Origin of the sequence: uncultured Chloroflexus sp., from assembly GCF_937951745.1 — a bacterium.
GTDB lineage: Bacteria > Chloroflexota > Chloroflexia > Chloroflexales > Chloroflexaceae > Chloroflexus.
This window is the reverse complement of record NZ_CALFBQ010000048.1, coordinates 1-57,671: the sequence shown is the minus strand read 5'-3', so window position 1 is coordinate 57,671 and position 57,671 is coordinate 1. Positions and strand designations below refer to the sequence as shown.

The window sequence follows — 57,671 nt, the reverse complement described above, 5'->3', positions numbered from 1 at the left end:
TCTTAGTTGTGTCGGGCTGGAACTTTACCATCGTCGCGGCGGCACTGGCAGCACTGGCCAAACTCACTCGCCTGCGACCATGGTCAGCCTTTTGGCTTAGTCTAGCCGTGATGTGGATCTATGCCGGTTTCACCGGCGCTTCGGCGGCAGTCGTGCGGGCAGCGATGATGGCTAGTCTCGCTCTCTTGGCCCGCACCGCCGAGCGGCAGAGCGAGCCGTGGCGGTTGTTGTTGACCACTTGCTGGCTGTTGACGTTGATCAACCCGCATACCCTCTGGGATCTCGGCTTTCAACTCTCGGTGTTGGCTACGGCGAGCCTGTTTGCATTTGGTAAACCGGTGGAACACTGGCTTGATGGGGTGCGCTGGCTGGCACACCCCGCGTTGGCAGCAGTACGCGAGGCGCTCACCGCAACCTTGGCGGCGCAAGTGCTGACAATGCCGCTGATGCTCTACCACTTCGGTAATCTCTCGCTGGTTGCACCGTTGGCCAATATCCTGATTGTGCCGGTAGTGCCGGTGGCGATGCTGTTGGGAATGGCGGCATTGATCGGCGGGTTGATCTGGTTGCCGCTTGGCAAGTGGCTAGCGATCATCGCATGGCTGCCGCTGAGCTGGATCAGCAATACGGCGCTGGTGCTGGCCCAACCGGCATGGGCGGCGCTTGCTGTGCCGTCCTTCCCACTCTGGCTGTTGCTGGCAGGTTATGCCCTGATTGGCGGCTATTGGCTATGGCGGCGGCCAGATCGGGCAGACATACGAGCAAGTTAATGCAATTCACCAAATCTAGCGCTTTGTGTTATGATGCAAGGAGAAACATTCTGATATTGGCAAGGAATACGTATGGCCCAGATCGCACCCTACGGCAGTTGGCGTTCGCCGATTACCGCCGCTCTGCTCGTCGCCAAGCAGGTAAGCCTCAGTTGGCCGCAGATTGATGGCACTGATATCTACTGGATCGAAGGACGTCCGCAAGAGGGTGGGCGGAATGTGCTCGTGCGCCGTGCCGCTGACGGCACGATCAGCGATGTGACCCCAACCGGTATGAACGTGCGTACTCTTGTTCATGAGTACGGCGGTCTCAGCTATGTGGTCGATCAGGGTGAAGTTTTCTTTGTTGAGTTTAGTGATCAGACCCTCTACCGCCAGCTTCCCGGCGCGGCGCCGGTACCGCTCGGCACACCGGCAGGCTTACGCTTCGCCGAAATGGTTGTGGATCGGGCGCATAACCGGTTGATTGCAATTGGGGAAGATCACCGCGGTGATGGTGAAGCCCAGAACTATCTGGTGGCGGTGGATCTAGCCAACGGCGCGACGACACCATTACTCACCGGACGCGACTTCGTGGCCGCGCCGCGCCTGAGTCCCGATGGGGCATGGCTGGCATGGCTGGCGTGGGATCATCCCAATATGCCGTGGGACGCCGCTGAGTTGTGGGTGGCGCCGATCTTGGCCGATGGCAGTCTGGGAACGGCGCGCCGATTAGCCGGCGGCGCCGGCGATACGTGCTTTCAGCCGGAATGGGCTGCTGATGGCAGCTTGTTGGTGGTGGCTGAACGCAGCGGCTGGTGGAACCTGTACCGGCTCGATCTCGACGGCAACGCCATCCCGCTTTACCCGCGAGAAGCCGAGTTCGGCCAGCCGCTTTGGCAGTTGGGCATGCGTACCTATCTACCGTTGCCTGACGGACGTATCCTAGCATCGTTCTGCCAGCAGAGCCGTTGGCAAATGGTGGTGATAGGGCGAGACGGCAGTGCCGAGCCAATCGAAGTGCCGGTCTCGGTGATCAATATTGTCAATGGCGCTGGTGATCGTGTAGTCTTCATTGGCAGTTCACCAACACTACCGGCAACGCTCTTCCTGCTCGATGTAAATAACCGCGCGCTCACACCAATCCGGAGCAGCGGCGAGCTGCCGGTTGATCCGGCGTACCTCTCACTGCCCGAAGTGATCAGCTTTCCAAGCGCCAACGGCCGCACCGCCTACGGCATCTTTTACCCGCCACACAACCCTGACTTCATCGCCCCAGAAGGGGAACGGCCACCACTACTGGTAATGATCCACGGCGGGCCGACTGCCGCCGCCTACCCCACCTTGCGTCTCTCGATTCAATACTGGACGAGCCGAGGGATTGGGGTGCTCGATGTGAATTATGGCGGCAGCACCGGTTTTGGCCGCGCCTACCGTGAACTGCTCGACGGTCGATGGGGAATTGTCGATGTCGAAGACTGCGTCGCCGGCGCACAGTTTCTCGCGGCCAGCGGCAAAGCTGATCCCGAACGATTACTGATCACCGGCGGTAGCGCTGGCGGGTTCACCGTCTTGGCGGCGCTTGCCTTCCACCACACCTTCCGGGCCGGGGCGAGCCACTTCGGTGTCGCCGACCTAGCGGCACTAGCTCGCGACACGCACAAGTTCGAGTCGCGCTACCTTGACCGTCTGATCGGCCCCTACCCAGAGCGAGCCGACCTCTATCATGCTCGTTCACCACTTTACCATGCCCATCAGATCAGGTCACCGGTCATCTTCTTTCAAGGGCTAGAAGACAAAGTAGTGCCGCCGGCCCAATCAGAAGCGATGTACGAGGCGCTCCGTGCGCGCGGCATCCGCACCGAGTACGTGCCCTTCCCCGGCGAACAGCACGGCTTCCGCAAGGCCGAAAATATTATCACCGCCATCGAACGCGAACTGGCGTTTTATGGTGAGGTGCTTGGCTTTACGCCGGTAGTGTGACGACGGCTCAACAGGCCGTGCAGAAGTCACCGCATGCTACTTTGTCTGCGAGGGAGCAACGGCATCCAGCGGAGCTGGCGCCGCCCAACCAAAGCAGTCTCCCGTTTCAGCGAAACTAACCCGCTCAGGCGTCCCATCCGCGCGGGAGATCGCTTCGCCGTCTGCGGCGGCTCGCAATAACATCGAGGAACGAAAGGCAGCCATGCACCGCTCGGCGCGCAAGGACAAGCGGTGTAAGATGAATGTTTGATCATCTTGCCTGCTTCATTGCCGGCCAGTTGCGTGCTATACTTACACCATCAAAACGATTGGTTGTGGGAGTATGCCTTTGAGTACGGAGCCAGCCGCCCTTCTCGAGCGCGCTACAGCCATTGTTGCCGCCCAACTTGCCGGATTGCGCGAACTCTACCACGCCGCCTTGCAACAGCAAGAAGGCGTGGTTCAGCGTGCGCGCCAACTTTCGCGCCAACTCGATGAAGCAGTGGTACAAGAGCAGTTTGCTCGTGAACACGGCTTATCCACCGTTGCTATCGCGGCGCGGGTCAAGCAATTGCGAGCCGAACACGCCACCGCGGCTGAAGCTGAAGCCGAATTGCGCCGGTCGCTCCGCCAACTCGACCAACTTATCCGCCAAATCGAGATGAGTAGCACCACCCTTACCCGCAATGTGGAAGGCGTGGCTGCCGATCCGTGGGTGCAGGCGTTGCGGGCGCAAGTCATTAAGGGTCGCGAGGAAGAGCGCATCCGACTGGCGCGCGAAGTGCATGACGGGCCGGCGCAAGTGCTGGCTAATGCACTGATGGGGGTCGAAGTCTGCCAAAATCTGCTCCAAGAGCAGAAGCTGGAACAGCTCGGCTCGATCCTTAGCCAGCTCGGTGATAACGTGCGCGAGGGCTTGCGTGAAGTGCGCAGCTTTATCGCCGATCTCCGTCCGGGTAAGTTGGAAGAACAAGGTCTGGTGCCGGCGCTGCACGAATACATCCGTCGCTACCGCGACACGGTAAGCAATCCGGTCGTGTTTGAAGCCGATCCGTTGCCGCGCTTGCCGGCTGAAACCGAGATCGTGCTCTACCGCATCGTGCAAGAGGCCTTGCAGAATGCGCGCAAACATGCCCGCGGCGCGCCAGTTCGGGTCACCTTGTTAGCTCGCGGCGGACGCTTGCATCTGTCGATCCGTGATGAAGGACCCGGCTTTGATCTGCGTGAAGTCGTTCGGCGCGCCGGACGCGAGAGCTGGGGGTTGACAAGCATGCGCGAACGGGCCGAGCTGATCGGCGCGCAACTAACCGTCACGACCCGGCGTGGCGCCGGCACCGAAGTGCAAGTGACGATGTCATTGCCGCAACCGGGTTGAGTTATCCGAGGAGTCATGCGTGACAGCGCCATTATCATCAAAGGTCAGAGTATTAGTGATTGATGACCACCCGCTCTTCCGGCAGGGGATCCGCTGGAGTTTAGAGAGTGCATCCGATATTGAGGTGATCGGCGAGGCTGAGAACGGCCAAGAGGCGATCAAGCTGACCGAACGCCTGATGCCCGATGTGGTGCTGGTCGATATTAACCTACCCGGCTTGAACGGGTTGGAGGTGGCGCGGGTGATTAAGCGCCGCGAGCCGCGCACCGGCATCATCGTGCTGAGTGTTTATGAAGACGATGATCAATTATTTCAGGCAATTAAGGTCGGTGCGGCTGCCTTTACATCCAAAGATATTAGCCCGGAAGAGCTGGTGCAAATGATCCGCGAGGTCGCCCGCGGGCGTTATCTGATCAACGATGCAGTGCTGGCCCGGCCCAACGTCGCGGCGCGGGTGCTGCACCAATTCCGCGAACTGGCCGCCACCGACGAAGAGGACAGCGCGAATTTGTTTGCCCCGCTGACCTCGCGCGAAATTGAGATTCTCGATTGCATTGCCCGCGGCCTTTCCAACAAAGAGATTGCCAACGAGCTGAGCATTAGCGGCCAGACGGTCAAAAATCATATCACCTCCATCCTCTCTAAGTTGCAGGTCAATGACCGCACGATGGCGGTAATTGTGGCAATTAAAAAGGGGTGGATTAAGATGGGTTATTCGCAACCGCTTGAGTAGGGACATTGCGGTGCAATGTACCTACGGCGCTCCTCGTAACGCAGCGGCGATGACGCGATCTAACCGCACCATGTCACGAGCCTCTACCACACTGATAAACGCAAGCTGGGGCAAGCTATTGATTACCGTTTGCGCCGCTTCGTTTGCTAGCTCGTGTTCAGATGGAGTGAACGTTTCCCGTACCGCTTGCCGCAACCATTCGGCCTGCCGATCACGGCGGAGCTGGTAGCGGGTAAGGATACCTTCACCCGCACCACACTGTCGAGCGGCGCGCCGGCGATCTGCGTTGCGGTGCAGATAGGCAAGCCCGATCAGCGCAGCAGACAACTCTTCTGGCAGGTATACTTTGCAGGCTTCCCGTTGCGCGGAGCTGAGATTGATTAATGCAGCTTCATGCCTCCCGGCGGCGATCGCGAGATAGCCACTGTGTCGCAACAGGCTGACCCGACCATAGGAAATGCTCATCTCGGTGATGATCGCACTGGCGGCGGCAAGGTTGCGTTCCGCCGCTGTGATCGCTCCCTCTTCCAGATCGATGCTGGCGAGGCGCAGATGCGCTTCCCACAACGCCATCGCGTCACCACCAGCAGTTAATTGTGCAATCAGGCCGGCAAACATCCGGCGCGCCGGCGATAGGTCGCCGTATGAACGCAACGCTTCGGCCACATCGCACCGGTAGCGCCACACCATGATCTGATCGCCATTGTGCGTCACCAGATCAACCGCTTCGCGCAGCATAGGCAATGCTTTGTGGTAATGGCCATGGGTGCAATACCCGACGCCGAGCTGATTAAGCGCATACGCTAAAGGAGCCGGCGCATTGCTGCGCCGGGCAATCATAATCGCTTCGTTGAGGATGGTTGCATAGCGCTCCAGATTGCCGGGGAAGCGGTTGAGCATGCCTTGGTAGGCTAAGCCCTGCGCCACATCGGCCTCTTGCCCTGCTTGGCGTGCCAGCGCAATCCCTTGGGCAAGCAGATCACCGGCATGTAACGCACCCTGCTGCGAGGCAAGATAGCCAACCGTAATCAGTGCACGTCCGCGCAATGCAGGCGGGATGGCTTGCGCTGACCCAGACATCAACAGTGGTTCGACCAAACGCCCCGCGTAGACTGCGCGCCGGCTCAGCCAGTAAACGCGCAGCGCCGCGGTGATTCGCGCTGCCACCATCCCGTTGTCGGCGGTCAACGACCAGCGAATCGCTGCACGTAAATTCGGTAGCTCAGCATCGAGTTGATTCAGCGTCGTTGCGGCTGCTGCGCTTTCGAGCAGCAGGCCGGCCGTTTCGGCAAGGTTGGCAAAATAGGCGGCGTGGCACGTATAGACACTGGCAGCTTCAGGATGCGATTGCAACCGTTCGGCAGCGAAAACCCGGATCGTTTCGAGCAAACGAAACCGTCCGCTTGCTTCAACCTGCACCAGCCCTGCCTCAACCAGCGGGTCAAGACTGTCTACACCCAACGCTACCGCTGCCGGTGCGTCAAACGTACTCGGAAACACACCCAAGCGAGCAAAGCTGTCGCGTGCTGCCGGCGCCAGCAAACGTTCACTCCACGCAATCGTGGCCTGCAACGAGCGCTGGTGCGCCGGCAGATCGGCAAAACTGCTATCAAACGCCGTCACCCCCGCCTCAAGGCTCGCCAACAACGCCGCCGGTTCGAGCACATCGGCGTGAGCCGCAGCCAACTCAATCGCCAACGGCAGACCGTCGAGCCGCTGGCAAAGCGCGGCAACCGTTGCTGCATTAGCCACGCTAAGGGCAAACGCCGGGTTCACTGCCGCCGCGCGTTCGCAAAACAGCCGGGTAGCCGGCGCTGCCGCCACCGCGCTCACGCGCCGGTTGGCCGGTACGATCAGCGGCTTGACCAAAAAGCGGGTTTCGGCACGCAGACATAGCGGCACACGGCTCGTGATGAGAACGGACAACTGCGGCGCCGCCGCCAATAAGCGCGCGATCAACGGCGCCGCCGGCAAGAGCTGCTCGAAGTTATCGAGCACGAGCAGGAATGAACGCTGAGCAAGCAAGGCGATCAGCGCCGCTTCAGCTTCATCACCCTGCGCGCCAAGGCGCGCGGCGATGAATGGCGCAACCGCTGCCGGATCATCAAGCGCCGCCAACTCGATCACCGCTGCGCCATCAGCAAACGATGGCTGCAACGCGGTAGCCACAGCCAGCGCCAAGCGCGACTTTCCCACTCCCGGCGGGCCGATCAACGTGACACAACGGGCCGTATGCGCACCGATCAACTGGATAAGTTCAGCGATCTCGGCGTCGCGTCCAAGTAATGGAGTCGGCGCAACTGGCAAGCGATGCGCTAGAGGACGCGCCGTCGCCGGGATGGGCTGGATGGTGGCATTGGGTAACGTGCGCGAACCGGCAGCAGCAAGAAAGGCGGTGCGCTCCTCACCGGCCAACCCCAAAGCGTTCGCCAGTTGCACCGCCGTGGCACGAGGCGGCATCCGCGCGCCGGTTTCGTACTTTCGCACCAGCGACACCGAGATCCCGGCGCGCACCGCTAATTGGGTTTGCGTCAGCCCCAGCTCAAGACGGCATTGCTTGAGCAAAACGGGAAAGGTGATGGCAGCCGGCAAGCGCTTGTCATCCTTTGCAAAACATTTGGCCTACTTAGCCGGAAGTGTGCTTCAGCGGGCCGCAATGGTACTGCCGGCTTGTGTCACTCTTGTGTTACTGCATTATACCATCGCATTCTTGAAACAGATTGAACGTTTTGTTACAACCAGAACACATCCGTTAAATCTTTCGTTAGTGGAAAGGGTAAGCGATTGCGATCGGCAGACACCTCTCGATATCAACCTCTAACACAGGAGCATGTATGATCCACTTTACCTCGCTCATCCAAGCGGTCGGCCTCACGCCAGCCTTGTCGGCTTACCCGTTCACCAGTGTGTTGATGCTAGTGCTGATCGGCGGTCTTGTACAACAACATCTGCTCAATCCTGAGCAAATCGCACGCGATTCGATGGGGTTCTCTACCATTCTTGCCAACCAAATTGGCGGCGTTGATCTACCAACGTGGGCGTTTGAAGGGCCATTTTTATTCTTGATTTTGCTGGGCGTGATCTACGAGTGGTCGAGCGAACGCAGCGCCACGGCACAAGAGATGATGGGGTTTGTGAATCGCCTTGTGAAGACTGGGGCCGGCTTTGGCGTGCAATATCAGATGGTGAATAGCCAGATGGAACAGATCCTCGATCTACTGACACAGACACTGCCGCCCGATATTGTGGCCGCACTCAGCACCGGCGTGGCAGTTGCCACTGTCGTGCCGCTGGCCCCCTAGCCAGCCGATAGCCTCGCATGGTTGGCCCAACCGATTGCGGTCGTTTGGTCAAGCATTGTCACCATCGCGATCTGGATCATCTCTGGCATCCGCGCCGCCATCATTACCCTCATTTGCCTGATGGATCCCGGCGGCCACCTTGGTTTGCTCAAGCTGTTTTCGTGGGGTGACGGCGGATGGGCAATAACGACCACCGTTGTGCTGATCTTCTTCCCGCTGCTGGCCTTGTTGCTAGCCGGTCTTACCGTGCTCGGCCTTTGGTTCATCCGGCGCTACTTCGAGCTGCGCGAGCGGAAGATGATGATCGCCTGCCAACATTGCGGCGGCCAGATGCATCCCGCGGCGCTCGAATGCCCGGCCTGCCGCCAGCCCAACCAGCAACCGCGCATGGTTGGTTGGATCGGCCAACCACGGCCAGAACCGGTCACCGATCTGGCGGCGCACCGGATTACACTGATCAAGCATCGCCGTTGCCCAAGCTGCGCTACCCGGCTCAAGAAGCGCGCGGTGCAACAAGCCTGCCCGGCATGCGAAACTGTCACCTTCACCGATGTGGCGCAGGTCAATTCATTTCTGCGCGTACTAGACCGGCAACTGCCGCGCACCCTGCTCGTTAGCGGCTTGCTGGGGTTAGTGCCGATTATTGGGGTGGTACCGGCAATCATCTACTACCGGCTGAGTTTAATCGCCAGCTTGCAGAGCTACGTGCCGGTAGGCATCGGCTGCTTCACCAACTGGGTCTTGCGAATCGTGGCGATCTTCCTCATCGGAATGCAATCAATCCCGGGCATCGGCGCATTCGCTATCCCGGCGTTATGCCTGATCAACTACACTGTCCATCGCCAGATCGTGGCTGGTCAGGCGACAAGCAAGATCCGCGCGACCGGGTCGTTGGCGATGCCGGACGGGAAGACGGTGGCGTCCTAACAACAGAGAGTGCGGCAGTCAAACTGCCGCACTCCATATTCTGCACTCCTCGGTTAGGATTGAAACCTACCCTTACGCCGATTTACGGGTTTTACTGCTCGCTTTGCGGGCTGACACCGCCGGCTTTTCAGGAGCGGGCTGTGGCGCCGGTGCAGCTTCGACTGCCACCCCGGCCTGCGCCTCATCGAGCGAGTTAGCGATGTAGTCGCACTTCGGATAGCGCGAGCAACCGTAGAACGGGCGGCCAAACTTGCCCCGGCGTCGCAATAGTTCGCCCTCGCCGCACTTTGGGCAGGTCACACCGGTCGGTTCTGGCAACGGAGCCGGCTTGCCATCGCGACCGATCCGGCGGGTGTTGGTACATTCTGGATAGCCCGAACAACCAAGGAAGGGGCCAAATCGGCTCTTCTTGATCACCATAGGCCGGCCACAGACGTTGCACAGCACATCACTCGTCTCTGGCGCGCTCGCCTTATCAAGAATGATCTGACCATTCTCATCGCGGTGAAAATCGCTGGTGAAATCGCACGAATCGCCTTCACCCTCACGGTTGTACCGCGAACAGGCCAAAAACTCACCGTTCCGGCCAAACTTAATCACCAGCTTTCCCTGACCGCACTTCGGGCAATCGATATCGGTCGTAATCTCTTCGCGCTTAACATTGCGCATTTGGCGCTGCGCCGTCTCAAGCGTCGAACGAAAAGGGCCGTAGAACTCACGCAATACCGGCACCCACTGTTTAGAACCTTCGGCAATATCATCAAGCTGCTGTTCGAGCGACGAGGTGAAATCGTAATCGACAATGTTGCCGAAATGCTCAACCAGCAAATCGGTGACCACCCGCCCTAATGTGGTCGGAATCAGCTTCTTATCGACCATCTCGACGTATTCACGCTCTTGAATCGTTGAGAGAATAGTCGCGTACGTGCTAGGCCGACCAATGCCGAGCCGTTCCAGCTCTTTTACCAGACTGGCTTCGGTATAGCGCGGCGGCGGTTCGGTGAAGTGTTGCACCGATAGCAGCTCAACCAACTGCAAACCCTCACCTTCAGCCAAGGGTGGCAAGCGACGTTCGCTGTCTTCGTCCTCTTCGCCTTCGTCGAGACTGACGTTATAGACGGCGAGGAAGCCGGGGAACTTAAGCACCGAGCCGGTGGCGCGGAAGAGGTAGGGCGGCGCGCCGGCCACGCTCGGTTGGGCGGCAATGTCAACCGTAGTGCTGTCAAAGATAGCCGGGGCCATCTGCGAAGCGATAAACCGCTTCCAGATCAGATCGTAGAGCCGCCACAGATCGCGATCAAGCCGCTCACTCAACTGCTCAGGCGTGCGAGCGCTACTGGTTGGACGAATCGCCTCATGCGCCTCCTGCGCACCTTTCGCCTTGGTTTTGTAGACCGGCGGCTGGTCGGGGAGATAGTCACTCCCAAACCGCTTACCGATCACCTCGCGGGCTTCAGCTTGCGCTTCCGCCGCCACCTGCACACTATCGGTACGCATGTAGGTAATCAAACCGACCGTGCCCTCTTCACCACCAACATCGACCCCTTCATATAAACGCTGAGCCAGCATCATGGTCTTCTTGGCGCTAAACCCCAACTTACGGGCTGCCTCTTGCTGCAAGGTACTGGTGGTAAACGGCGGCGCCGGCGAGCGGCGCTTGTCGCGCCGGGTCACTTTGGCAACGGTATAGGTCGCGCCTTTCAGATCGGCCACGATCGCCTCGGCCTGCTCACGCCGCTCAATCGAAAACTTCTCCAGCTTCTTACCGTCACGCTCGATCAGGGTCGCGCGGAAGAGATCACGCGGCGCGATGCCAGCCTCTTTCAACAGATCGGCCTCGATCGTCCAATATTCCTGCGGCTGGAACTGCTCGATCTCGCGCTCGCGCTCGACGATCAGCCGCACCGCCACCGACTGCACCCGCCCGGCGCTTAGACCACGCTTGACCTTATCCCACAGCAGCGGGCTAAGCTGATAGCCAACCAGCCGGTCGAGCACCCGCCGCGCCTGTTGAGCGTCAACCAAATTTTGGTCGATCTGGCGCGGCTGTTGTAACGCCTGCTGCACCGCATTGCGCGTGATCTCTTGAAAGACCACCCGGTACACCGGCGTCTTTTTTGGCGTCTTGACCGACTGCGTAATATGCCACGCAATCGCTTCACCCTCGCGATCGGGGTCGGTCGCCAGATAGATCGCGTCAGCGTTGCGGATTGCTTGGCTCAACTCTTGAACGACCTTCGGCTTAACGATTTCATAGGAAGGGGCAAAATCGTGCTCGATATCAATCGCCAGCCCGTTCTTAGGCAAATCGCGCACATGGCCCATGCTGGAGGTAACCTTATAGCCTTTGCCCAAATATTTCTGAATCGTCCGCGCTTTGGCCGGCGACTCAACGATCACTACTTTTTCGCCCATGAAGCAATTCCCAATGAATCTAGAAGTCTACTTGAACAGGTTTTCGCTATCGTCATCGCACTATACGCGGCGCTGGCGCGATTGTCAAGGGCGAGCCTTCCCGATTTTGACCGGTTGTTGAACTGTAACTCGCTTCCCTACGATGAGCTATTGACAAGCAGCATCGATCAGATAACCTGTGGTTAGGGTAACCAGTCTTTTACTTCATGGACGATCCGGTTTATCGTGCCCATTTTACCCTCGATTTGCTGGTATACTAACGGTATCGAGGGTTGGGTATGGGCTGCCGGCAAGGAGTATAGCCATGCCTTCAGAGACGCAGGAGACGGCCCAGCACGCTCCGTTGTTCGATATGTTCGCGCCTGCGACGTATGAGGAATGGCGGGCAGCGGCTGAGAAGACGCTGAAGGGCGTTCCGTTTGAGAAGCGCCTAATTACCAAGACCTACGAACAAATTCTGCTGCAACCGATCTATAACGCTGCCGATATTGCCGAGTTGCCGCACACTGGCTCGCTGCCCGGCTTTGCCCCGTTTGTGCGCGATACGCGCGTGTTGGGGCCGGTGTTGGAACGCTGGCAGGTGGCGCAAGAGCTGCCTTATCCGACCGCAGATGAAACGAATCGGGCGGCACAGGCCGATGTACCGCGCGGCTTGACGACACTCAACTTGCCGCTGGATCAGGCTACCCGCTTTGGTCTCGATCCCGACGTAGCCGCGCCGGCGCAGGTAGGTGCGGGCGGTCTCTCACTGGCAACGCTAGCCGATGCCCGCCGCCTGTTCGCCCAGCTCGACCTTGACCGGCTGTCACTGTTGGTGAATGCCGGCGCGCAGGCGCTGCCGGTAGCGGCCCTGCTCGTAACCGCCGCCGAAGAGCAGGGCCTTCCGTCCGACCGGCTACGCGGTTGTATCGGCGCCGATCCGCTCGAAGTGTTAGCTGCCGATGGGACGTTACCGGCGTCGCTCGACCGTTGCTACGACCTGTTGGCCGAGTGGACACGATGGGCACAAACGCATGCCCCAAATCTACGCACCATAGTTGTTAGTACTCACGTGTACCACAACAGTGGCGCCCACGCCGCCCAAGAGCTAGGATGCGCATTAGCAACCGGAGTTGCCTATCTGCGCGCGTTGCAAGAGCGTGGCCTCAGTGTCAATGACGTGGCCCCACGCATCCAATTTTCGTGCTCGGTGGGATCGCAGTTCTTCATCGAAGTAGCCCGTCTGCGCGCCGCTCGTATGCTGTGGGCGCGGGTAGTAACCGCGTTCGACGGTGATGAAACTGCGCAGCAGATGCATCTACACGCCCGCACTTCGGCGTGGACGAAGACGCGCTACGATGTCTATAACAACATGCTGCGTGCCACCAGCGAGGCGATGGCAGCAGTGATGGGCGGGGCGCAGAGCATCCATATCAGTCATTTTGATGAAGCGTGGGGCCTGCCCGACGAGTTCTCGCGCCGGATTGCCCGTAATTTGCACGTGATCCTGCAAGAAGAGTGCAACTTCTTCCGCCTGATCGATCCACCCGGTGGGTCGTGGGCGGTCGAGAAGTTGACTGATGAGATCGCGGCCAAGGCGTGGGCGTTCTTCCAAGAGATCGAACGGCAGGGTGGCATGGCAGCCGCTCTGCGCGCGGGAATGCCGCAAGCGGCTATCGCTGCCACCCGTGCCGAGCGCTTTGCCGCTATTGCTCAACGCCGCGAGGTGATCGTCGGCGTCAATATGTATCCCAATCTCAGCGAGAAGCTGCCGGAGGTACGCCAGATCGACCACGTGCAGTTGCACGCTGCCCGTGCGGTTGATCTACGCCACGCCCGTGAGATGCGCTCGGAAGAGGCATGCCAAGCTGCGCTAGTTGAGCTGGCCCACCGGCGCACCATGGCAGCCACACTGGCCGCCGTTCGTGCCGGCGCGACTATGGGTGAACTGAGCTGCGCGCTGGCTGCCGCCGATAGCGCCGCGCCGCAGATTGAGTTGCTGCCGGCCCACCGTGCCGCCGAGCAGTTCGAAGCTCTACGCACCGCTGCCGATGCCTATGCTGCCCGCACCGGGCGCCGCCCGGCTGTGTTCCTCGCTAATATGGGACCAATTAGTCAGCACAAGGCTCGGGCAGACTTTTCGACCGGCTTTTTCGCCGCTGGAGGTTTTGCTGTCATCGGCAACGATGGCTTCACTACTGTTGAAGAAGCCGCCGCTGCAGCGCTCGCTTCCGACGCTGAGATTGTTACGATCTGCTCAACTGACGAAACGTATCCAGATATTGTGCCGGCCTTGACCCACGCGATCAAGTCGCAACGACCTGATGTCACGGTCGTGCTGGCCGGCTATCCGACCGATCTTATTGACACGTATCGCGCCGCCGGGATCGATGAGTTCATCCACCTGCGCGCCAATTGTTATGAAACGCTGGCCCGGCTGCAACGTCTGAAAGGAGTGGCTGAGTGAAGAACCCCGATTTCACGACGCTGTCATACCGCGATGAGCGACCTGTCCCTGATCTGACTGAGTGGCAGGCAAAAGCTGAACAAGTAGCCGGCAAGCCGTTGCGCGAGCTGACTTGGCGCACGATGGAACAGATCGAGGTGCGGCCACTCTATACGGCTGCCGATTTGGTCGGCCTTGAGCACCTTGGCTTTACCGCCGGCATTCCACCATACTTACGTGGCCCGTACCCGACCATGTACGTTACCCAACCGTGGACGATCCGCCAGTATGCGGGCTTTTCTACTGCCGAGGCGAGTAACGCTTTCTATCGACGCAACCTTGCTGCTGGCCAAAAGGGGTTGTCGGTAGCTTTTGATCTTGCTACCCATCGTGGTTACGACTCTGACCACCCACGTGTCGTCGGTGATGTTGGTAAAGCGGGTGTGGCCATCGACTCGATCCTCGACATGAAGATACTGTTCGATGGTATCCCGCTCGATCAGATGTCGGTCTCGATGACGATGAACGGCGCGGTGATTCCGATCATGGCCTTCTACATCGTCGCCGCCGAAGAGCAAGGTGTACGGCAAGAACAACTCACCGGCACCATCCAAAACGACATCTTGAAAGAGTACATGGTGCGCAACACCTACATCTACCCGCCTGAGCCGTCAATGCGCATCATTGCCGATATTTTTGCGTACACGGCCAAGCACATGCCCAAGTTCAACAGCATCAGTATTTCGGGCTACCACATGCAAGAGGCCGGCGCCACCGCCGACCTTGAGCTAGCCTACACGCTGGCTGACGGGCTGGAGTATGTGCGCGCTGGGTTGAAGGCCGGGCTGGCGATTGACGCCTTCGCGCCGCGGCTCTCGTTCTTCTGGGCGATCGGGATGAACTACTTCATGGAGATCGCCAAGATGCGCGCTGCCCGTCTGCTCTGGGCCAAGATTATCAAGCAGTTTAACCCACAAGACCCCCGCTCGCTGGCGCTGCGCACCCACTGCCAGACATCGGGCTGGAGCCTCACCGAACAAGACCCGTTCAACAATGTAGCCCGCACCTGCATCGAGGCAATGGCCGCTGCCCTCGGCCACACGCAGTCATTGCATACCAATTCGCTCGACGAGGCGATCGCGTTACCGACCGACTTCTCGGCTCGCATTGCCCGCAACACCCAGTTGTACCTGCAAGAAGAGACCGGCATCTGCAAGATCGTCGATCCGTGGGGCGGGTCGTACTATCTCGAATGGCTGACCGATGCGCTGGCCCGCCGCGCATGGGCACATATCCAAGAGGTCGAAGAGCTGGGTGGTATGGCCAAAGCGATTGAGGCCGGTTTGCCCAAACTGCGGATCGAAGAGGCGGCGGCGCGCCGGCAAGCCCATATCGATTCAGGCCGCGAGACGATTGTCGGTGTCAACAAGTACCGGCTCGAATACGAAGCACCGATCGAGATTCTGGAAGTTGACAACACTGCTGTGCGCCAGAAGCAGATCGAACGGCTGCAAAAGCTGCGCGCTGAACGCGACGAGGCCAAAACGCAGGCAGCTCTCAATGAGCTGACGCGCGTGGCGGCCACCGGGGAAGGCAACCTGCTGGCGGCAGCGATTGAAGCTGCGCGCGCGCGGGCTACCCTCGGCGAGATTTCGATGGCGATGGAAAAGGTCTTTGGCCGCTTCAAAGCCGAAATTCGCTCGGTAGCCGGCGTTTACGGCAGCGAGTATAGCGACGCCGAGCAGATACAGCACGTGCGCGCTATGGCTGATGCCTTCGCTGCACTTGAAGGTCGCCGCCCCCGCATATTGGTGGCAAAGATCGGGCAAGATGGCCACGACCGCGGCGCCAAGGTGGTGGCGACGGCCTTTGCCGACCTCGGCTTTGATGTCGATATTGGTTCGCTCTTCCAGACACCTGAAGAGGTTGCACGGCAAGCAGTTGAAAATGACGTACACGTGGTTGGGATCAGCTCGCTGGCCGGCGGCCACAAAACCCTCTTGCCGCAACTGGTCGAAGAGTTGCGCAAATTGGGTCGCGAAGACATTATGATCGTGATTGGCGGCGTTATTCCGCCCCAAGATTACGAATTCCTGCGCGCACACGGCGCGGCGCTGATCTTCGGCCCCGGTACAATCATTCCCGTTGCCGCCGAGAAACTGCTCCGTGAGCTGCAACGACGGTTGCACGGTGATAGCGTCGCAACACCGGCGCCGTAGAAAGGAATACGACCGTTGGAGAGACGTTGCCTTGCAACGTCTCTCCATTATGTTAGAATATTGAGACCGTTATGACCAACGACCAATCACCAACCGAAGAGATGCCATTCGCGTTATCGGTGCTGGCTGGGATCGCCAGTCGTCACGACGGCTTGCCCGGCAATCCTCTCACGTCAGCTCCTGCACCGAGTGGGTCACGTCGCCGCACCCTCACAACAGAGGAGTATGTCGAAGGGGTGCGCAACGGTGACCGCGCTATTCTGGCCCGCGCCATTACGCTGATTGAGAGCAACGCACCAGCTCATATCGCTCAAGCCCAAGAGGTTCTACGCCAACTGCTGCCTTACACCGGCGGGGCGCTCCGGGTCGGCATCACCGGCGTGCCCGGCGTCGGTAAAAGCACCTTCATCGAAGCACTTGGCACAATGCTCTGTGAACAGGGGCATCGGGTGGCGGTGTTGGCAATCGATCCATCTAGCAGTATCTCGCGCGGCAGCATCTTGGGCGACAAAACCCGCATGGAACGACTTGCCCGCCATCCCAACGCTTATATTCGACCCTCACCGTCGGGCGGTAGTTTGGGCGGTGTAGCCCGTAAGACTCGCGAGACTCTTTTGATTTGCGAGGCAGCCGGTTTTGACGTGGTGTTAGTAGAGACGGTCGGCGTCGGCCAGAGCGAGACCGCCGTGCGCGGGATGGTGGACTTTTTCTTGCTGTTGATGCTGGCCGGCGCCGGTGATGAGCTACAAGGGATTAAGAAGGGCGTCATTGAGCTGGCCGATGCGCTGGTCATCACCAAAGCCGACGGCGATAACAAAGCGCGCGCGTTGGCAGCGCAAGCCGAATATCGTCATGCTCTACGCTACCTCACCCCAGCAACACCGGGTTGGAAACCGCCGGTGCGTACCTGTTCGGCGCTGACCGGCGACGGCATCACTGCCGTTTGGCACGAGATCGAACACTTCCGCACCGAGATGATGGCCAGCGGTGTTTGGTCGACTCGTCGCCGTGAACAGGCGCGTGATTGGCTTTACACGCTGATCGATGAACAATTACGCACGCTCTTCTTTGCCCATCCGGCTGTGCGTGAGCGCTTACCTGTGATCGAACAGGCGGTGGTAGAAGGAGATTTGCCGGTGGTCAGTGCGGTGCAACAGCTTATCGCAGCCTTGGGCAGCACATAAACCCGTAACCCGTCGAGCCACGGCGCTGCTGTGCCTGCGCAATGGGGCACAGCAGTGCTGTGCCCTTACTGGTCACCCATCTTCGCGCAGGATATACCCCACACTACGCACGGTATGGATCAAGCGTGGCTCACCGTTGGCCTCAAGCTTCTGACGTAAGTAGCGCACATAGACCTCGATAATATTGCTTTCGCCGCCGAAGTCGTAATTCCACACCCGATCATAGATAATGTCGCGGGTTAACACCTGATTGGGATGGCGCATAAAGAGTTCTAGCAGATCGTACTCTTTCGCCGTCAACTCAACGCGACGATCACCCACGCGCAATTCACGTGATCGGGTATCAAGAGTCAAATTAGCGAAACGCAGTACTTCCTGCTGTAGACTCGCTTGTTGGCGACGCAACTGGGCGCGAACACGGGCCAGTAACTCTTCAAAGGCAAACGGCTTGACCAAATAATCGTCAGCGCCGGCCTCCAACCCAGCCACTCGATCACGCACCGCATCGCGCGCTGTCAACATAATGATTGGAATACTCGACTCGGCGCGCAGCCGGCGGGCAACTTCAAAGCCATCAACCCCCGGCAACATCAGATCGAGCACCACCAGATCGTAATTGCCAGTGACAGCCATCTCTAAACCGCGGATGCCGTCGTAGGCAACATCAACCTGATAGCCTTCCAAGCTGAGGCCGCGCCGTAAGTACGAAGCAATTTCAGTTTCATCTTCAACAATCAAAATTCGCGCCATACCTGTAGTATACGAAGAGGTAGCGCGCTCGTCAATGCATTACCTTAATGCGGCTCGCTATCGAGTTCGTTGAGAAAGTCTTCAGGGTGTTGGCGAATTTCAAGGCTGCGTTGCTCAATCTCGCGGCGCAACTCACGGCGCAAACGGGCCGCCATCCAACGCCGGCGCTGCTCTGCCGTCTCGATCCGCACTGGCGGCACCGGGCACGGGCGAAAATTTTCGTCAACCGCCACCATCGTAAAGTAGCAGGTCATCACATGGCGCTGGGTGCGCGCAGTAATATTCTCGGCCACCACCCGAATGCCCACCTCCATTGACGTATTACCAGTGTAGTTAATCGATGCCAAGAAGGTCACTAATTCACCAACATGGATACGAGCGCGAAAAATAACCTGATCGACCGACACCGTCACCACGTAGCGTCCAGAGTAGCGTGACGCGCACGCGAAAGCGACTTGATCGAGCAGTTTCAAAATATGACCGCCGTGAACATTGCCGGCAAAATTAGCCATATCAGGCGTCATCAACACGGTCATTTGCAGAGTGCGGAACTGCTCAGACTGTTGCGTCCCTCCATTGGTTTCCATAGCTCAACTCCACCAGATGGGAATGATGAGATGCTGCTTCGTCAAGTATACTCGCGAGAGATACGCACAGCCGCATATTGCCGGTCGCAAGCGTATGCAACCAGCACAGCGTGCTAACATAGGGTGCGGCAGGGTGACTGCCGCACGCCATATTGTTGCCGCCAACGCATCGTTACTGGTAACGAAACACTAACAGATAATAGCGCCAGAGACCGGCGTTGAGGGTGCGGGTTTGAGCAATACAGCCACGCATTGCGTCAATCTGGATCTCGGATTGCAAATGCAGCGCGCGTAACACCAGTGCCGCCGGCAGGGTCAGTTGGGCGAAATGGCCGAGGAAGCGCAGCGACGGCCCGGCGCTGAGGGTAAGGTCATCGCGCCGGAGCAAGCGCAAACCGACTACTTCGGCAAGCTTGATCAACTCGTCAGCGGTTACCAAATCGGGCATTGCCCACGGGCGCAGCCATGCCCGCAATTGATTGCGCTCAGCCGGGGAGAGATCGGATCGCGCTGCGAAACGATCGGCGATGACAACCCTGCCTCCCGGACGCAACACTCGCGTGATTTCAGCCAGCAACGCCGGCTTATCCGGTGCATGGCAGATACTTTCCAGCATCCAGACCACATCACAGCTTGCGTTGCGCAACGGCGCTGCGGCGTAATCGGCGCACACAAACGTGGCCGTCCCGTCGCGCCGCGCCCGCTTGGCCTGTTCGGGTACAATCGTGAGGCCGATCACCAGCCCATCATGACGAGCGGCAATCGCATTGGCGCTCGCGCCGGCGCCGCAACCAGCATCCAGCAAACATTCACCGGGAGCAAGCTGGGCCGCTGCTAATAACGTTTCGTCAATTGAACGCAGGGCAGCGCGATGGCTCCGAACCTGCTGCCACAAACCGGCATGCATCGCCTGCGAACCGCGGATGATGCCGAGCACGCGGAACATCCAGTCGGTCTGGCGATAAAACGCGCGCACGGCGTTGTGAGGGTGAACCATGGTCAACACCTTACCCTCGTGTCATTGCGAAGGCGCGCCCCACCCCGCGTGTCATGGCGAGGGAGTGGCGGCTACCAGCGTAGCTAGCGCCACCCGACCGCAGCAATCTCCCCCTTTGGCGGAACGCATACCCGAGCAGATGCAGTCCGGAGGAGATTGCTCTGCCGCGCTCCGCTCGGCACGCAACGACATACGCAAACCACGTGTCATTGCGAAGGCGCGCAGCGGAAGCAATCTCCCCTTTGGCGGAAGAGATGCCTGTGCGCCGCCATCTGCTGCTCGAACAAGCTATTGATACGACCAGACTCGCACTGTCGAATCGAAACTGCCGCTGGCCAACAAATCACCACCCGGCGCAAACGCCACCGAGGTGACACTTTCGTTATGCCCGCTCAACTCCCAGCGCAACGCGCCATCGCGCACCCGCCAGATGCGCACGGTCCGGCCATAATGCGCGCTCGCGAGATACTGATTATCGGGGCTAAACGCTAAGCTGAAGCATGCGCCGGAAGGGGTTGCCAACATTTGCAACGGCTGGCCATCATCGACCCGCCAAATAAAGATCAGGCCATCGCCGCCGGCACTCGCCGCCAATTGTCCATTCGGGCTGAAGGTGACACTAAAGATCGCATCGCTATGCCCGTGCATCACCCGCACCAATGAACGATCATGCATCTGCCAAAGTCGTAAGACCCGATCATGGCCGGCGGATAGCAGCAGATTGCCATCAGGGCTAAAGGCCACGCTATTGATCACCCCCTCATGACCGGGCAATATACCGCTCAAGGTACCATCAGTCGCGTGCCACAAATAGACCACCGGATCCCAGCCGCCGGTCACGATCAAATCACCGTGCGGTTGGAACGCAATGCTAAAAACCGCACCGTGACGCTGGCCATCACCCAAATGCATGAGAAGTTCGCCATCAGTAACGCGCCAGATCCGCGCGCCGTGCTGGCGACCCGCCGCCGCAATCCGCTGACCGTCAGGACTAAACACGACGGCATTGACTTCGCCAATATTCCCGCTAATGACGCGCTGCAATTGGCCATCAGGCAACCGCCAGAGCCGGAGCATGCCATCCCATGACCCTGTCGCGAGTATGTCCTGATCAGGACTAAATGTCAGACTGTTCACCCAGCTCTGCACAGCTAACAATTGGCGCAGCAACGGTCGCTGGACGGCCAGCGCATCAGTCGCTGGCTGTTCGAGCTGGAACAAGCGGTGATGCGTCGCTAACAAGCGCCGGTTAGGCCGCAACGCCAACCGGTTAGGCTGGCGCAGCCGCCTGCCGGCCAGCGCGCCGTACTCGCTATCCCGCAACTCCGGCGCTACCAGCACCTCCAGCGTCATCGCATCAATAGTTAATAAGCCAGAATGAAAGAGGATTTGCAAATCAGCGCGCAGTAACAGTGCATTATGTGGCTCCGCTGGCCCTTGCGGATCGATCAAGACCGGGCGCAACACATCGGCTACTTGGCAACCACTGATAGCGCAGGCCCCGTCATAGGCTACCAGCAATTTTTGCCACAACACCTCTAACGCCGACGAAACTTGGTCGGCGGACGACCCAACCACACCATTGGGAGAAGAAGGCTGCTGCATTGTCAAACTCGGTCGTCGAATGCGCTAGTATCCACGTGGTGCCAACAATCATAGATCAACTATATAAACGATACCTGTGAGTCACCACGTTGTAAGATAACATTTCTGTCAAATTGTTAGCAAACAGAACAACGCCAAGCACTACCGCTCGACGACCGACCATTATTCAACTTGGCGCAACCACCCTTGCACGGCAACCAAATCGTCCGGCGTGTTTAGATTAAGCAACGAGCGCGCAGCAGGATCATAACGACGCCAGAGGGCAGGGCCGGGATCAACCCAACGCAACGCCATCAATGCAGCTTGCAAGCGGCGTTCGCCAGCAGCAAAGGCCCGGCGCAACTGCGGGAGCGCGCTTTGCCGGTAGACAGCGAACAGTGGCTGTGGGTGATCAGGCTGGCCGGGGGGAGTAGGCGCCAGCGCATCGCCGGTAAACGGCCACTGCGCTAGCGCCGCTAGCACTTCTGGAACAATCAGCGGCATATCGGCGGCAATCACCAAGGCCGCCGGTGCGCGCATAGCTTGCAAACCGCTGATCAGACCGCCAAGCGCGCCGCTGCCCGGCTGCTCATCGGGCACAATCCGCGCTGGCAAGTCAGACCACGCTTCAGCATCATTGAGTACGACGATGGTCTCAACGCACAGAGGCTGCAACAGCGCAACGGCGTGGCCAAGCAGATGCGGGCCGCCTTCGCCCCACAGCCGCAACCGCCGCTTATCAACGCCAAAGCGGCGACTACGCCCGCCGGCGATCACTATCCCACTCAGCTCGATATCACTAGACATGCGCACCTACAGCGAGGTGATTATGAGCCAACTTTGCCCAGCGACGCAAGGAACTCAGCATTATTCTTCGTCTTGGCCATTCGGGTCAGCATCAACTCAGCGCCTTCATTCTCGCCAACCATGCTGACCATTCGCCGCAGCATCCAGCTCTGACGCAGCGTCACCGGATCGAGCAACAGATCCTCGCGGCGGGTGCCCGAACGCTGGATATCAACTGCGGGGAAGATGCGCTTCTCAGCCAGCTTACGATCGAGATGCAGCTCCATGTTACCGGTACCCTTGAACTCCTCGTAGATCACATCGTCCATACGCGAACCAGTATCAACGAGGCAGGTAGCGATAATGGTGAGCGAGCCGCCATCTTCGATATTACGCGCTGAACCGAAAAACCGCTTGGGCGGGTAGAGCGCCGCCGGATCAACACCGCCGGAGAGCGTGCGCCCGCTTGGCGGCATCGCAATGTTATAGGCGCGGGTCAGACGGGTGAGCGAATCCATCAAAATCACCACGTGGCGCCCGTGCTCCACCTGCCGCTTGGCCTTTTCGAGCACCAATTCGGCCACCTTGATATGCTGCTCGACCGGCTCATCGAACGTGGCGGCCACCACCTCACCCTGCACCGAACGGCGCATATCGGTTACTTCTTCGGGCCGTTCGCCGATTAAGAGCACAATGAGCTGAATATCAGGCGCATTGGTCGTCACACCATTGGCGATCGCCTTGAGCAACATCGTTTTCCCAGCTTTGGGCGGAGCAACGATCAAACCGCGCTGGCCACGACCAATCGGCGCAATCACATCAACAATGCGCGTCGGGAGAATATTCGGCTCAGTCGAGAGCACAATCTGCACATTGGGATGGATCGGCGTCAACTGCTCGAATAACGGTCGCTTCTGGGCCATTTCGGCTGGCAGGCCATTGATCCGCTCGACATAGAGCAACGAGGGGTAACGTTCAACCTCTTTGGGCGGGCGCACACGACCCTCGATCATATCGCCAGTGCGCAGATTAAAGCGGCGGATCTGGGATTGCGCCACGTACACATCATCGTTGCTGGGGCTCAGCCGCGGATTACGTAAGAAGCCGTGGCCTTCGGGAACGATTTCCAGTAAGCCGGAACCCTGCATTGTCACCGGTTCTTCGACCACAGCAGTTGTTGCCGGCGCAGCAAGCACACCTTCGCTCCCGGCTGATGACCCCGCATCACCATTCACCCGGCGCCGGCGCCGGCGCGTCTTATCGGCTGATTCGGGAGTACCTGTCGTCATACGCTTGTCATCCATTGCGTGTCTTATCACTCCTCTGCGTGGATTGCACCGGTTGGCGGAGTAGTATGGTCGGCGGATGAGTCGGGCAATCGGCCGGATGCAGCTTCACCCGAACGATAGCCGAGCGCCTCAAGACGATGGTGGATCTCTTCAATCCCCTTCGCACCCAAATTACGAATCCCCATAAGGCCACGATCATCAAGGCGCAACAACTGCCCGATGGTGTGGATCTCCGCACGGCGCAAACTGTTGTAGGTTCGAGTACTTAAACCAAGCTCATCAATCGTGCGATTGGCAATCTCTTCCGGGATCGGCGGCGGCAGGTTGGGCTGCTGTTCAGGCTCTTCCGGCTGGTTCAAGCTCACAATCCGGCCAAAATACTGAGTTAAGATTTGGGCAGCGTGGCTCAACGCATCACCCGGCTTGATGGTGCCATCAGTCCAAATCTCAAGAATGAGCCGATCGTAGCCGGTGAGTGGATCATCACCCATCTCTTCCACCAAAAAGTTGACCCGCGGAATCGGACTAAAAAGAGCATCAACTGCAATCTCGCCAATCGGCATGCCACTCACTGTATCGGCTAACTGCACCCCCCGGCCACGCTCAACCGTCAACTGCATTTCGAGCGTTGTGTTCTCATCGTCAATCGTGCAAAGGTAGTGTTGCGGATTCACGATCTCGACGGTGCTAGGAGTATCAATATCACCTGCAAACACGGGGCCGGGGCCATGCTTAACCAACTGCAACGCCACTGCCCGATCGCTATACGAACGCAGCCGAATACCTTTCACATTGAGCACCAACTGGGTGCCGTCTTCTACGACGCCGGGAATAGCAGTAAATTCATGAATCACACCCGCCACTTTAATCCGGGTAATAGCGGCGCCGGGGATTGACGAGATCAACACGCGGCGCAACGCATTCCCGAGCGATGAGGCATGGCCGCGTTGCAGCGGCGCGATGGCGAAGCGGCCATAATTTTCAGCCGCTGCAATGAGGGTAACCCGTGGCGTGATCAGCGACAGTTCAAGCGTTTCCATATTCCTGTTCCAGAAGGCTCTGCGACTCTAATGGCGCCCGTTGCTGCCATGACGCACCGGCGCGCCCAACGAACAGTGCGCCTTGCCGAGCAATGGCGTGTCGGACTGGCAGACTCAACCACAATAACGAGAGCGGGAAGCTGTGCTTACAGTGCGCTTTGTTGGCGGCGCTGTAGCGCAGTTGGCGGCGGCAATGCGCCTACATGTGCGCGTGACTTTATCATATCGGTGAGAGTTACACGCTGTGTTGGTCACAGACTCGTTATATGATACCATAAATTAGCGTATCTGTCGCAGACAGTACCGCCGCAACGATCTGTTATCGTCACCCGATTACTGCGACGCCCCGGTGGGCCGTCGCTTGAGGCGATGTACGTTATGAACAAGACCCAGCGTGATTGGTTAACGCTTATTCTCATGATCGCTGGCGTAGGCTGGATTGTCATCAGCCGGCCGCCGGATCTGCCGTCGGTAACGGTGAGCCCACGACCGGGCTTTATCGCACCGGCCATTGCCTTGCCGCTGGCCAATGGCGAGACGCTGGCGCTGTCGGCGTTGCGCGGTCAGGTGGTGATCGTTAATTTCTGGGCCAGTTGGTGCGGCCCTTGCCGGGCCGAAATGCCCACCTTGGAAAAGATCTATCAAGCCGAAGGCGAGCGTGGCTTGACAATTCTGGCCGTCAATAGCACGGTGCAAGACGATGAAGGCGCAGTAGCGGCCATGCAACGCGAGTTCGGACTGAGTTTTCCGATCGTGTTTGACCGTAACGGCGAGACCGGCCAGCGGTATGGCATCCGGATGCTGCCGACCACGTTCATTGTTGATCGAACCGGTGTCATCCGGGAGGTCTTCTTTGGCGGGCCGCTCAGCGAAGCTAGCCTGCGCAGCGTGATCGAACCGTTGCTCGGTGAATAGGCCGCGCTGCGCATGACTGCTTCATCAAGCAGCCAAACGTAACAGACCTTGTTGCCGCTCAGTGTAACGTATACGCTACCGAAACCTTATGCTTCCAGTGCTCAACATTGGCCCCTTTGCCTTGTACACACCCGGCCTAATCCTGCTGCTAGGCGGCTGGCTCATCTTGCAAGTCAGCGGACGCGCTGCCCGCCTCAAGCAGCTTAACGGCGACCGGCTCGAGATGATCATCTTTATCACTATGCTGGCCGGTGTCATCGGCGCGCGCCTCGGCTATGCGCTGATGGCATGGCCGAGCTATGTAGCCGATCCGTGGGCCTTGCTCTCGCGTGATTTGCAAGCCTTTTCTCCGCTAGCCGGCGTGGCGACGGCCATCATAATCGGCAGTGTGATGCTCTGGCGACAACGCTGGCCGTTGTGGCCCACCTTCGATGCGCTCACGCCGGGAATCGCCCTCGCCGTCCTCACCCATGCTATCGCCCAATTGGCCAGCGGCGATGGTTACGGTCTGCCGGCTGAAGTGCCATGGGCGATCAATCTGTGGGGTGAATTGCGCCACCCTACCCAACTCTACGCTGCGCTCACGGCGCTAATCGCCTTAGTTGTCTGGCGGGTGCGTTACCGCCAGTCGCAACCGCACGGCATGCTCTTTCTCACTGTCAGCGCTTTGCTCGCCGCCGGTACGTTGATCGGCGAAGGATTTGCCGCCACCGGCTGGCTCTTGCCGGGTCAGGTGCGCGGGTCGCAAGTCGTCGCGTTAGCGATACTTGTCATCATTGTACGGATCTGGCCAGAGATCTTTCTGCAACACAACTACAGATAACGCGGTATACTAGCAGTACAACGAACCACTTTTGCTGCTAAGCTCCGAGAAAACACATGCGGGTGTTGATCGTCGAAGATGAATTAATCATTGCCCAAGACCTAAGCCAGACCTTGCGGCGCATCGGCCATTCGGTCGCCGATGTGGTGACAAGTGGTGAAGCGGCGTTGGCTACGGTGGCGCGGCAACCGCCTGATCTGGTCTTGATGGATATTCGCCTCAGCGGGGCTATGGACGGCATTGAAGCCGCACGCCAGATTTACAGCCGTTGGGGGGTGCCGGTCGTCTTTTTGACTGCGCACGCCGACGATCAGACTTTGCGCGAGGCGCTCCTCGCTGAACCATGGGCTTACTTGCTTAAACCGTTTGACGAACGCGAGCTTGAGGTCGCTATTGCCGTCGCCGCTTATAAGTACCGGCTTGAACGGCGCCTGCAGTCTAGCGAACGCCATCTCCGCACGACCTTGACCAGCATCGGCGATGGCGTAATTGTCACCGATCCGCAAAGCCGGATCACCTTTGTCAATCCGGTGGCTGCGCGCTTGTTGGGCATTACCCCCGAGGAGGCTATCGGTTGGCCCTTGGCGCGCATTTATACCTTGGTTGCCACCAATACCGGCTTGCCGGCTGATAGCACGCCGCCCCATCCCGATTCGGTAAATGGCTTGCCAGCCCCGGTCACGCTCCTGACCCGGAATGGCGATCGCTTGCTGGTTGAGCATACCGTAGCCCAAATAACCGGCGCTGACGGTGCAAATGAGGGTGTCGTGATCGTGTTCCGTGATGTCAGTGAACGGCAACGGGCAATCAACCAGTTGCAAGAAGCGAAACGCCGATTACAAACTAATCAATCGTTGCTAGAACAGCGTGAACAGGCACTCACCGCTCTCGGTACGCTCGCGCATACCCTTAACGCAGCGCGCTCGCGCCAAGAGATCTATGCGGCCATCATTACCGCTGGCGCGAACTTGTTACACGGCTATCGTGGTTCTTTGTTGATCTACAACCCTGCCACCGATCTTGTCCATCCGGTTGGTCACTGGGGTGAACCACTCGTTCACCGGCCGGTACCGCGCTGCTCGTGTTGGGGAGAACGGCGCTGGGCGTTGAGTCTGGCCGGCGATAGCCATGTATGCAATTTTATCCCGAACGGGTTGCTCGGCGAGCGGATGTCGTTACCCATCCGGCAACACGATGAGGTGATTGGCGTACTGAGCCTGTACCATCCCGATCCAGCACAGGGCAGCGGCTACCAGTTGGCAGCAATGATTGCCGAATTGGCTAGTCTGGGGTTCGGCGCGTTAGCTGGCAAGCATATGGCCAAGGTGATGAACCGCGCTGATCCGACTGATGAATGATGCCACTCGTCGCCGCCGCGCATGACGGGGAGGAGCCGGTATTGTTGTAGAGAAGAGGAGCGTTGGTGGAATTTCCTGCCGCCATCACGAACTTGCCTAAAGCGCCAACTGGGATTCGTGGTCTCGATGACATCACCGGCGGCGGTCTGCCGCGAGGCCGGACGACCTTGATCTGCGGCGGCGCTGGCTGTGGCAAGACCCTGCTCGCGTTTGAAACGTTGGTCCGCGGCGCGGCGCTCTACGGCGAACCCGGCCTCTTTGTCTCGTTTGAAGAGAGCCCGGCTGATTTGCGTATGAATGTGGCGAACCTTGCTATTGATGTCGCCAATTTGGAACAGCGCGGGTTGTTGCTGCTCGAACAGATTTCGCTTGAGCAGGGTGAAATAGCAGAGGTGGGCGAGTACGATCTCGAAGGCCTCTTCATTCGGCTTGGCCTGCTGATTGATCGCATTGGGGCACAACGGATCGTGCTCGATACGATTGAAACCCTCTTTAGCGCGTTTGGCAATCAATCCATTCTGCGCGGCGAATTGCAACGTCTCTTCCGCTGGTTGCGCCAGCGCGGCCTGACCGCCATAATTACCGCCGAACGTTCCGGGCAAGGCCTGAGCCGCTTTGGGATCGAAGAGTTTGTGGCTGATTGCGTCATTTTGCTCGACTACCGGATTACCGAGCATGTGTTGACCCGCTATGCCCGCATCGTCAAATATCGCGGCTCTTCTCACGGCGTCAATGAGTATCCCTTTACGATCGGGCCACATGGCATCACTATGCTGCCAATCACCTCGTTTACGCTGAGGTATCCGGTTTCCGCTGAACGCATCTCAAGCGGCTTTCCCGATCTCGACCACTTGCTCGATGGCGGCGGCTATTACCGCGGCTCCACCATTCTAGTAAGCGGCCCGACCGGTTCGGGCAAAACAAGCCTTGGCGCATCGTTTGTCGCCGCTGCCTGCGCCCGCGGCGAACCGGCGATCTTCTTCGCGTTCGAGGAATCAGCCGATCAAATCGTGCGCAATCTGCGCTCGATCGGGATTGATTTGCAACAATGGCGCGATCGCGGCCTCTTGCAGATCATCAGTAGCCGGCCCTCGTTGGCCGGTTTAGAGACCCACTTGATCACGTTGCTCGAAGCGGTGGAACAGAGCGGCGCGCGCGCCGTAGTGATCGACCCGATCACCGGCTTTCATACCATCAGCCGTCCGGTTGATATTACGACGATGCTGTTCCGCCTCTTCGATGGCCTTAAGTCGTTGGGTGTCACCACCCTCGCTACCAGCTTAACCAATGCCGGCGCCGATCCTGCCCAGAGTGAGGTCAATATTTCATCGCTGGTCGATACGTGGATCGTCTTGCGCAACCACGAGACCAACGGCGAACGCAACCGTAGCTTGCTGGTGCTCAAATCCCGCGGCATGCGCCATTCCAATCAGGTGCGCGAGCTGGTGATGGATGCGCACGGGTTGCGATTGGTGGAAATTTACGCCGCCGGTGAGACGGTGTTGATTGGCGCTGCCCGCATCGCCGAACAAGAGCGGCTCCGGCACGAACAGGAACTGCACGAGCGGGAAGCGATCCAGCGCCAGCGTCGTTACGCCTTGCAACAGCGCCTGTTGGCATTACAGATCGAGGCGTTGCAAGCCGAGTTGGCTGCGCTCGATGACGAGATGAACGCGGCAGCCGACCTATCGGAAGCACGCGCACGCGCGCAGATCCAGAGCCGGCTCGCGACCAGCCGGTACCGTGACTCTACTCAAGAGGGTAGCGATGGCAGATGAAGCGCCGGAGTATGAATATGATCTGTGGCTCTACATTGCCGGACAGACTCCCAAAAGTCTGCTCGCAGTCGCTAATTTGCGCCGGATTTGTGACCAATACCTGCATAATCGCTATCGGGTTCACGTGATCGATTTGCATCACGAACCCGAACGAGCGATTAGCGATAATATTCTGGCTATTCCAACCTTGGTGCGCAAGTTGCCGCCGCCGATACGCAAAATCGTTGGCGATCTCTCGAATACGGAACGGGTGCTGGTTGGGCTGGATCTAACACCCCGGCGACATACAGGGAGCTGAGCCGATGGATATCACCAATCAGCCAGTTGTACCATTGCTGCGGTTGTACGTCGCCGGCGCAACCAGCCGCTCGACCCGCGCAATTACCACGGTGCGCCGGTTGTGCGAGCGGTATATGCCCGGTCGCTACCGGCTTGAGGTAATTGATGTCTACCAACAGCCCGATCGGGCGCGCGAAGATCACATTATCGCGACACCGACACTGCTGGTTGTCGAACCCGGCCCGCCTACGGCGTTTATCGGTGAATTGCGTTCGTCGGATTGGCCGCGAGTGGCTGCTGCGTTGAATATTCTGACCGATGATGATTGAGGAGTGTCGCTTCACGAGCGTGGTACCGGCAACACACGGGGTTGCCCCCATACACCCTCGCGCGAATACATAGGGAAGTGCCGTATGGGAAATGAGCCACAGATGAGTCCAGCCGAGATTGCTCGCCTTCAAGCGCGCCTCACTGAATTGGAAGAGTTGGTGCGGGCATTACAGATGGGTGAGGCTGATGCGCTGGTGATTGATGGGCCGCGCGGCCCGTTGATCTATACCCTGCGCGGCGCCGAACATCCCTACCGGGTGTTGGTCGAAACCATGAATGAAGGCGCCTTGACCCTACTGGCCGATGGCACCATTCTCTATTGCAATAGCAAGTTCGCTGAAATGGCCGGTCTGCCCCAAGACCAATTGACTGGCCGCTCGTTACTCGATCTGGTCGCGCCGGCTGACCGGCTCCTCTGCGCTGAATTGCTCTCCGCTGGCGCCGCCGGTTCGAGCAAAGGCCCAATCACGCTGCAAGCGGTTGATGGCTCGCAGCGACCAGCGCAGATCTCGTTGCGCGCCCTACGTGACGAGACCGAAGCCAATATGTGTGCTGTAGTGACCGATTTGTCAGGGCCGCAAGCGGTTGCCGCCCAACTGCGCGCCGCACTGGCAGAAAAAGAGTTGTTGCTGCGCGAGGTGCATCATCGGGTCAAAAATAATTTGCAGATCGTGTCGAGTCTCTTGCGCTTGCAAGCCGAGAATATCAGCGATGAGCGGGTCAGCGCCGCAGTTCAAGATAGCCAAAACCGCATTCGTGCCTTGGCGATAGTGCATGAGCAACTGTACCGCTCAGAGAGTCTGGCCCATATCGATATTGGCGAGTATCTGCAAAATATCGCCACCAGCGTCTGGCGTTCACTCAGTATGCGGGGCAGCCCGATCCGGCTGGTCAGCGAAGTGAGCCACGGCATTAGCATCAATATCGATCAGGCAATTGCGTTGGGCTTGATTGTCACCGAGTTGGTCTCGAATAGCGTCAAGCACGCTTTTCCCCATGGCACGAAAGACGGTACGATCAGCCTACGGTTACACAAAGACGGTGATACATTGCGCGTTGAGGTTGCCGACAACGGCATCGGTATGCCATCCACGGTCAACACTGGCGGCGGCAGCCTTGGTATGCAATTGGTGCAGGGCCTCTGCCGCCAGATCGGGGCCACCTTGCAATTTGGCGCTGGGCCGGGTACCACGGTGGCGATTCAGGTACCGATGGGGAAGGTTGATGCCGGTTGAAGGCACAGCCTGCACTTAACCGGCATCCGTGGCTGGCAACACGTGCAACGCGCGTAACGCCTCTTCCTGCTGCTCGAATAGATGCGGCGCTACCCCACGCGCCGTCAGGGCGTCGCCGATCTTCATGCGCAAAAAGGCGCTCGTCGTATAGCGCGTGACGTGGGTGTAATACCGCTCCATCAAATGCGCGACCATGGCGCTATATTCTAGCAACAGTTCAGGCGTAATGCTGAAGTTGTCGTAGTTGACCACCGCCGCCATACGTTGGCCGGCCCGGCGCGCCAATTGGTCAACGTGATCGGCAATCGCGGTGATCTGTTCAGGCCGGGTGATGCGCAGACCTTCGAAGTTGATAAAGAGAATGCCGCTGTGCGGGTCATAACTAAAGCGCCGTTCGAGCGGCAACCCAACTAGTTCTGCCCGCAGCCCCATTGGCCCATCCCGAAATATGCGCGCATCCATCAAGCGCACATCGGCGGCCAGCGCCGGGCGGAACGCCATCTGGGCCAGAATATCGCGTTCAAGGTCAATGCCGGGAGCAATCTCGCACAACGCAATGCCATCGGGAGTGAGCCGGAAGACGGCGCGCTCGGTCACATAGAGCACCGACTGCCCTCGCTTGGCCGCGTAGCGCCCGCTAAAGGTAATGTGCTCGACCTGCTCGACGAATTTGCGCTCACGCCCCTCTTGTACGATCTGGAGCTTCCCATCGTGGACGTCCACCTGCAAGCCGCCGGCGGTAAAGGTGCCTACGAACACCACCCGGCGCGCATTTTGGCTGATGTTGATAAAACCGCCAGCCCCAGCCAGCCGCGGGCCAAATTTGCTGACGTTAAGGTTGCCCGCCGCATCGGCCTGCGCCAAGCCGAGAAAGGCCAGATCCAACCCGCCGCCGTCATACAGATCAAACTGCGCCGGTTGATCGACAATCGCATCGGTATTGATACCAGTACCGAAATTGAGCCCGCTGCTCGGAATGCCGCCGATCACCCCCGGCTCGGTCGTGAGCGTTAACAGATCGGAGATGCCCTCTTCGGCGGCTACCGCCGCAATCCCTTCCGGCATACCAATGCCAAGGTTTACCACCGCATTAGCCTGTAGTTCAAATGCCGCCCGGCGCGCGATCAGTTTACGCTCGTTGAGTGGCATCGGCGACAACAGCTCGGTAGGCACCCGAATCTCACCGCTCAGCGCTGGATCGTAAGCCACGGCAAAGGTCTGCCAATGATGTTCGGGGCTCGCAACGACGATACAATCGACCAGAATGCTGGGAATCTTGACGTGACGGGGCGAAAGGGTACCACGCTGGGCCAACCGCTCGACCTGCACGATCACGATCCCGCCGGAATTGTGAGCGGCCATCGCCAACGCCTGCGCTTCCAGCGTCAGCGCCTCGCGCTCCATGGTGATATTGCCTTCGATATCGGCGGTTGTACCGCGCAAGATGGCAACATTGATCGGGAAGGTCTTATAGGCTAGATACTCTTCGCCATCAAACGTGATCAGCTCAACCAGATCAGTTTGGGTGCGCTCGTTGAGTTTACCGCCGCTAATGCGTGGATCGACAAATGTGCCGAGGCCGACGCGCGTAATGGTGCGCGGCTTGCCGGCGGCGATGTCACGGTAGAGGTGGGTAATCACGCCCTGCGGCAAATTATAGGCTTCGATCTGCCCACTGACAGCAAGGCGTTGCAAGGCCGGCACTAACCCCCAGTGACCGCCAATGACCCGGCGCACCAAACCGGGTAGGCCGAGATGGTTTAACCCTTTCGCTTTCCCATCGCCCTGCCCAGCCGCATAGACGAGAGTCAGATCACGCGGTTGACCGGTGGCGCGAAACCGTTCCGCCAAGGCGATCGCGATCTCTTCGGCAAAGCCGGTGCCGACAAACCCACCCGTCGCCACCGTATCACCGCTGCAGATCACGCGCACAGCATCGGCAGCGCTCACTACTTTATTGCGGCGACCCTGCGCTTCCTGATCAACCTGCATCATGCCCTCACGATTGCCAGCTACTCAAGCCGTGCTTCCAACGCTCGCATCGCCGTCACCAAATATTCCTGCCGGATCGCCGCCGTCACATCGCCACGAGTACGCTCAAGCACCGCTCGCAGCGCATCAGTGGTGCGCCGCAGACCGCCGGTAATCGCCTCGGGAAAATCGACCGTGATCAATGCGCTGTAGATATCGTCCATCACGCCAAGCAATTGTTCACCACGCGCTACCTCGCCCCGACGCAAGCCATCGAGAATCGCCCGGCGCAGCTCGCTTGCCGCCTCGGCTAGACCATTGAGATAGGCCGCTGGCTCAACGCCAATCATTTCACCGGTTGGCGGCTCGTCACCGGCAAGAAAGGCCAGCACTAAGTGCGCCTCAGCATACTCTTTGAGCGCATCTTGGGTATAACCGGCGTAACGCACTTCGGGCGCGCCGGCGGTAGCGTCATTGAGTTCGGCTACTACCCCCTCGGCAACCGCTAAGAGATGGCGGGCCGTCGTATAATCGCCGCGATGGGCGGCGCGAATACTGTTGGCGCTCTGCCGCACTAAAACGCGGGTCGCTGCGATCGCGCGCTCGCGCGCGATGTGGATACTCTCAAGCTGCACTACGCACCCGGCAACAATCTGCTCGATGCTCATACCCAACCCCTTGCTTGTTCAGCGTAGTAGTTATTATAGCATCGATTGCAGATATAACCGATTCCGCGACACGCGGTTATGTCGATTGACACCAGTAATGACGCCGAGCAACTCACTAGCCCGCGATACTCATCAATTCGCGTGCTCCCACACCCACCAGATCACCCTCATCTGCTGTCGCAGGTTGGCCGACACCATAGCGCTGCCAGCCTAATCGGCAGTGATGCGCGCCGCACTGCACCCGACTCGCTATAACCCTCCCATTGACCAGTACGAGAGGGCGTTGCCTCCACAGCAAGCTCCTGTGTATGGCGGAACGAACCCTGAAGCGATCGGCCCGCGCTCGTGGGTAATGTGTGCTGCGTTCGCAACCACCAGAGACAAGTGGGGAGAAAAACGGTTGCCAGTGTAGGTAAGGAGCGGCATCCGACATAGCTGGCACCACCCGGCCACAGCACTACGCCACTTGAGCGAACTGGATGCCTGAAACGCTTGGGCGGCTAGATTGCGATTGTTTCATACGAGCACAGAAGCGAATCCTGCGCCGACTACCCGGTTGCGTCCGGCCGATTTAGCCTCGTACAGGGCAGCATCCGCTCGCGCCAGCATACTGGCCTGATCGTCGCTTGGGTGATATTCGGCCAAACCGAAACTCGCTGTGACGACGCGATCGCTGATCACCGTTTGCCCCATAATATGATGGCGCAAACGATCAGCAAGTTGCTCAGCTTCAGCGAGATGCACGCAGGGCAGGAGCAGGAAAAACTCTTCGCCGCCCCACCGCCCAACGACATCGGTCGAACGAATCGTGTTGCGCGCCAAGCGAGCAAGTTGGCGCAAGACCTGATCGCCGCCTTCGTGGCCATAGGTGTCGTTGATCTGCTTAAAGTGATCAATATCCCACAGACAGATCGTAAATGGTTCGCCGTACCGTTGATGGCGCGCAATCGCCTCTTGCAACTCCTGCTCACAACGCCGGCGGTTGGCCAACCCGGTAAGCATATCGACAAATGCCCACTCTTCCATCAGCTTATACTCGATCTGCAACTGCTGGGATTGTGCCCGGTAACGGCTGACAATATAGATAAAACACAGAAAGATCGCGCCCATACCATACACTTGTAACGAGTACAACCCCAGTTCTACCGGTTCATGTGGCAGACTGAACAGGATTTGACCGCCAAGAATGACCACCGAGAGGCCGTACAAACCGGTGACTATCATCACGCTAGTACGATGGTGGAAGAGATGAAAACCGAGCGTACAGATCATGAGCAAGAACCAGATATCGTCATTAACGGTCTGCTCCCAACGCAATTCCAGTGTTTGGCCGAGCAGGAGCGGCGGTACGATCCCGTTAAATAACAACGACTCGGCAGCAAACACCATAAACATTAGCCGTTCAACGGTCGTTAATCTACCGCGCCGGGTGGTGACCATCCAGATCACGAGGAGGGAAACCGCGATCAGAAACAGATCGTTGGCGATGTAAATGAGGCGCACAGACAATGGTTGGATGTGATCAAGACTCTGCTTGACAACATCGAGCGCCACCATCAAGACACCCAGCGAACCGGCGATCTGGTAGGTACGGCGACGTTGTTGGTCGAAGCGTCCGCGTTCTTGTTCGATGACGGTTTGCATAGCAGAAAGGGGCTTCGCCACCGCAGCAACGATGAGGTATTGGAACTTTAGCCAATGCTACGCCAACGAAGTGATGCTGATTAGAGGACAATTCACCTTACCATGTACTAATGTACTAACGTTGAGTTTTGAGCAACCTGTGAAACTATTCCCATTTGTTATACCTGATTTGGCATAGGGTTGGGAGGAGAAATGACACCGAAATCTTTATCTATGAGAGCAAGTTTGTACCACCAGCAGCGATTCGCTCTGCATGCTCCGCCTCCTACAGACTCATAACGCAACACATTAGACACGGAACAAGACAATGGTAGAGGTCACGCATTACAGGAACGCAACAGGCAGGCTTGCCAACGGAGCATTCACACACACTCGATTGCGTCCGGTGGATTTGGCCGTGTATAAGGCTTCGTCAGCCCGCGCCAACAAGCTGGCCAGATCATTATTGCAATACTCAGCTAACCAAAACTAGCAGTGACCGGACGATCGCCAATTACAATTACTGACATTATCTCATGCCTCAGCCGCTCAACCAACTGCTGCGCCTTAGGCAACCGGGTATGTGGCAACAGTCAGAAAAACTCTTCCCCACCCCACCGGCCAACCGTGTCAGCCGCGCGGATTTGAGAGCGGGCTACTTGGGCTATCTGGCGCAACACGTAATCACCTGCTTCGTGGCCGTAGGTATCATTGATCTGCTTAAAGTAGTCAATGTGCCATAGGCAAATGGTGAACGGCCACCGTAACGCTTGCCGCGCGCCATCGCCTCTCGCAACGCCTGTTCGCAGCGGCACCGGTTGGCAATCCCGGTCAAGCCATCAAATAACGCCCACTCTTTCATCAATGCGTATTCGGTTTGCAATTGTTGCGCCTGCATTCCGGTAGTGGCTCATCACATCGATAAACCCCAGCAATACCGCTGCCGAACCGAAGATTTGCAACGCTTGCCACCCCGCTGCAAGATCAGCGCCTTGCATACTCGCGAACCACATCTGACCGGCCACCATTGCTGTCGAAAGACCGTAAAAACCGATCGTAAACGCCATCGCGATTTGATAGCGAAATAGGTGAAACGCGAGCGCGCATACCACCATGATCAACCATACATCATCTCGTCTCATGCCAACGTTGCGCTAGCGTTTGGCCAAATAGTAACGGTACCAAACTATTTAACACAGCGAATCGAAGGTGAACAAGAAGAAGGCGAGTCGTTCGATAAACGCCAGATGATAGCGGCGCTGAGATAACATCCAGATGAGCAACAGCGCGCAGACAGCCATAAACAGGTTGTTGGTCAAATGCACCCAACGTTCTGCCCACGATTGGTACAACTCGGAAGAACTAATAGCAAACACATCAATTGACATGAAAGCGATACTGAACAGACCGGCGATTTGGTAAATTCGGCGGCGTTGGTGTTCAAAGCGCTGAAACTTCTGTTCGGGTGTATCCTGCATGATAAAAAATGTTAAAGAGACGTTGCAATACAATTATCCCATTCACATGTTACACTCTTAATAATCAAACTATCATCGAAGAACAACCAGCACTATTACAAAAAAATCTATTAACCGTGTTATCTTGTAGCGTAAATTATATTCTAACACAGAAAACAGATTACGCTCAATTAGCATAACATGAACTAAATCGAATTTGAAGAGTGTTTGCAGTTAAAAAATAGTTTACTTTTCGCGCCAAGCCAGCACTCGCGCCGGTGCGCCGTCAGCCTGCACGAGGGGAAGGGGGAGGAACGCAAAGGTATAGCGTGTACCACACTCCAATGCAGCCAGATTACAGAGATTTTCGGCAATGAGGATGTTGTTCCCTAAGAGAGTCAGGTGCGCGGCATCGTTGCCATCAACGGTTGAGTCGACGCTGAAGGCATCGATCCCCACCAACGTCACGCCAACATCAACCAGCGCCTGCGCCAATCCAGCGCTCAGATACGGATGACGAGCATACACATCAGTGCCCCAATACGCTTCCCAGCCAGTGCGGATAAGAACCATCAGGCCTGCCGGCAACGCCACGCCAGCCAACACCTCTGGCCCGATCGGTGCATTGGCCTCATACCCGCCGGCATCGATCACGATTCCCGGACCAACCAGCCGCGCAGGTGGAATCGCATCAATTCCGACTCCGCCGGCAAAGCGATGGCGCGGCGCATCAAGATGGGTGCCGCTGTGACTGCCGAGTTGCAGCGCGCTGATCTGCCACGGCGGGTTAGGCAACGGTGTGATTTGTACCGGCGGATCACCCGGATATACCGGCATGCCGGATGTGATCGGGCGGGTGAGATCGTAAATCATGCGTGGCGTGGCTTACTGCTGGCACAATGACAACACTCTCCGGCTGGAAGCTGATCTGGACCTCGCTCCCTGCCGCGATACCGAGATCAGCATACGCGGTGTAGGGGTGGGCAATCTCTAGCATCGCCCCACCAACCGCAATCCGCACCTGAAATAACCGCCGGCCCGGCCACTGCTCGACAATCCGGCCCGGCAAGAGATTGTGATTGGCAAACCGGGACAGCGGACGATCGGGGTAGACCAACCAAATTTCTTCGGGCCGGATGAAGGCCGTGACCATCTCACCTAGCGCCGGCGGTTGCGCCGGCAACGCGGCGGCGATCCGCCATCCCTGCCAATCAAGCCAGACTCGCTCAAGCTCAATGCCAATCACTTGCGCTGTAATTACATTGGCTATGCCCAGAATCTGCGCCACCCGCACATTGGCCGGATACCGGCAGACCTCGGCTAACGGCCCGATCTGCTCGATCTGGCCCTCGCGTACAATCGCGATCCGGCTTCCAACCGCAAAGGCGTCATCGAGATTATGGGTGACGTAGATCACAATCAGACCGCGTTCGGCTTGCAACGCGCGCAGATCGGCGTGGAGCTGGTCGCGCACCGGCTGGTCAAGCGCTGAAAATGACTCGTCGAACAAAATCACGGGCGAGTCGGTCGCCAAAGCGCGCGCAATCGCCACCCGTTGCTGTTGCCCGCCTGACAACTCATGGGGTCTGCGCTGGGCCAGATGGGCCAGATGCATGCGATCGAGCAGCTCGTAAGCGCGGCGGCGGGCCTGCGTGCTATTGCCTAACGGAAACGCAACATTCTCTAACGCCGTCATGTGCGGGAAGAGAGCGTAATGCTGGAAGACGTAGCCAATCCGGCGCCGGCGCGGCGGGAGGTTGATCGGCGGTTCGCCTTGACGCTGGCGGAACAACATTGTATCGCCGAGGCTGATCACACCCGCATCCGGCGTCATCAAACCGGCAATCGCCTGCAACGTTTGCGTCTTGCCCGCGCCTGACGGCCCGAATAACACGAGGATTTCGGCCTCAACCTGAAATTGCATGCGTAGCGTCAGATGATCGAGCCGGCGCCGGATATCAACGGACAAGCGCGGTTGCATCTGTCTCCTCCTACGTCGTGATCTGCGTCGCGGATGGCGCTTGGCGCGGGCGTTCCAGTTGACGCACCCACCATAAGCCCACAAAGGCTACGGCTGTCATGACCAATACCATCAAGTTGGCGTCAGCGTACCGTTGCGCTTGCACTGCATCATAAATCGCGACCGGCAAGGTTTGTGTGCGGCCGGGAATATTACCCGTCACCATCAAGGTAGCGCCAAATTCGCCCAGCGCCCGCGCGCCTCCCAACACGATGCCGGCCACAATCCCGCGCCGCGCCAGCGGTAAGGTGATCTGGGTAATGATCCGTAGTTCGCCGGCCCCCAACGTGCGCGCCGCTTGTTCGAGCCGCGGATCAACGTTCGCCAGTGCAGCTTTGCTGCTCTGGATCATCAGCGGCAACCCTACTACCACCGACGCCACTACTGCTGCCGGCCACGAAAACAAGATGCGGATCTGAAACCATTCCACAATCGGGCTGCCCCGACCCAGCGCCAATAAGAGATAGTAGCCAATCACGCTCGGCGGCAAAATGAGCGGCAGCATTAACAACGTCTCAACCACAATCTGGCCGGGGAACGCGGTGCGCGTAAGCAACAAAGCGATTGGTAACCCAATCACAAAGATAAAAAAAGTCGCAAAGGCGGTTACTTGCAATGACAACCAAAACGCCGGCCAATTCATACTCGCTACCTCGCTGGCTCAATAATCTCGCCGGGCAAGATGAAGCCGTACTTCTTCATAATCTTGTGCCCTTCCGGGCTATTGACAAACTCCATAAACCGGCGAGCAGCTTCATACTGCTTCGAGCTAGTCACAACTGCCGCCATCTGAATCAGCGGATGATCAGGATGCAACTCAGCCGGGATCAGCACCCAATGGCCATTGCTCTGCACACTCAGCGAGAGAGCGACGATCGCCGCTTCGACGTTGCCGGTATCAGCTAGCGTCAAAGTTTGGGCCACATTCTCGCCAAACACCAGCCGGTCTTTGATCTGCTCCCATATCCCAGCCCGTTCCAACGCTTCACGCGCCGCTTGACCATACGGCGCGTGCTCTGGATTAGCAATCGCAATCCGCCGGTAGGCCGGATCGAGTAGATCGGTAAGCTGCTGCAGTTGCAACGCCTGATCAGCCCGCGTCCAGACCGTAATCCGGCCTTGGGCATAGATGGTCATTGACGACTCATCGACTGCCCCCTTAGCCGCCAAATCTTCGACAAAGCTCTTATTCGCCGCATAGAACACATCAAACGGCGCGCCACGCTCGATCTGTTGGGCGAGCTGGCCGGTTGAGCCGATATTGAATACCACCTGAATACCGGTGCGTTCGGTAAACAGCGGCCCAATCTCCTGAAACGCTGGAGTAAGATCAGCGGCAGCCGCAACCGTAATCTCGGTAGCTGCAGTCGCTTGGGATGCACCACAGGCGGTTAACATCCAAAGTGCGAGCAACAATATGCTCAATGATTGCGTCATACCACCGTTCCTCTTAGCTTTCAATCACCTCTACCGACTGTTGGCATTTTTCCAACCATACCAACACAGCCTGCAACTGGCCCATGCGGTACTGTAATACCACCCGTTCAAACGAATCGGCTGGCAATCCCTTGCTTTTAGCCTCGTACTCAGCCAGCCAATCCCGGCAACAAACAATCTGCCGCGTCAGTAACTGCGTCGCTACGACTGGCCCTTCACGCCGGGCAAAGTAGTATTTGGCCAAAAATTCCAACCGGATGTCACGGCCACGCGGCACCGGCGTGCTTAACCATTCGGTAAAGGTGGCTTCACCCTGCTCGGTCAACGAGAGGATTTTGCGCGGTGGCCGGCTGCCCTGTCCTTCGAGATGGCAACTGAGATATCCTTCCGCTTCAAGCCGATCAAGCACGGCGTAGAGATGGCTTTGCTTAATTCGCCAGATACAGCCTAACCCATCACACGCTTGAACTTGCTGAAATAATTCATACGGATGCATGGGGCGCTGTCGCACGAACCCCAGCAGAGCTAGCTCAATGGTGAGGGGCTGTTTCTGTGAAGGCATCGCTTACCCCTTGCCGCCGCTGACTACCGTTGCGCAGATACTCATCGCAGCAACGTTACCTTAGAACGCTGCTGAAATCAGGCCCGACCATGAGCTGTGAAGCTAGCGTCACGCAACGTGTTGTGATTTTGTATTTTGAATACTCACAGTATGAACACTATACCGTAACCTTTCATCCCTCGTCAAATTGACCAGCACGGCTAAACGTTTTGTAGTCTCGACACCGGTAATTGTCATCATTTTTGCAGCCGGCGCCACTATACTGCCGGTAGTTGACCAAGCACTCTAACCTAACGGATGCTCGTATGTCACTTGAGACGTTCCCGTTCACCTCGCCAATCCAATCGCTGGTCAAAGACAACCGGCTCCGCCAGCGCTCCGACCACCCGCTGATCCTTGACCCACCACTTGCGATCCTCGATGCAACAGTGACGAGCATTGAGCACTTCTTTGCGCGCAACCAGCAACCGATACCAGATCTTAGCGCAGCCACTTGGGAATTAACGATTGATGGGCTCGTCCGGCATCCACTGGTAATTGATTACCACGACCTGCTCCACAAACCGGTCAGCAGCTTCTTTGCAGTACTCATTGGGCGCGATGATGGCAGCGACGATAGTTACGCCGCGATTGCCAACGCCGAGTGGATCGGCGTGCCAGTTGCGCTCTTGCTGGAAGCTGCCGGCGTCAAGCCGCAGGCGGCTTTTGCCGCCTGTTCGAGCTATGGTACGCAGCCGCAGGTATGTTATGTCCCGCTTGCTAAACTCTGGCAAGATGCGATGCTGGCGTATGCGGTCAATGGCCAACCGCTGCCGGCACTGCACGGCGGGCCGGTACGGCTGGTTGTGCCCGGCTGGGCTGGCGCGTATTGGATGAAATGGATCGAGCGAATCACACTGATCTCAACCGAAGCAGCGCCGCCTGCCGCGCACCGCGATGGTTCGTTAGCCATTGACTGCCGGCTGTTCAATCTCGGTGAGGTCATCCAAGGAAACAATCGCCAACCGCTACGCGGGGTGGCATGGTCGGCGGGGCAGGGCATTGCCCGCGTGGCATTGGCGGTTGACGATGGGCCGTGGCATCCAGCCACCCTCGCTAGCGATCTTGGCCCGCGCGCATGGCGACAGTTTAGTTATCACGATCCGGCGGCCATCAGCCTGAGCCGCCAGATAGCGGTACAGATCACCGATGGGGCCGGCCAGACCGTAGTGTACCATTGGCTTCTGTAGCGCCGCACGGTCATACAAACTGTACCGCCACGCGGTGCTACCGGGAGCTATACGCGAAGCTTGTCGCGGAGATATGCCTCGAGTTCGGCGATCGGCACCCGCTCTTGAGTCATGGTATCGCGATCGCGCACCGTGACTGTGTCGGCCAAGGCCGGGTCTTTGCCCTGCCCGATGGTGTCGAAATCGACTGTGATGCAGAAAGGCGTGCCAATCTCGTCTTGCCGGCGGTAGAGTTTGCCAATCGCGCCGGTGTCGTCGTAGACGGTGCGCATCTCGCCGCCAAGCTGCAACCGGCGGCGCACCTCTTTGGCGGTGGCGACCAGTTGGTCGTGGTTGCGCTTGAGCGGGAAGACTGCCGCTTTGATTGGCGCCAGCCGCGGCTTGAGCCGCAAGACAGTGCGGTAATGCTCGTCGATCAGCGGTTGGGCTTGCCCGCGCAGTTTCTTGCCCACCTCAATCTGATCCGCTCCCGGCATCGCCAGCAACTGCTCGACTTCGGGCAACCGCTCGGCCAACGCTTGGCTGAGTTCTTCGCCACGGGCCAGAATTGCATCACGTGACTCGGCGCTAATCTTCTCGTTGCGACCAACCGACTTGAGGAACGATTGCAGCGCCTCGCCAACCATCACTAGCTTGTCATCCGGCAAGGCTTTGGTCAACTCTTCGGCATACCCTTCACACAACACCGCCAGCATAGCACGCCCCACCCCTGCCGACGGCTCGATCACATACGGCACCACGTGCCGGCCACTAGCCTGATCGAAGTAGGTCAGGCGGGCAATGCTATCCTCGTTGCGATTGACGCGCGCGGTCAGGTTAAGCTGATCTTGATCCTTGCTGTGCGAGCCGAGATCGTAATCGGTGCGATTGGCAATCCCCTCAATCTCTTGCACACCGATATTGGGATAGTCGTACATCAGGTCGAAGGTGCGTTTCGAGTAGTGAGCCAGCTCATCGGCGGGCACATCGTAGATCGTGATCCGACGGCGCGGAATGCCGATCTGCTCCCACCACGCCAACCGCGCTTCGAGCCAACGCTGATGCCAAGCTTCGTCGGTGCCGGGCATCACGAAATACTCAATCTCCATCTGCTCGAACTCGCGCACGCGGAAGAGGAAGTTGCGCGGGTTGATCTCATTGCGAAACGCCTTGCCAACTTGAGCAATCCCAAACGGCAGTTTGCGGGCTGTGGTGGTGAGCACGTTAGCAAAATTCACAAAAATGCCCTGCGCGGTTTCCGGGCGCAGATACGCGAACGAGCCGCTATCGGCCACCGGCCCGATCTGGGTGCGGAACATCATGTTGAACGGGCGCGGCTCGGTGAGATCACGCGAACCGCAATTGGGACAAACGCCGTCGATATGGTCGGCGCGCCAGCGCATCTTACACACACGGCAATCAACTAGCGGATCGTTGAAGGTCTCTTCGTGACCAGAATACTTCCAGACCAACCGGTTCATCAAGATCGCGGCATCCAGACCCTCCATATCATCGCGCTCATAGACGTTGGTGCGCCACCAATCGGCGATGATATTATTTTTCAATTCAACCCCGAGCGGGCCGTAATCATACACCCCCTGCAACCCGCCATAAATCTCGCTGCTGGGGAAGATAAAGCCGCGACGCTTGGCCAGCGCCACAATCTGATCGAGTGATGTAGCCGGCACAGCGATTCCTCCTTCGCACACAATAAAAAAAACCGGGCGAACATGTCGCTCGGGGACGCATCACACCTGACGCGCGGTTCCACCCCGGTTAGCGGCGCTTGCCGCTCACCTCAACGCCAATTACGGCTCCCCGGCGCCGTTCCGCCATTCTGAGCCGCCGGGCTCGCACCGTCCCCGGCTCGCTGGACGCTCATCGCGACGTACTGCTATCAAAAAAGTGCGCAAACCTGCGCACGATTCTTTTCCTGCCCCGAAGCGTCTTGCAGACCGCATTCGTATCTGGCAGGCGTTACTTTCCCGACTGTCGGAGAGACCCCCTCTCCCACAGTGCCGCCGTTGCCGGACGGACTCGCCACGGGTAGGGCAGTTGCGGTTGCCAGCCGTTGAAGATTCAGCGCGGCATTGAGGTCGCGATCATGGTGGGCACCGCATTGCGGGCAGTCCCAATCACGGTTGCTCAAGGCCAGCGCATCAATTTTATAACCGCAGACCGAGCACAGGCGGCTGCTCGGACACCAGCGATCGGCGACGATCAACCGGGTTCCGTAGCGTTTGGCCTTGTATTCGATCTGCGAGCGGAACAGGCCAAAGCCCACATCACTGATGGCGCGGGCGAGTTTGTCGTTCGCCAGCATCCCCTTCACGTGCAAATCCTCGATCCCCACCGCTTGGTTTTCGCGGCAAAGTCGAGTCGTGAGCTTGTGGACAAAGTCCGCTCGGATATTGGCAATACGAGCATGTAGTCTTGCCAATGTCGCAGAGGACTTCCTGCCATGGTTCGAAAGCGCTAGCCGCGTGCCTTTTGGCAGTCGCTGCCCAGGCACAAAACCAGCATTTATCTTCGCCGCTTCGACCTTACGGCTCAAACGCCTGCTGCGAATACGTAACCTGCGCAAGGCTGATGTGAGAGGCTTCGGAGCTGGGATAGCCTCACCGCTGGAGAGCGTAGCTGCCGACTTGATGCCCAGATCAACGCCGACGGTGCCATGCGCCGTCCTTTTACGGTAAAACTGCGCATCAGGCACACCGACATGGATTGCGACATACCAACGCTCTGCCGTGCGCGACACCGTCGCACCCATGATTCTTCCCGAAAAGCGCAACGTTTCGGTCATCAATACGTCGCCGATCTTGGGCAGGCGGATGGTCTTGCCATCGAGCTTGAACTTGTCGTTCGCCACGTAGAAACTGTCGCGGCAACGACCCTTCTTCTTGAACTGTGGGGCGTGCGCCGGCTTTCCAGCCTTGATGTCGGCGAAGAACCGATCCCATGCTTTTGCCAGATTAGCCAATGGCTGCGCATGGGCATCCCGGTGAATGTCACGCAGCCAAGGCCGACCGTTCTCATCGAGCCACCGCGGATCGCTGTATTTGATGGCGTTGAACTGCTCTTTCAGGGCCATCGCATTCGGCTTACGGCCCGCCGCGTATTGCTTGTTCCACTCATCCAGCGCCCAGTTCCAGACGCGCCTTGCCGTACCGCAGGCGCGCTTGAAGTAGTCCACCTGTTCTGGTGTTGGGCAAAGGGCGATCTTGTGAGTCAGGTGCATGGCTTACTCGTATTTCTCGACAGTGGAACGCCAGACTATCGCGCCAGTCTCGACACATACGACCCTGAATTCTGCATCTTCTGGGTCTTCGACGCCCTCAATGGCTGCTGCCACGGCAGAAGATATACTCTCGTAGTGTCGCGTCAACCACCCCGCCCTGAAGGGCGGAGCTTGTCCCTGCACTAGGCAGCTTGGAGACCAAAGTGCCGTTCCGAGACTTTAGGCGCGTTGACGAGCGCCCTAGCCCTAGAACGGATGTTCCGGGCCGCGTTCACATCCGCGTGGCCTGTATGTCCACAAGCCACGCAGCGGAACTCTGCTTGCGATGGGCGGTTGGCCTTGTCGATATGCCCGCAGCTCGGGCATTCCCGGCTGGTGTTTTTCGGATCGACAAGAACAAGTTCGACACCTTCACGCTTCGCCTTGTACTCAATGAAGCTGCGAAGCTGATGGAAGGCCCAACCGCCCATCTTCGCCCGCTGTGCCTTGCGAAACCGTGTCCGGTCGCGGATCCCCTTGAGGTCTTCAAGAGCGATGCCACGTCCGGTGCCTTTGGCCTTGGCAACGAGCGATTTGGAAATCACATGGTTTATATCCTTGCGGAATCGCGCTTCGCGTCCCGCAATGGATTTGAGCTTTCTGCGTATATTCTTGGGACGCAATCTACGCCGTTTTCGTCCGACTGCTGCCTTCTGGAGACTGCGGCGCAGATCATGGTTGCGAATGCGACAGGCTTCGACACTGGCGCCGGAGTATCGGCTTCCATCGCTGTCCGTGGCGATGTTTGCTACACCCAAGTCTACGCCGATAAAGTCGGTTGCCGGTATCTTGGTGCCGTCCGGCAAATCGACAGTCACGAGCAGGAACCATTTGCCGTCTTTACGGCGAACGAGATCAAACTGTCCCTTGGCGGCGGTAAATCGCTCGGACTGGTAGCTGCCCATGATGAACGGCACCAGTATCCTGCCGGAAATCGTCAGCAGCGACACACGATCCAGCCCCTTGAAACTCATCAGCCGTTGGTCGTAGGGAATGGCCGCGAACGGACGGAAACAGGGGCGTTTGGTCTTGTCACGCTTGTACGCCTCACATACCTGCGCAATGCAACGCACCGCCATCTGTGCGGAGAGCGAGAAGCGTGCGCGCAAGGTTCGATAAAACAGCTTTTGCAACGCAATCTTGTTGGCTGTCTTTCGGGCAAACGCTTCTCCTGCCAGCCAGTCCGCCGCCGCGTTGAAGGCGCGCGTGGTCGCCTCAAGTACGCAAACCTGATCAGGCGGGTGCAGCAGTTGCGTTTGCAGCGTAAGCTTCATGATTCGTATTATAGACCGAAAACTTCTATATTACGATGCAACCAACCGTGATGCGGTCTGCGCTATCCCTCCCCGGCCTGAACGCCGGGGCCTCTCGCGCAGGTAGGGTGAATGCCTCTTTGGGAAGCAAATCGCTTTCCAGCGGGAAGTCCGATTCGATTCGATACGTCATGAGCTGTATCCTGTTTCAGCGCTTCGTTCAGGGTTTTCCGGTAGTTCCGCAATCCGTAAAGCTTGGACGAAAAGCAATGCACGATGGTCATTAGGTCTTGCACCACTTCCTGTTCTGGCGAGAGACGCTCTTGATTGAGCACCAGCACCTCGCATCCGTGGGATGGTGCGTCGTGCTCAAACCACTCGAAACCGAAGCGAGTACGCCGGTCACGGTGGGCAAGGATCAGGGTCTTGATTTCCCGCCGACCAATTTCGCCCATCAGCGCCAAAAACTTTTTGCGCTTGAAGTTCAGCCCACCGCCTTCTTCCTCGACGAACTCGACGTTCGCCAACCCCTTCGCTACCACAAACTCTTCCAGCACCCTACGCTGATTTGCCAAGTCCGGTTTCTGCGCCGCACGTGATACACGGCAGGAAGCTACTATCCGTGTTGGCTCGGCTACCGCCTGCCGCAACCCAATGAACTCACGCAACTGTGTTTCGGTGTACAGACGGCGATTGCGGTCCGTTTGTGCCACCGGTATCAAGCGCCCTTCGCGTTCCCAACGCTGCAATGTCTTGACAGACACGCCGAGCAGCTTCGCCGCCTTACCAGTGCTCATGGTGCTTTCCATGAGACTGGTATACACTATCGCACACAATTGTCAAGACTAGAGTCTTCCTCCTCCGGTTCATCGCCACCACCAAACGAGTATAGCACAGGCCGGAAGGGCGCGCAAACACTTCACGCGAGCCATCTCGGCCTAGCCGCAAGAACACTGCCCTGCCGTGCGGCGCTACGTATGAGGAGCATGGCCGTTATTGGCCGCATTCGACGGCGGCGTCTCTTCGGCCAGATGGGTATAAATCTGCGTAGTCGCAATCGAGGCATGGCCCAACCGTTCCTGCAACTCACGCAAATCAACCCCGCTGCGCAACTGGTGGGCAGCAAAGGAATGGCGCAACATATGCGGCGTCAAATCATGCATGCCCACCTGTTCGGCATAACTCTTGAGAATGAGCCAAAAGCCTTGACGGGTCAACCGCTTACCGCGATGATTGAGGAAGAGCGCTTCATCATTACCGCTCGTCTGGCGGGCCAACTGAGGACGCGCGATATCGAGATACTCTTCCAGCGCCGTCACTGCCGGATCGCTCAATGGAACCGTTCGTTCGCGGCCTTGCCGGCCCAAGCAGCGCACGGTTTTAGCATCAAAGGCGACATCATCTACATTTAGCGCGACCAACTCACTTACCCGCATCCCCGTTGCGTACAACACCTCAAGCATCGCTCTATCGCGCAACCCTTCGGGTGTGCCATTTTGCAGCGGCAACTCCAGCAGTTCATCAACCTGATGCTGGGAGATTGCCCGCGGCGGAAAGCGATCGACGCGCGGCGCGTCGAGTTGTTCGGCTGGATCGTGGCTGATGACGTTTCGTTCGCGCAAAAAGGCGAAAAACGACTTTACTGCCGCCAGCCGGCGCGCAACCGTCGAGTTGGCGTACTTTTTCTCTTTGAGGTTGAGCACAAAGGCCATCATCACCTCGGCGTCAACATCGGCCCAGCGTTCGATACCGCGATCCTGCAAGAAGCTGCACAACTGATCGAGATCGGTACGATACGCTGCGGTTGTATTGGCCGACATTTTGCGTTCATCGGCTAGATAAGCGAGAAATTGCGCTACATACTGGTTCATGCGTCTGCCCGGTCGTTGATCGCCGCCTGCGTAGCGGTTATGGTACTGGAAAGACGGCGGCGTGTCAATTCAGAAACAGCAGCTCTCCTTAAAGCCACAGTGCTGGCAGCGATAAAATCCGGCCCAGAGGCGCATCTGCGCCTGACAGACTGGGCATTCACGCTCATCATCATCGGTGCTGCGCAGCCCGGCTATCATCAGCGGGGCCGGTTCCTCAGGCGCTGGCGAGATTGGTTCTAGCTGCAACTGACTCATCGACATCCTCCTCCTTCGCCCGCCTATTGTACCATGCGTTGCCGGCTGGCAATACGCTGCGCATAGATTCTGCTATACTGACCATAGCCTGATATACAGAGAGCCAACTTGCATGCGCACATTGATTGTCTTTAACCCAACTGCTGGCCATGCCGGACAGTTAGAAGCCGAACTTGAGGCGGCCGCTCAGGTCTGGCGAGAACAGGGATGGGTGGTTGATCTGCAGCCGACCAATGGCCCCGGTGATGGCCGCTGCCTTGCCCGGCAAGCCGCTGCCAATGGCTACGAGTTAGTGGTGGCCGCCGGCGGCGATGGTACAATCAATGAGGTTGTAAATGGCCTTGTCGGTAGCCAGACGATGTTAGCCACGTTGCCGCTGGGCACCATGAATGTTTGGGCGCGCGAATTGGGTTTACCCCTTCAACCTCGCGCCGCTGCACAAACGATGCTGGCATGGTCGCCGCGCACGATTGATTTGGGCCGCGCCGGCGATCGCTACTTTCTGTTGATGGCCGGGATTGGGTTTGACGCCGCAATTACGGCGAATGTCCGCCCCGACGAAAAGCGTCGGTTTGGCGCTTTGGCATACGTGGTGCACGGCATCAAAGAGGTGATGCGGATTCGCGGCACTCGCGCCCGCATCTTGCTTGACGGTCGCCCGATCAAGGCGCGGGTGTTGATGATTGTGGTCGGTAATTCGCAACTGTACGGCGGCTTGGTCAAGATTACCCACCGCGCCAGCATTGATGACGGCTTGCTCGATGTGTGCGTGATTAAGGGTGATAACGGAATTAATGCGATCGGCCATCTGATCGCGATCTTACGCCGTCGCTTCAGCCTCAATCCCGACATTTCCTACTACCGCGTGCATACGATCGAGGTCATCACACGCCCACCCTTGCCGGTACAGGTCGACGGCGATCCCATTGGGACGACACCTATGCGCTTTTCAGTGGCGCCAGCGGCCTTGCGTGCGCTCTTACCGCCCGATCTGCCCGACGACCTGATCCAGCAGCCGCCGCCAAGCGCGCGCCGGTGGCCGCAACGCCTGCTGGCGTGGCTGCGCCGCCGCCGCGTAGAAGAGTAAAAGGTTATTTGTCGACTATTTATGAATCGCTTCCTGATCCTGCTTCTGCTCCTCGTTACCGCCTGCGCCACACCAGCCGCGCCAGTATCGCCGACCGCACCGGCGACCCTGCGCGGCGACGAACTGCCCGGAAGGCTCTTGTTTAGCCACAGCGGCGGTATCTGGTTGTGGGAAGGACGCACGGCCCGCCAAGTCATTGCACCGCCGGCAACCCACGCCGTGTTTGATCATGCTGGCGAACGGATCGCCTACGTTGTGCCGCGAGCCGGCGCCAGTGATGTGCTCGTTGCTGATCGTGCGGGTGTTCCCATTGCCCAACTCACCCGCAACGACCCGGCTGCGCCCCCCGGCAGCCTCGAGCGGGTCTACGCCGCGATGTGGGCGCTATACCCAACGTGGTTGCCCGATGGCAGCGGGTTGCTCGCCGCGGCCCAAGGCGCGCCGCCGGTGGGTGATCCGCCAGCCGATGCGCCGCTGGCTATCTTTCGTTATGACCTAACCGGCCAGCGCCAACCTATCTTCGCCGACGCAAATGCCCATCTGGGCCGCATTGCCGTGTTGCCATCGGGCGATCTGATCGCGGTGCGTACCCCACTAGGCAGTGACGGGCAACAACAACTGTACCAGATTGCCGGCGGCCAAGCTGCCCCCTTACCGGGAGCGCCGGTTCCAGCATACGATCCGGCCTTGAGCCCCGACGGGCGCTGGCTGGTGTTCGCCGTCGGCATTAACGGGGGAAGTGATCTCTACGCCATGTCGGTTACTGGTGGATCGGCGGTGCGCTTGACCGACCTCGGTACTGCCCGCGCACCGGTCTTTTCGCCCGACGGCGCGATGCTTGCCTTTCTCGCCATTCCACCGGGGGGGCGCGGGTTTGACCTCTATCTGGCCGGCGTGACGATTACTGATAAAGGATTGCAGATTGACTCACCACGCCGCATTTCAACCAATTTCACCATCAACGCCGATGCGGGCTTGTCGTGGGCGCGGTAGAAAACATCCGGCGTTGCCGTGTTCACTCTACTGTGCCACGGTCTCTGCCGGTTGCGCCTCCGGCAGCACGACCATTGCCGAACGCTCGCCCAGCAAGTAGGCGATCACATCAGCCGCCGAATAGCCCTGCGTCAAATCGAAGATCGTGCGCAGCCGCACCAGATCATCGCCACTCGTCAACAGCGGTGGCTCAACGCCAATATCGGTGCGCGCCTGCCCCACCCCAATATTGGACATCAGCGCATTGCACAAACAGCGTCGGCCTTCGGTCTCGGCCAGATCACCGCCCTTCTTGACGAAGGTCGCAATTGGTTCGCTGGCACAACGATAGCCGATGGTTCCCTTCGGTGTGCGATACATCGTGCGCAAATAGCCAAGATCACAGATCCGCTGGCGCGGCACGCCTTGCGCCGGGTCGGCCTCCCAACGCACCACCTTGAACGGATAGCCGGTCGGCGAAGCGCGCGGATCGGTGAAGACATCAACTGCATTACGGGCAGCCGCTGCGAGTACTGAACGGCGCAGCGGATCAGCCAAGCCCGAATCGGTGCAGAAGGCAAAGAGCGTGCCCACCTGAATACCCATTGCGCCGGCGGCCCGTGCCGCCGCCAACCCTTCCGGCGAAGCCGTGCCGCCGGCCAGCCAAAACGGTAGGCCAAGTGCAGCAATCTTGGCTGGGTCAACCAGATCGCGCGGCCCATAGATCGGCTCGCCACGTTCGTTCAGTTGCAACTCGCCCCGTGGCGGCGCATTGTGCCCGCCGGCAGTTGGGCCCTCGATCACCAAACCATCGACGCCGGCAATCTTGCGCGCAAACATCGTCGCCAACGTCACACTGGCTACAATCGGCAAAAACAGTGGCCGGCGCAACGCCGGCGGCTCACCCGGCCAATGCTCCGCCGGCTCGAAGGTAATGTACGTTGGCGGTGCGCCATCGTCACCCTCAATCTCTGCCGTCAGGCGCGCCGGCTGGTTAGCCGCCAACGCATCGAGCGCCGCTGGGATTTCGCGTGGAATACCGGCGCCCATGATAATCACGTCAACCCCGGCCAACAACGCTCCATAGAGCAAGGCCAAATTGGGCAACTGAATTTTAGTTAGCAAATTCATCCCAATTGGGCGATCATGCCCCTCTTTGGCCAGCCAAACCTCGACAAACGCTGCTAACATCGCCACTTGTTGCCGCTCTTTACTCACCTTCAGGTTGTACATCGGCAGCAACGTATACGGCTCATCAGGCGCCCGACCTTCAGGCCGGAAATAGGCTTCAAGCACCCGCTCGGCTACGCCGGGGATGGGAAAATGCGCCATAGCCCGCCGCATTACGCCATCAGGGTCGCCATCTTGCAAGCGCCGGATGAGAATGGTATCAATGCCGGTGCCGGAAACAACACCGAGCTGACCGCAAGCGGCAACGGCCCGCGCCAACCGCCAATCAGAAACGGCGGCGCCCATACCACCCTGAATAATCATCGGCAAATCGGTGGCGCGCATGATTCAAGACTCCTTAGACATTACAAACAGCAGCCGATTACGATCGCTGCCAAAGACAGGCGAGGCAAGGCATCTATTTCCGTGGAATGCCATCGGGGTTAATCAACAAGCGACGCAAACGGAAACTGAATCCTCTCCTTCTTATCATACCGCAGAGTAGGAACCAGCGCCAGATAAGAATCCGCTACCGGCCAGCAGGGCAGAGCGCTGCGCTGACCCTGCTATACTCTTCTGACCCCATCCTCGCAGACAACCATATCAAGCCGAATATCATGCGGCTCGCGGGGCACGTGCGCCACTTCTTGTACGGCAAAAGCGACGCCGACCGCGATAGCAGGTGCAGAGGCCAGCAACGCATCGTAAAACCCACCGCCATACCCAAGCCGGTACAGCTCGCGATCGAACGCCAGCAGGGGCACGATGGTCAACGACCACGCGCCGGGTTGAGCCGGGCGGATTTGGCGCGGCTGGAGCGTGCCAAACCGGCCACGCACCCATTCGGTTTCGGTAAGGCTATCGATCCAGCTATGCTCCAGCCGGTGCTGACCGGCCACGATCGGCACGGCCACCGCTTTGCCGGCAGCCAGCGCCGCCGCGATCAGCGATCTCGTATCAACCTCAGATCGCATCGGCACATAGCAATGAATGGCTGTCGCTGCCAGAAATGCCGGTAGTTGCTGCACCAAGGCGCAAATCTGCGCACTGCGCCGATCACGATCGGGCAGCGCATCGCGGCGTGCAATCATTTCGGCGCGCAAAGCAGCTTTCTGGGCGGCAAGCTCGGTCATGTTGTCGATGATACCTGCTCCATTGAACAAATGCAAAGGCACTATAAGCCTACCGTCGTAGAGGAGGCTGCCAGCTATCTTACTGCAAAGAACGCAGAGGACGCAGTGGGATAACAACCATCCCAAATCCGTTGCGTCCTCTGCGCCTTTACGTTAAGATTCTCCGCGCCCTTCGCGTTCTCTGCCTCCTTGCGTTAAGAATCTTTGCCCCTTTACCCCTCTGCGTCTTTACAATCACAAATGTGGAGCTTTGATTTTGCGAATAAGAGCAGCAAACGGTGGCAACGGCTTCGGATGCGGGTTACGCCGGAACCAACCCAATTCGGCACGGACCGCTTGCTCCTTCAGTTCGGTCGCACCCCAGATGAAGGAAGCGCCGGTTACACCGAGCAGTGCTGACCAGCCGGAATCCATGACGAACAGCGACAGAACAACAATGCCAATGCCAAACAGCATAGGGTACGGCCACCATAAGTAGCCGAGATAATATTCCATGCGGATAACCCAGAAGAAACCGAAACCAATAATACCAAGGCTGAACAAGCCGATTGCTAAGCCTTCCCACATCATGATACACCTCGATGGTATGGTCGATTCATCTACTTGCACACTAGGCTACTTCTGGTTCACGGTGTGCCGATGGTTGCGTATCTACCATCGGATCAGATGGTTCACGATCGAGTGGATCGTGGAGCGTTGCTTTCCCTTCGGCCAGATAACGGGCATGACGCGGATTGCTGGGGTTAGCCGGCGCATGACCGTGGCGCACCCGCCGATCTTGCCGCACTAGCTCAAACGCATCCCACCATAGCGCAATCCCAACCACGCTGCACACGCCACCGATGGTGACATTCGGCGCGAAGAGAGCAGCAACGTTGAGGATGAGACCGGCGATGATCAACGCAACCATTGGTGGCCGAATATCGACGCTCTTCGCTTCAAGCCAACGCACGCCAACGTGCCCCCACCAGATGCTAAGAAAGGTGGCGAGAGCCAACCAGAGACCACTTGTTTGCAGCATGCCATTCCCTCACAAATCTACACAAATCTTAACAATTGTGTGCAGTATTACATGGAAGGGCCGGCCTGTCAAGTGCCAGAGGCCAACAACACACCCACTTCTTCGTGCATCACGGCGCGAAATTGGCCCCAACGGGCCCAATTACCCCTAATCGCCAGATCACTACAATCAGGCAGTTGGCGCAACCGCACAGCCAATCCCGGCAATTCGCCCGGCAATACGGTTCGCATCTCAGCAACTTGCTCGTCCGGGTCGGCAACCTGCAACGTGCCGCCTACTTCATCGAGCAGAAACACGTAACTGACAAACCGGTGCGACGTTGGATGCGGCACTTCGTAGGTGATAACGCTCAAAAACCGGCTGATCTGCACGGTAAGGCTCGTCTCTTCGGCGACTTCGCGCGCGAGTGCCGTCGCAATAGATTCAGCCGGCCCAACGCCACCGGTCAATAGCCGGAAAATTGCTGGCGGATAATAGGTTTTGCGCGCGACCAAGATGCCACCATTGCGCCGGCGCACGACCATCCCAACTTCACCGACCCGATCGGTTTTGATTAGCGGATCGAATGTGCCATCGGCGAGCACGACGTGGCGATAGCGCGGCACGCCATACTGGGCGGCAAGTTCAGCCACTTCAGCTTGGTGGTGAGCTGGAAGTCGATCAACGAACGACTGAATATTTATCATGACTGCAACCTCAACCATTCTGAGCGCATGCTCGGCGCTACGGCAAGGGAATATGGGGCACAAATACACCTAGATGAGACGGATGCACACGGTTCGAGCAGAGGGAGCACCCGCCCGCAACAGTCTTCTGTTGTCAGGCAACGATGCCCGCGTCGCTCCAGTCTAGCGCAAAGACCATAAGGACACGAAAGCGGCGCGTCCTGTTGTTATGGCGAGGGAGCAACACGCCCGAAGCAATCTTCTGCTTTGGCGGAACGTATATCTCTGTAGGCTTCGTCGTTCGCTAGGGACATGGATTCTTGTTATCGCGAAGACACGCAGCAGAGGGATACGGGGCTACTGCTTCCTACTAACCCACCGCAACCTCCCCCTACAACACGCCTGATCTAAATGCTGTCGCACTCTTGGCGATAGAATTACCGTCGCAGCCGGCTCACCATCGTCAAATCCTTGGCCGGCCACGTTGCCAAGGCTTGATGAGGATGGTGCGAGTCGCTCCCACCCGACACAAGCAGACTATAGCGAGCTGCGACAGCCAACAACCATTCGCGCGTGGCAGCATCGTGGGTTGGGTAGTAAACCTCGATGCCATCGAGACCTGCTGCGGCCAAGGCCGCAATGTCGTCCTCGGTAGCGGGAATTGCATAGATACCTTTATCACGACCCGGATGCGCCAACACGGCCAACCCGCCGAGATCGTGCGCAACGCTGATGATCTCGTCAACACTCAACGGACGGTACGCCGCAGCAAAATGGGTCAGGATGAAGCGCATCCCAGCCTCTTCATCACCCTCACCGGCCACCCGTCCGGGCAAGTCATTGTGGCGTGCCAACGTCAGTGCGACATCGGCCACCGTGGGCGGGCGGTCACGATCGCCGAGATTGGGCAGTCGAAAGCCGGCTGCCGCCAGATCACGCAGCAATTGCGCCGCATCGGACGCATTGCGATTCACGACCTCAGCGCACAGATCGAGCAGGGCCGGCGCCTCAGGATCAACCCCATACACCAGCGTATGCCAGAGCTTGCCATTAAACGCGCTATCAATCTCAACCCCGCTTACCACCTGCACCCCGTAGTGCATCCCGGCCATCGCGGTGGTAATCACATTCGCCGTCGTATTGTGGTCGGTCACTGCAATCATCGTCAGACCGCGGGCCGCCGCCGCCACCGCCAATGCCACCGGTGTCCACGTCGCATGGTGGGGGGTAGCGTTGGTATGAATGTGCAAATCAATCATGGTCGCTCCACTGGCAGGTTCGCCGCCTGCCACGCTTCAATCCCGCCTTCAAGCGCAGCGACCGGCCCGTAGCCAAGATCACGGAAGATCTGCGCGCCACGTTGGCCCGCCTCTGGCCGGCTGGCATCGCTGTAGGTGATGATGACCCAGCCGGAAGGCAAGGCCGCCAGCCGCTGGTTGAGATCGGGCGAGGCCAAACTGAGTGCGCCGGGCAAATGCGCGGCTTTGTAGGCGTCGCCTGACCGCATATCAACAAAAATTACCTGACCGGCTTGCCAGCGCCGTTGCGCATCAGCTACCGAAATTACCGGCGCAGGCAGGCTGTTGCTGAAATCGCCGTGGCCAGCCGCCGCCTCAACGGTTGGCGCAACCGTCGGAGTGGCAGCCGGTGCCGGCGCACCGGTTCCGGTGATGACGAAAGCGAGCACGCCGGCCAGTAGCACAATGCCGCCGATGATTGCCGGCAAGCGCCATGCCGGCGGTTGGTTGGTGTACGTTGGCTCAAAATGTTCCATACATCAAATGTGGTATTGTCTACATCCTCGCGGTATTATAATGCAGATAGCTGTTCGCCAGCGCGTCGCGCCATTACACAGGGACTGCTGTATGATCACCACACTGCTCGCTAATCTGTACCAGTTACGCTTGCCGCTCCCCTTCGCCCTCAACCATGTTAACGTCTATTTGCTGCGCGATGCGCAGGGCTGGACAGTGATCGATACCGGTTTGCACACCCCTGCCGGCGAAGCCGGTTGGCAAGCAGCCTTCGCCGAGCTTGACCTCGAACCGCGCCAGATTCACACCATCGTGCTCACCCATTTTCACCCCGACCATTTCGGCATGGCCGGTTGGCTGCATGAGCGTTCGGGGGCACGAGTGCTGCTCGCGCCGCGCGAGATCGAATTGGCCGAAGAGGTGTGGATGCACCGCGCCGACCATGATGATCCTAGTTTACGCCATTTTCTCCGTCACGGCATGCCCGCCGATCTCGTGCAACAGGTAGTCGGTGCAATCGCAGCCTTGCGCGCTGCCACCCGGCCTTATCCGCCACTCACGCCGCTGCCGGCGGGTACATGGCTCACAATGGGAGAGCGGCGCTTTCTAGCGATCCACGCCCCCGGCCACAGCGATGGCCAGTTAGTATTTTACGCCCCCGATGACCGGCTAGCGCTGGTCGGCGATCAAGTGTTGCTCAAGATCACGCCGCACATCGGCGTCTGGCCGGAAAGCGAGCCTGATCCGTTGCGCAAATATTTGGCCTCGCTGAACGAATTGGCGACGCTTGAGGTTGAGCTGGCCCTGCCCGGCCATGGCAAGACGATCACAGGGTGGGCCGAGCGGGTAGCCGAATTGCAAGCGCATCACCACGAGCGGCTGGCCGCGATGCTGGAAGCGGTGCGCAATGGAGCAGAAACGGCCTTTGCCGTCGCACAGCAAGTCTTTGCCGTCGAACGCTTCACTCCCCACGAGGCGCGTTTTGCAGTTGCCGAAACGATTGCCCACCTCGAATGGCTGGTGACTGACGGTATGATCGCACGCCACGAAGACGATGAGTTGGTGCGGTATACGGCTTAACCTGTTATGTACGTTCGAGCATCACGGTCATGAACCGCTTCCGCATGCGCATCGCGACGGCCAGCACCAGCCCTCCCGCTACGATCTCCGGCCACCGCTCATCATCGCGCGACATCTCGGCGGCGCGGCAGCAGCCCGAAGCCGC

The 57,671-nt window shown here is 58.5% G+C and carries 53 protein-coding genes (1 of these 53 running past the window's edge); 20 read left to right on the top strand and 33 right to left on the bottom strand.

The features are described 5' to 3' along the window. From Q1A59_RS12140 to Q1A59_RS12125, 4 genes are all read left to right on the top strand, one after another. Window positions 1–770, top strand: the 3' portion of a protein-coding gene (locus Q1A59_RS12140; RefSeq protein WP_299645054.1) for a ComEC/Rec2 family competence protein. It extends 724 nt beyond the left edge of the window; only the last 770 of its 1,494 coding nucleotides appear in the window; its start codon lies beyond the left edge, outside the window; its stop codon occupies window positions 768–770. Window positions 771–842: 72 nt separating this feature from the next. Then, window positions 843–2,732 (top strand): S9 family peptidase, encoded by a 1,890-nt coding sequence (locus Q1A59_RS12135; RefSeq protein ID WP_299645053.1) that lies wholly within the window; start codon window positions 843–845, stop codon window positions 2,730–2,732. A 322-nt stretch (window positions 2,733–3,054) separates the two neighbouring features. Beyond that, on the top strand, window positions 3,055–4,086 hold the full coding sequence (locus tag Q1A59_RS12130; RefSeq protein ID WP_299645052.1) for a sensor histidine kinase: 1,032 nt from the start codon (window positions 3,055–3,057) through the stop codon (window positions 4,084–4,086). A 19-nt stretch (window positions 4,087–4,105) separates the two neighbouring features. Continuing rightward, window positions 4,106–4,819, top strand: a complete 714-nt coding sequence (locus tag Q1A59_RS12125; protein ID WP_299645051.1) for a response regulator transcription factor — start codon at window positions 4,106–4,108, stop codon at window positions 4,817–4,819. 21 nt (window positions 4,820–4,840) lie between these two features. On the opposite strand, the gene Q1A59_RS12120 is transcribed toward Q1A59_RS12125, so the two are convergent. Then, window positions 4,841–7,411 carry a helix-turn-helix domain-containing protein gene (locus tag Q1A59_RS12120; RefSeq protein WP_299645050.1) on the bottom strand — a complete coding sequence of 857 codons (2,571 nt, stop codon included), beginning with the start codon at window positions 7,409–7,411 and terminating at the stop codon, window positions 4,841–4,843. Window positions 7,412–7,653: 242 nt separating this feature from the next. On the opposite strand from Q1A59_RS12120, the gene Q1A59_RS12115 reads away from it, so the two are divergent. Further along, window positions 7,654–8,121 (top strand): hypothetical protein, encoded by a 468-nt coding sequence (locus tag Q1A59_RS12115; protein WP_299645049.1) that lies wholly within the window; start codon window positions 7,654–7,656, stop codon window positions 8,119–8,121. A gap of 21 nt (window positions 8,122–8,142) precedes the next feature. Further along, complete coding sequence (locus Q1A59_RS12110; RefSeq protein WP_299645048.1) at window positions 8,143–9,048, top strand: hypothetical protein; 906 nt, start codon at window positions 8,143–8,145, stop codon at window positions 9,046–9,048. A gap of 72 nt (window positions 9,049–9,120) precedes the next feature. Here the strand turns inward: Q1A59_RS12110 and topA are convergent, their stop codons facing one another. Continuing rightward, a complete protein-coding gene (gene topA, locus Q1A59_RS12105; protein ID WP_299645047.1) occupies window positions 9,121–11,463 on the bottom strand; it encodes a type I DNA topoisomerase in 2,343 nt (780 codons plus the stop codon). 304 nt (window positions 11,464–11,767) lie between these two features. Here topA and Q1A59_RS12100 point away from each other — a divergent pair, with 304 nt between their 5' ends. From Q1A59_RS12100 to meaB, 3 genes are all read left to right on the top strand, one after another. Beyond that, window positions 11,768–13,909, top strand: coding sequence for a methylmalonyl-CoA mutase family protein (locus tag Q1A59_RS12100; RefSeq protein ID WP_299645046.1), 2,142 nt, complete (start codon window positions 11,768–11,770; stop codon window positions 13,907–13,909). Then, window positions 13,906–16,107 (top strand): methylmalonyl-CoA mutase, encoded by a 2,202-nt coding sequence (scpA, locus tag Q1A59_RS12095; RefSeq protein WP_299645045.1) that lies wholly within the window; start codon window positions 13,906–13,908, stop codon window positions 16,105–16,107. Before Q1A59_RS12100 ends, scpA begins: the two co-directional genes overlap by 4 nt. Window positions 16,108–16,178: 71 nt before the next feature. Further along, the gene (gene meaB / locus Q1A59_RS12090) at window positions 16,179–17,291 is read left to right on the top strand and encodes a methylmalonyl Co-A mutase-associated GTPase MeaB (RefSeq protein WP_299645044.1); all 1,113 of its coding nucleotides are present in this window, start codon (window positions 16,179–16,181) and stop codon (window positions 17,289–17,291) included. A 72-nt stretch (window positions 17,292–17,363) separates the two neighbouring features. Here the strand turns inward: meaB and Q1A59_RS12085 are convergent, their stop codons facing one another. The 7 genes from Q1A59_RS12085 to Q1A59_RS12055 all read right to left on the bottom strand — a co-directional run bounded on the left by Q1A59_RS12085 (window position 17,364) and on the right by Q1A59_RS12055 (window position 24,324). Beyond that, window positions 17,364–18,041, bottom strand: a complete 678-nt coding sequence (locus Q1A59_RS12085) for a response regulator transcription factor (RefSeq protein WP_299645043.1) — start codon at window positions 18,039–18,041, stop codon at window positions 17,364–17,366. 44 nt (window positions 18,042–18,085) lie between these two features. Continuing rightward, window positions 18,086–18,628 carry an acyl-CoA thioesterase gene (locus Q1A59_RS12080; RefSeq protein ID WP_299645042.1) on the bottom strand — a complete coding sequence of 181 codons (543 nt, stop codon included), beginning with the start codon at window positions 18,626–18,628 and terminating at the stop codon, window positions 18,086–18,088. Window positions 18,629–18,800: 172 nt separating this feature from the next. Beyond that, window positions 18,801–19,625: a class I SAM-dependent methyltransferase gene (locus Q1A59_RS12075; protein ID WP_299645041.1), complete on the bottom strand. Its 825-nt coding sequence runs from the start codon at window positions 19,623–19,625 to the stop codon at window positions 18,801–18,803. Between the two features lie 288 nt (window positions 19,626–19,913). After that, window positions 19,914–21,230, bottom strand: coding sequence for a WD40 repeat domain-containing protein (locus Q1A59_RS12070; RefSeq protein WP_299645040.1), 1,317 nt, complete (start codon window positions 21,228–21,230; stop codon window positions 19,914–19,916). A 162-nt stretch (window positions 21,231–21,392) separates the two neighbouring features. Next, a complete protein-coding gene (locus Q1A59_RS12065) occupies window positions 21,393–22,016 on the bottom strand; it encodes a molybdenum cofactor guanylyltransferase (protein ID WP_299645039.1) in 624 nt (207 codons plus the stop codon). A 20-nt stretch (window positions 22,017–22,036) separates the two neighbouring features. Beyond that, entirely contained in the window at window positions 22,037–23,284 is a 1,248-nt protein-coding gene (gene rho, locus Q1A59_RS12060; RefSeq protein ID WP_299645038.1) for a transcription termination factor Rho, read from the bottom strand. A 26-nt stretch (window positions 23,285–23,310) separates the two neighbouring features. Beyond that, a complete protein-coding gene (locus Q1A59_RS12055) occupies window positions 23,311–24,324 on the bottom strand; it encodes a DNA-directed RNA polymerase subunit alpha (RefSeq protein ID WP_299645037.1) in 1,014 nt (337 codons plus the stop codon). Window positions 24,325–24,702: 378 nt separating this feature from the next. On the opposite strand from Q1A59_RS12055, the gene Q1A59_RS12050 reads away from it, so the two are divergent. The 7 genes from Q1A59_RS12050 to Q1A59_RS12020 all read left to right on the top strand — a co-directional run bounded on the left by Q1A59_RS12050 (window position 24,703) and on the right by Q1A59_RS12020 (window position 31,042). Next, window positions 24,703–25,239 carry a peroxiredoxin gene (locus Q1A59_RS12050; protein ID WP_299645036.1) on the top strand — a complete coding sequence of 179 codons (537 nt, stop codon included), beginning with the start codon at window positions 24,703–24,705 and terminating at the stop codon, window positions 25,237–25,239. An 88-nt stretch (window positions 25,240–25,327) separates the two neighbouring features. Next, window positions 25,328–26,062 carry a prolipoprotein diacylglyceryl transferase gene (locus Q1A59_RS12045; protein WP_299645035.1) on the top strand — a complete coding sequence of 245 codons (735 nt, stop codon included), beginning with the start codon at window positions 25,328–25,330 and terminating at the stop codon, window positions 26,060–26,062. 56 nt (window positions 26,063–26,118) lie between these two features. Then, the gene (locus Q1A59_RS12040) at window positions 26,119–27,420 is read left to right on the top strand and encodes a response regulator (protein WP_299645034.1); all 1,302 of its coding nucleotides are present in this window, start codon (window positions 26,119–26,121) and stop codon (window positions 27,418–27,420) included. A gap of 65 nt (window positions 27,421–27,485) precedes the next feature. Beyond that, window positions 27,486–29,198, top strand: a complete 1,713-nt coding sequence (kaiC, locus tag Q1A59_RS12035; protein WP_299645033.1) for a circadian clock protein KaiC — start codon at window positions 27,486–27,488, stop codon at window positions 29,196–29,198. Beyond that, complete coding sequence (locus Q1A59_RS12030) at window positions 29,188–29,496, top strand: circadian clock KaiB family protein (RefSeq protein WP_299645032.1); 309 nt, start codon at window positions 29,188–29,190, stop codon at window positions 29,494–29,496. Before kaiC ends, Q1A59_RS12030 begins: the two co-directional genes overlap by 11 nt. Before the next feature lie 4 nt (window positions 29,497–29,500). Further along, window positions 29,501–29,806 (top strand): circadian clock KaiB family protein, encoded by a 306-nt coding sequence (locus Q1A59_RS12025; protein ID WP_066783387.1) that lies wholly within the window; start codon window positions 29,501–29,503, stop codon window positions 29,804–29,806. A gap of 84 nt (window positions 29,807–29,890) precedes the next feature. Then, window positions 29,891–31,042 carry a histidine kinase dimerization/phosphoacceptor domain -containing protein gene (locus Q1A59_RS12020; RefSeq protein ID WP_299645031.1) on the top strand — a complete coding sequence of 384 codons (1,152 nt, stop codon included), beginning with the start codon at window positions 29,891–29,893 and terminating at the stop codon, window positions 31,040–31,042. A 15-nt stretch (window positions 31,043–31,057) separates the two neighbouring features. On the opposite strand, the gene Q1A59_RS12015 is transcribed toward Q1A59_RS12020, so the two are convergent. The 11 genes from Q1A59_RS12015 to Q1A59_RS11965 form a co-directional block, all read right to left on the bottom strand. Continuing rightward, on the bottom strand, window positions 31,058–33,037 hold the full coding sequence (locus tag Q1A59_RS12015) for an acyl CoA:acetate/3-ketoacid CoA transferase (RefSeq protein ID WP_299645030.1): 1,980 nt from the start codon (window positions 33,035–33,037) through the stop codon (window positions 31,058–31,060). Window positions 33,038–33,054: 17 nt separating this feature from the next. Further along, a complete protein-coding gene (locus Q1A59_RS12010; protein WP_299645029.1) occupies window positions 33,055–33,681 on the bottom strand; it encodes a haloacid dehalogenase in 627 nt (208 codons plus the stop codon). A gap of 516 nt (window positions 33,682–34,197) precedes the next feature. Beyond that, window positions 34,198–35,325: a diguanylate cyclase gene (locus Q1A59_RS12005; protein ID WP_299645028.1), complete on the bottom strand. Its 1,128-nt coding sequence runs from the start codon at window positions 35,323–35,325 to the stop codon at window positions 34,198–34,200. A gap of 572 nt (window positions 35,326–35,897) precedes the next feature. Then, window positions 35,898–36,119 (bottom strand): GGDEF domain-containing protein, encoded by a 222-nt coding sequence (locus Q1A59_RS12000; RefSeq protein ID WP_299645027.1) that lies wholly within the window; start codon window positions 36,117–36,119, stop codon window positions 35,898–35,900. A 24-nt stretch (window positions 36,120–36,143) separates the two neighbouring features. Continuing rightward, window positions 36,144–36,446, bottom strand: coding sequence for a hypothetical protein (locus Q1A59_RS11995; RefSeq protein WP_299645026.1), 303 nt, complete (start codon window positions 36,444–36,446; stop codon window positions 36,144–36,146). Between the two features lie 48 nt (window positions 36,447–36,494). Then, a complete protein-coding gene (locus tag Q1A59_RS11990) occupies window positions 36,495–36,782 on the bottom strand; it encodes a hypothetical protein (protein WP_299645025.1) in 288 nt (95 codons plus the stop codon). A 225-nt stretch (window positions 36,783–37,007) separates the two neighbouring features. Then, entirely contained in the window at window positions 37,008–37,634 is a 627-nt protein-coding gene (locus Q1A59_RS11985) for a cyclase family protein (protein ID WP_299645024.1), read from the bottom strand. Next, complete coding sequence (locus tag Q1A59_RS11980; protein ID WP_299645023.1) at window positions 37,579–38,742, bottom strand: ABC transporter ATP-binding protein; 1,164 nt, start codon at window positions 38,740–38,742, stop codon at window positions 37,579–37,581. The genes Q1A59_RS11985 and Q1A59_RS11980 overlap by 56 nt, the downstream gene beginning before the upstream one ends. 10 nt (window positions 38,743–38,752) lie before the next feature. Then, entirely contained in the window at window positions 38,753–39,424 is a 672-nt protein-coding gene (modB, locus tag Q1A59_RS11975; RefSeq protein ID WP_299645022.1) for a molybdate ABC transporter permease subunit, read from the bottom strand. Window positions 39,425–39,429: 5 nt separating this feature from the next. Next, complete coding sequence (gene modA, locus Q1A59_RS11970; RefSeq protein ID WP_299645021.1) at window positions 39,430–40,218, bottom strand: molybdate ABC transporter substrate-binding protein; 789 nt, start codon at window positions 40,216–40,218, stop codon at window positions 39,430–39,432. A gap of 13 nt (window positions 40,219–40,231) precedes the next feature. Beyond that, the gene (locus Q1A59_RS11965; protein WP_299645020.1) at window positions 40,232–40,780 is read right to left on the bottom strand and encodes a PadR family transcriptional regulator; all 549 of its coding nucleotides are present in this window, start codon (window positions 40,778–40,780) and stop codon (window positions 40,232–40,234) included. A 305-nt stretch (window positions 40,781–41,085) separates the two neighbouring features. Here Q1A59_RS11965 and Q1A59_RS11960 point away from each other — a divergent pair, with 305 nt between their 5' ends. Then, window positions 41,086–42,009 (top strand): molybdopterin-dependent oxidoreductase, encoded by a 924-nt coding sequence (locus tag Q1A59_RS11960; protein WP_299645019.1) that lies wholly within the window; start codon window positions 41,086–41,088, stop codon window positions 42,007–42,009. A 47-nt stretch (window positions 42,010–42,056) separates the two neighbouring features. Here the strand turns inward: Q1A59_RS11960 and Q1A59_RS11955 are convergent, their stop codons facing one another. From Q1A59_RS11955 to Q1A59_RS11930, 6 genes are all read right to left on the bottom strand, one after another. Continuing rightward, window positions 42,057–43,676, bottom strand: coding sequence for a glycine--tRNA ligase (locus Q1A59_RS11955; protein WP_299645018.1), 1,620 nt, complete (start codon window positions 43,674–43,676; stop codon window positions 42,057–42,059). Between the two features lie 209 nt (window positions 43,677–43,885). Further along, window positions 43,886–45,226, bottom strand: coding sequence for an RNA-guided endonuclease TnpB family protein (locus tag Q1A59_RS11950; RefSeq protein ID WP_299645017.1), 1,341 nt, complete (start codon window positions 45,224–45,226; stop codon window positions 43,886–43,888). A 182-nt stretch (window positions 45,227–45,408) separates the two neighbouring features. Continuing rightward, complete coding sequence (locus Q1A59_RS11945; protein WP_298482747.1) at window positions 45,409–46,539, bottom strand: transposase; 1,131 nt, start codon at window positions 46,537–46,539, stop codon at window positions 45,409–45,411. Between the two features lie 62 nt (window positions 46,540–46,601). Then, the gene (locus tag Q1A59_RS11940; protein ID WP_367280899.1) at window positions 46,602–47,327 is read right to left on the bottom strand and encodes an IS607 family transposase; all 726 of its coding nucleotides are present in this window, start codon (window positions 47,325–47,327) and stop codon (window positions 46,602–46,604) included. A gap of 162 nt (window positions 47,328–47,489) precedes the next feature. Next, window positions 47,490–48,389, bottom strand: coding sequence for a site-specific tyrosine recombinase (locus Q1A59_RS11935; protein WP_298482743.1), 900 nt, complete (start codon window positions 48,387–48,389; stop codon window positions 47,490–47,492). Window positions 48,390–48,458: 69 nt separating this feature from the next. Next, window positions 48,459–48,644: a hypothetical protein gene (locus Q1A59_RS11930; protein WP_298482741.1), complete on the bottom strand. Its 186-nt coding sequence runs from the start codon at window positions 48,642–48,644 to the stop codon at window positions 48,459–48,461. A 112-nt stretch (window positions 48,645–48,756) separates the two neighbouring features. Between Q1A59_RS11930 and Q1A59_RS11925 the strand changes: the two genes are divergently transcribed. Continuing rightward, window positions 48,757–49,731 carry a diacylglycerol kinase family protein gene (locus Q1A59_RS11925; RefSeq protein WP_298482739.1) on the top strand — a complete coding sequence of 325 codons (975 nt, stop codon included), beginning with the start codon at window positions 48,757–48,759 and terminating at the stop codon, window positions 49,729–49,731. A 21-nt stretch (window positions 49,732–49,752) separates the two neighbouring features. Then, window positions 49,753–50,724 (top strand): hypothetical protein, encoded by a 972-nt coding sequence (locus tag Q1A59_RS11920; RefSeq protein ID WP_298482737.1) that lies wholly within the window; start codon window positions 49,753–49,755, stop codon window positions 50,722–50,724. Window positions 50,725–50,751: 27 nt separating this feature from the next. Here Q1A59_RS11920 and Q1A59_RS11915 read toward each other — a convergent pair whose 3' ends face one another. The 7 genes from Q1A59_RS11915 to Q1A59_RS11885 form a co-directional block, all read right to left on the bottom strand. Beyond that, a complete protein-coding gene (locus Q1A59_RS11915; RefSeq protein ID WP_299645015.1) occupies window positions 50,752–52,218 on the bottom strand; it encodes a nitronate monooxygenase in 1,467 nt (488 codons plus the stop codon). A 221-nt stretch (window positions 52,219–52,439) separates the two neighbouring features. Further along, a complete protein-coding gene (locus Q1A59_RS11910) occupies window positions 52,440–53,006 on the bottom strand; it encodes a 5-formyltetrahydrofolate cyclo-ligase (RefSeq protein WP_298482732.1) in 567 nt (188 codons plus the stop codon). 234 nt (window positions 53,007–53,240) lie between these two features. Beyond that, window positions 53,241–53,576 (bottom strand): DUF4491 family protein, encoded by a 336-nt coding sequence (locus tag Q1A59_RS11905; RefSeq protein WP_298482730.1) that lies wholly within the window; start codon window positions 53,574–53,576, stop codon window positions 53,241–53,243. Window positions 53,577–53,616: 40 nt separating this feature from the next. Next, on the bottom strand, window positions 53,617–54,027 hold the full coding sequence (locus Q1A59_RS11900; protein ID WP_298482729.1) for a DUF4491 family protein: 411 nt from the start codon (window positions 54,025–54,027) through the stop codon (window positions 53,617–53,619). 68 nt (window positions 54,028–54,095) lie between these two features. Next, complete coding sequence (locus tag Q1A59_RS11895) at window positions 54,096–54,713, bottom strand: NUDIX hydrolase (RefSeq protein ID WP_298482727.1); 618 nt, start codon at window positions 54,711–54,713, stop codon at window positions 54,096–54,098. A 416-nt stretch (window positions 54,714–55,129) separates the two neighbouring features. Next, window positions 55,130–55,951: a PHP domain-containing protein gene (locus Q1A59_RS11890; RefSeq protein WP_298482724.1), complete on the bottom strand. Its 822-nt coding sequence runs from the start codon at window positions 55,949–55,951 to the stop codon at window positions 55,130–55,132. After that, on the bottom strand, window positions 55,948–56,466 hold the full coding sequence (locus tag Q1A59_RS11885; RefSeq protein ID WP_298482722.1) for a rhodanese-like domain-containing protein: 519 nt from the start codon (window positions 56,464–56,466) through the stop codon (window positions 55,948–55,950). The genes Q1A59_RS11890 and Q1A59_RS11885 overlap by 4 nt, the downstream gene beginning before the upstream one ends. Window positions 56,467–56,557: 91 nt before the next feature. Between Q1A59_RS11885 and Q1A59_RS11880 the strand changes: the two genes are divergently transcribed. Continuing rightward, on the top strand, window positions 56,558–57,526 hold the full coding sequence (locus Q1A59_RS11880) for an MBL fold metallo-hydrolase (protein WP_299645014.1): 969 nt from the start codon (window positions 56,558–56,560) through the stop codon (window positions 57,524–57,526). Window positions 57,527–57,671 lie beyond the last annotated feature (145 nt).

Excerpts from the sequence above, each read along its gene's own strand:
- Q1A59_RS12135 (WP_299645053.1), top strand. The coding sequence starts at position 843 with ATGGCCCAGATCGCACCCTACGGCAGTTGGCGTTCGCCGATTACCGCC.
- Q1A59_RS12130 (WP_299645052.1), top strand. The coding sequence starts at position 3,055 with ATGCCTTTGAGTACGGAGCCAGCCGCCCTTCTCGAGCGCGCTACAGCC.
- Q1A59_RS12115 (WP_299645049.1), top strand. The coding sequence starts at position 7,654 with ATGATCCACTTTACCTCGCTCATCCAAGCGGTCGGCCTCACGCCAGCC.
- topA (WP_299645047.1), bottom strand. The coding sequence starts at position 11,463 with ATGGGCGAAAAAGTAGTGATCGTTGAGTCGCCGGCCAAAGCGCGGACG.
- Q1A59_RS12100 (WP_299645046.1), top strand. The coding sequence starts at position 11,768 with ATGCCTTCAGAGACGCAGGAGACGGCCCAGCACGCTCCGTTGTTCGAT.
- meaB (WP_299645044.1), top strand. The coding sequence starts at position 16,179 with ATGACCAACGACCAATCACCAACCGAAGAGATGCCATTCGCGTTATCG.
- Q1A59_RS12085 (WP_299645043.1), bottom strand. The coding sequence starts at position 18,041 with ATGGCGCGAATTTTGATTGTTGAAGATGAAACTGAAATTGCTTCGTAC.
- Q1A59_RS12080 (WP_299645042.1), bottom strand. The coding sequence starts at position 18,628 with ATGGAAACCAATGGAGGGACGCAACAGTCTGAGCAGTTCCGCACTCTG.
- Q1A59_RS12075 (WP_299645041.1), bottom strand. The coding sequence starts at position 19,625 with ATGGTTCACCCTCACAACGCCGTGCGCGCGTTTTATCGCCAGACCGAC.
- Q1A59_RS12070 (WP_299645040.1), bottom strand. The coding sequence starts at position 21,230 with ATGCAGCAGCCTTCTTCTCCCAATGGTGTGGTTGGGTCGTCCGCCGAC.
- Q1A59_RS12065 (WP_299645039.1), bottom strand. The coding sequence starts at position 22,016 with ATGTCTAGTGATATCGAGCTGAGTGGGATAGTGATCGCCGGCGGGCGT.
- rho (WP_299645038.1), bottom strand. The coding sequence starts at position 23,284 with ATGACGACAGGTACTCCCGAATCAGCCGATAAGACGCGCCGGCGCCGG.
- Q1A59_RS12055 (WP_299645037.1), bottom strand. The coding sequence starts at position 24,324 with ATGGAAACGCTTGAACTGTCGCTGATCACGCCACGGGTTACCCTCATT.
- Q1A59_RS12050 (WP_299645036.1), top strand. The coding sequence starts at position 24,703 with ATGAACAAGACCCAGCGTGATTGGTTAACGCTTATTCTCATGATCGCT.
- Q1A59_RS12045 (WP_299645035.1), top strand. The coding sequence starts at position 25,328 with ATGCTTCCAGTGCTCAACATTGGCCCCTTTGCCTTGTACACACCCGGC.
- Q1A59_RS12040 (WP_299645034.1), top strand. The coding sequence starts at position 26,119 with ATGCGGGTGTTGATCGTCGAAGATGAATTAATCATTGCCCAAGACCTA.
- Q1A59_RS12030 (WP_299645032.1), top strand. The coding sequence starts at position 29,188 with ATGGCAGATGAAGCGCCGGAGTATGAATATGATCTGTGGCTCTACATT.
- Q1A59_RS12025 (WP_066783387.1), top strand. The coding sequence starts at position 29,501 with ATGGATATCACCAATCAGCCAGTTGTACCATTGCTGCGGTTGTACGTC.
- Q1A59_RS12020 (WP_299645031.1), top strand. The coding sequence starts at position 29,891 with ATGGGAAATGAGCCACAGATGAGTCCAGCCGAGATTGCTCGCCTTCAA.
- Q1A59_RS12015 (WP_299645030.1), bottom strand. The coding sequence starts at position 33,037 with ATGATGCAGGTTGATCAGGAAGCGCAGGGTCGCCGCAATAAAGTAGTG.
- Q1A59_RS12010 (WP_299645029.1), bottom strand. The coding sequence starts at position 33,681 with ATGAGCATCGAGCAGATTGTTGCCGGGTGCGTAGTGCAGCTTGAGAGT.
- Q1A59_RS12005 (WP_299645028.1), bottom strand. The coding sequence starts at position 35,325 with ATGCAAACCGTCATCGAACAAGAACGCGGACGCTTCGACCAACAACGT.
- Q1A59_RS11995 (WP_299645026.1), bottom strand. The coding sequence starts at position 36,446 with ATGAGACGAGATGATGTATGGTTGATCATGGTGGTATGCGCGCTCGCG.
- Q1A59_RS11990 (WP_299645025.1), bottom strand. The coding sequence starts at position 36,782 with ATGCAGGATACACCCGAACAGAAGTTTCAGCGCTTTGAACACCAACGC.
- Q1A59_RS11985 (WP_299645024.1), bottom strand. The coding sequence starts at position 37,634 with ATGATTTACGATCTCACCCGCCCGATCACATCCGGCATGCCGGTATAT.
- Q1A59_RS11980 (WP_299645023.1), bottom strand. The coding sequence starts at position 38,742 with ATGCAACCGCGCTTGTCCGTTGATATCCGGCGCCGGCTCGATCATCTG.
- modB (WP_299645022.1), bottom strand. The coding sequence starts at position 39,424 with ATGAATTGGCCGGCGTTTTGGTTGTCATTGCAAGTAACCGCCTTTGCG.
- modA (WP_299645021.1), bottom strand. The coding sequence starts at position 40,218 with ATGACGCAATCATTGAGCATATTGTTGCTCGCACTTTGGATGTTAACC.
- Q1A59_RS11965 (WP_299645020.1), bottom strand. The coding sequence starts at position 40,780 with ATGCCTTCACAGAAACAGCCCCTCACCATTGAGCTAGCTCTGCTGGGG.
- Q1A59_RS11960 (WP_299645019.1), top strand. The coding sequence starts at position 41,086 with ATGTCACTTGAGACGTTCCCGTTCACCTCGCCAATCCAATCGCTGGTC.
- Q1A59_RS11950 (WP_299645017.1), bottom strand. The coding sequence starts at position 45,226 with ATGCACCTGACTCACAAGATCGCCCTTTGCCCAACACCAGAACAGGTG.
- Q1A59_RS11945 (WP_298482747.1), bottom strand. The coding sequence starts at position 46,539 with ATGAAGCTTACGCTGCAAACGCAACTGCTGCACCCGCCTGATCAGGTT.
- Q1A59_RS11940 (WP_367280899.1), bottom strand. The coding sequence starts at position 47,327 with ATGGAAAGCACCATGAGCACTGGTAAGGCGGCGAAGCTGCTCGGCGTG.
- Q1A59_RS11935 (WP_298482743.1), bottom strand. The coding sequence starts at position 48,389 with ATGAACCAGTATGTAGCGCAATTTCTCGCTTATCTAGCCGATGAACGC.
- Q1A59_RS11930 (WP_298482741.1), bottom strand. The coding sequence starts at position 48,644 with ATGAGTCAGTTGCAGCTAGAACCAATCTCGCCAGCGCCTGAGGAACCG.
- Q1A59_RS11925 (WP_298482739.1), top strand. The coding sequence starts at position 48,757 with ATGCGCACATTGATTGTCTTTAACCCAACTGCTGGCCATGCCGGACAG.
- Q1A59_RS11920 (WP_298482737.1), top strand. The coding sequence starts at position 49,753 with ATGAATCGCTTCCTGATCCTGCTTCTGCTCCTCGTTACCGCCTGCGCC.
- Q1A59_RS11915 (WP_299645015.1), bottom strand. The coding sequence starts at position 52,218 with ATGCGCGCCACCGATTTGCCGATGATTATTCAGGGTGGTATGGGCGCC.
- Q1A59_RS11910 (WP_298482732.1), bottom strand. The coding sequence starts at position 53,006 with ATGACCGAGCTTGCCGCCCAGAAAGCTGCTTTGCGCGCCGAAATGATT.
- Q1A59_RS11905 (WP_298482730.1), bottom strand. The coding sequence starts at position 53,576 with ATGATGTGGGAAGGCTTAGCAATCGGCTTGTTCAGCCTTGGTATTATT.
- Q1A59_RS11900 (WP_298482729.1), bottom strand. The coding sequence starts at position 54,027 with ATGCTGCAAACAAGTGGTCTCTGGTTGGCTCTCGCCACCTTTCTTAGC.
- Q1A59_RS11895 (WP_298482727.1), bottom strand. The coding sequence starts at position 54,713 with ATGATAAATATTCAGTCGTTCGTTGATCGACTTCCAGCTCACCACCAA.
- Q1A59_RS11890 (WP_298482724.1), bottom strand. The coding sequence starts at position 55,951 with ATGATTGATTTGCACATTCATACCAACGCTACCCCCCACCATGCGACG.
- Q1A59_RS11885 (WP_298482722.1), bottom strand. The coding sequence starts at position 56,466 with ATGGAACATTTTGAGCCAACGTACACCAACCAACCGCCGGCATGGCGC.
- Q1A59_RS11880 (WP_299645014.1), top strand. The coding sequence starts at position 56,558 with ATGATCACCACACTGCTCGCTAATCTGTACCAGTTACGCTTGCCGCTC.